This window comes from Amycolatopsis sp. lyj-90 (genome assembly GCF_046549035.1).
In the GTDB taxonomy this organism is placed as follows: Bacteria; Actinomycetota; Actinomycetes; order Mycobacteriales; family Pseudonocardiaceae; genus Amycolatopsis.
The window spans coordinates 1-56106 of sequence record NZ_JAJPWP010000005.1; the positions used below are offsets into that span (position 1 = coordinate 1).

A 56106-nucleotide genomic window follows, 5' to 3' on the forward strand; every position below is an offset into this window, starting at 1 on the left:
AAGGCGATCTGATCATGGGCAAGGACAATCGTTCGGCGATCGGGACCCTGGTCGAGCGCACGACCAGGTTCTGCCTGCTGCTGCACCTGCCCGGCGGGAAAGACGCCGCCACCGTCGCCGACGAGATGATCAAGACGATTCAGCGGTTGCCCGCCGAGCTGCGCCGGTCACTGGCCTGGGACCAGGGCACCGAAATGGCCCAGCACGCCCGGATCACCCTGGCCACCGACCTCGACATCTACTTCTGCGACCCGCACGCCCCCTGGCAACGAGGCTCGAACGAGAACACCAACGGCCTGCTCCGCCAGTACTTCCCCAAAGGCATCGACCTCGCCACGCACAGCCGGGAAGACCTTGCGAGGGTGGCCGCCGAACTCAACGGCCGCCCCCGCAAAACCCTCGACTGGGACACCCCAGCCGAACGACTCAACAAGCTACTGTCCTAACAGGAGCATGTTGCGACGATCGCATGAATCCACCCCGTCCTTAACACTCACGAGGTCTTTAGTAGCCCTGGTACCCGCCGCCACCGGCCATCGACTTCAGACCCGGGTGTCCTTCGAAACCGCCGTACCGCGAGAACGTGTACCGCACGCCCGCGATGATGTTGTCGATCGGGTTGTAGATGTCGTCGTGCCCCGGAAGCTTGTGCGCGTTGAAGGTCGGGTCGATGCACTGCATCAGGCCCTTGGACGGAGTGCCCTTCGCCGCGTTGGAGTCCCAGTTGTTGATGGCGTTGGGGTTACCGCCGGACTCCTTCTCGATGATCGTCCAGATCTTGTTGATGTCGGCTTCGGTCACCGGGATACCGGCCGCCTGCAGGATCTTGATGGCTTCCTGAATCCACTGCTGGACGTTGCCCGGCGGGGTCGTCGACGGCGGACCGCCACTCGACCCGAGGCCACCGCCCCCACCGCCACCGCCGCCGCCCCCTCCACCGCCACCTCCGGTATGGAGACCGCCGGTGCGCTTGGGGACGGAGCCGTCCTTGCCGGGCATCGGGACCTTGGAGTAGCCGCCGCCCTCCACGTCCTTCTTCATCAGCTCTTGGGACTTTTTGATCAGTCCGTCCGCCTGGGTCAGCAGTCCGCCGATGGATTCGACGGCTCCGCTCGCCGTATTCAGGTTGGCGGCGTTGGCCGCCGTGATGATCTGGTCGGCGCTCGGGTTCGGCGGCTGCACCTTCTTGTCCGGATTCGCGGCGTCAGCGGCTTGCTGACGAGCCGCCGCGACCTTCGGGTTCTCCGTGTTGATGCACTTCTGGATCGCGTCGTGCGCCGTCTTGTTGGCGTCCTCGATCTTGCCCTTGATGTCGCTCAGTTGGACCTGGAGTTCGCCCAGGTCCTTGCTGATTTCGTCCAGGTGCCCTTTGACGCGATCCCCGGCAGAGGTGATCTGCTTCACGTAGTCGAAAAAGGCGTCGGCCGCGGGCCCTTTCCAGACGCCACCGTTCAACGCGTCGGTGGACGATTTCAGTGAGGCGCTGTGGTCACCGGCCTGCGACGCGGCGGCATGGAATTGGTCCGCGGCCTTCTGAATGGCCTCCGGCTTGATGCCCTCGACCTGCTTCGCCTTCTCGACGACCTGCGGCCAGTTCGGCGGGAAATCAATATCGCCCATAACGCCCCCTAGGAATCAGGCCCCCCAGGGCCGTCTTTCGCGTGCTCACTGCTTGCCGTGCTCGTGCAGCTTGAGATTGTCGACGTGCACGGCTTCGGTCTCCTGGATCAGCCCGGCGGCCTTGCGCAGCACGAAGGCGGTCGCCTCCATCAGCTTCCCCGCGGAATCGAACTCGTTGTGCACGCCGTCCTTGAAGGAGCCCACAGCGCCGTGGACGTCACCCGAACCGCCCATCGTGCCGAACGGGCTTTCCTTCTCGTCGTCGACGCCGGTGACCTGCTTCTTGGACTTCTCGAACTCGTCCTTGAGCTTCTCCACCTGACCGGCGGCGATCCCCATCGACTCCGGGTCGTACACAGGCACGGTTCGTCATCCCCTTCAGCGCAACACGGAAACTTGTGTCCGCCCGATCTGACGCTCCGGAGATCAGGACGGTTCCCGCGCATACTGTAAGACCTCGACAGCGGGCCGTGTGCGTTTCCACGCCGACTTCCACCCCGCCGGTATCGACTTCTCGAAACGACTGAATCGGGGTGAACGTCATCAAGCCGGACGTAACTCAGAAATCGGCGACTTCCCGGATCCGCGTCGCCAGCAGGTGGTTGTCCGCCGGGGTGATGGTGGCCCAATCCCGTCCGTCCCGGTTCCGCGCGACCTGGAACAGGTACCGTCCCGCGTCCGTGTCGTAGAAGGCGACCACGCTGTCCGCGCGGCGAGGGCGGCCGTCCCGGCCCGCGCGTTCGATGCCGAACTGCCCGCGTGCCTCCTGGCCGAGCAGCATGCCCGCCACCTCTTGGGCCTGCCAGAGGGGGACGTCGAGGTCTTCCAGGGCGGTGACCATCGCTTTCGCGTCGCCGCGAGCGGCGGCATCGGCGTCGCGGAGGACGTCGTGCGGGATGCTGATCGACTGGCCGACGCCGGGGCCCAGATCGCCCGCGACCGAGACCGCGGCCTCGGCGAGTGAGCTTTCGCGGGCGGGGATCAGCCACACCTGGCCGGAGTCGATCACGCCGAGCAAGGCCTGGTTGCCGACGCTGACCGCCTGGCCCTTGATCTCGCGATCGGTCCACACCCAGACGTCGATCGCGAACCGGGGGTGCGCGAACAGGTTCAGCATGTCGACCAGTTCGCCCGACGCCTGGTGCCCCCGCGCGAGGCCTCGCTCGCGCAGGGATTCCCAGGCCTCTTCGATCAGTGCCGCCCGCTCCGTATGGGTCGTTCCGGGGCTCGGCACGTCGAGTGCGACATGGCGGCGGGGCAGCCGTTCGGCTTCCCAGAGCATTTCGAACTCGAGTGCGGACAGCACCAGGCTGCCGTTGTCGTTCGGCACAGGTTCAGCGCGCTTCCCGGTTGCCGTGGTCACCGATCACGTCGGGCGACACCATGCGCTCGTCGGTGAACAGGTCCTTGTCGTCGACGCCGTAACGCCTGATGTGCTCGGCGTCCTCTTCGACGTCCTGAGTGGCCGCGCGTTCCATGAACTTCGACTCGGTCTTCGGCTGCTTCGCGCCGATCTTCTCCGAACGCCGCATGGCCTCCTCTTCGGGAAGCTCGCCGATCGGCAGCTGACGGGTCGGCTTCACGACGCCGCCGCCTTCCTGACGAGAGCGGCGGTCACGTTCCTTGTCGCCGCTCAGCGCACCACCCGCGACACCGGCGCCGAGCGCGGCCGCACCGGCGCCCAGGTCGCCCGCGGCCGGGCCGGTGATCTTCGGGACGGCGGGGAAGCCGCGGCCGGACTCGTTGCCGGCGGCCAGTGGCGCCTGCGGTCCGGCGCCGACCGAACGGCCCTTGCCGAGGGCCTGGTCTCCACCACCCTGGCCACCGCCGACACCGAAGACGCCGGGACCGGAGCTGGAGCCGGGGCCCTTGCCGAGGGCGCCGTCGATACCGGGGCCGGTGCCGAACGATTTGCCCGGCGGCAGCGAGGACGTCGAGCTGTTGCCCGGCGGCAGGCTTCCGGTGGACTGGCCCGGCGGGACGTTCGTGGAGCCGGGAGGCAGGTTCGGCGCACCCGGCGGGATGAACGGCGGCGAGGCTGGCGAGCCGGTGATCGGGTACGACGGCCTGCCCGGTTCGGGCTGCGGGGAGGGCCGGTTCGGCGTCACCCAGCCGCTGCCCGGGGCGGGCGCGGGCCTCGAAGTGCCGGACGGCGTGGTCGGGGCGGCGGCCGCGGGGGCAGTGGCACCGCCATGAGGCACCGAGGAGCCGGTCTTCCGGGCCGGAGGGTTGCCGACGGCGACACCGTAGGCCGGGGTCGGCGCGTCGTACGACGGCGACTTCGGGTTGCTGACGGGCTGCACGACCGGCGGCACGTACTTCGACTCGACGGCGGCCGACGCGGGCCGCACGCTGCCGTCCGGGGTCAGATCCGTGGCCGTGCCCGCGAGGTCGAGCGTGCCCGAACCGCCGCCCGTTCCGGCGACGGTCGTGTTCTGGGTCAGGTTCATCGTCTGCGGATCGGCCAGCGTGTCGGTCGTCAGCAGGTTCTCACCGCTCGTCTTGGCGTAGTCGTTCAACGCCTCCTGCGCCTGCGCCCGCGCGTTGTTCGCGGCGCTGACGCTCTTGGCGTGGTCGGTCTCGAACCCGATGAGGCTCAGCACGACGTCGCCGAGGGTCAAGCCGCCCGCGCCCTTCCGGACCACTTCCGGGTCGGGAAGCTTGTGCAGCGTCCGGTTGAAGGCCTCACCCTGGGCGAAGATCATCTCCGCGGAGTGCGAGACCTTCGAGTTCGCGTCCTGGGAGAAGCCCGCCTGCTCGGTGAACACCTGGCCTGCGGCGCCACCCGCCTCGCTCTGCCATTCCACGCCGAGCTTGCCCAGCTCGTCGCGCAGCGTCTTGTCGGTGTCGGCGAGCGCGGACGCGACGGACTTCAGCGCGTCGACGGCGATGCCGATGCTGCCGGTGCCGTCGCCGCTGCGGAAGCGCTCGATCTCGGTCGCGATCCCGGTGTCGGTGTAGCCGTCGAACCGGAGATCGCGGAGCTTGCCCGCGAGGTCGGAAACGTTCACGGCGCCCTCCCTAGTTGCGTGCTTTCAAGGTCTGCAAAGCCAGATCGGCCGCCTGCGCGGACATCTCGCACAGTTGCGGCATGGTGAACGCGCCGGCGGTGACGGTGACGGCCCGCACCGCCAGCGTCTGTCCCCGGGCGACACCGACGAGCGTTTCGCAATCGCCCGGTTTCCCGGCGTCGCGGTAGCTCGTGACGGCGGGAAACCCGCCGACCGCCTTCGGTTCCGTCGTCATGCTGTTCTTGCGGCGCTTGCCCGTGAACCACTCTTCGACGTCCGCGGTGACCGTGCGGACGTAGTAGGTGTGGAAGGGCTCCGCGGCGTCCGCGTCGAAGACACAGGTCGGGCCGTCGATCGGTTCCGCGGCCGCGCGCGGCTTGCTGTTGATCTTGAGCTGGTCGAGCTGCGGTGCGGTGACCAGGGCACACGGATCGACACCCTGCAAGCTCAGTTCGGCGGGCCTGGCGGGTAGCGCGGACGCCTTGGCGCCCTGCGTGGCCGAAGCCAGCGCCGGTTCGTCGGGGAAAGCCTGCCCACCCGTGTCCGTGGCGCATCCGGCCAGCACGAGGGTGAGCACCCCACCGGAGACCAGCACGCGAGGCCTACGCCCGGTGTACACCACGGTCCCCGAACGCGGCGGCCTTGTCCGCATCACTGGTCTTGTACTCCTTGGCCGCCGTGCGGAGCTGGTTGACCAGGCCTCGCAGACCGGCCACGTAGGCCTTGACCTGCGCGGCGTACGACTGGTCGCCGTCGGCCACCAGCTCGTTCCAGACACTGGTCGAGTGCACGCTCACGGTGTCGTTGGCCGGGGTGTCGATGCGCAGCTGGTCCAGCCGGGTCAGAAGCTTGTCCTGCAGCGCGTCGACCTGCTCTTCGACGATCTTCGCCACTTCGAGCAGCTTCGACGGATCCACTCTGATGTCGGCCACCGACGGCGGCGTCGGGACCGCCGACGTGAGGTCCTGGATCTTGCCCGATGCTGCCATTCCCCACCCCTTGATACGCACGGTGACCGTCCGTCCCGTCGAGGCTACCAACGCCGATGTATCGCGCGCCTAAGCTTCACAGGAAATACCGGGTTAGACGCACTCGCGACCGGGACGGTTCCGCCCGAATTCAGGAGACCGGGGTGGCGATCTCTCCCTTGGCGGCGAGCAGGGCGATGTCGGTGCGGTGGTGCGAGCCGGCCAGGTGGACCTTCTCGACCGTCGCGTAGGCGTCCTTGCGGGCGGCCTTCAGGTTCTTGCCGGTGCCGACGACCGACAGCACGCGGCCGCCGGAGGAGACCACGGCGCCGTCGTCGCGGCGGCGGGTCCCGGCGTGGAGCACGCCTTCGATCTCGCCACCGGTGATGACGTCACCGGTCCTCGGCTTGCCGGGGTAGCCGTCGGCGGCGAGCACGACGGTGACCGCCGCGCCCGAGTCCCAGTCCAGCGGCGGCAGGTCGGCGAGCTTGCCGGTCGCCGTCGCGTGGAGGACCTGGCCGAGCGGGCTGCGCAGCAGCGCCAGGACGACCTGGGTCTCCGGGTCACCGAAGCGGCAGTTGAACTCGATGACCTGCGGGCCTTCGGAAGTCAGCGCGAGACCGGCGTAGAGCAGGCCGGAGAAGGTGGCGCCGCGGTTGTCGAGTTCGTCGACCACGGGCTGGACGATCCGCTCGACGACGTCGTCGACCAGATCCTTCGGCGCCCACGGCAGCGGCGCGTACGCACCCATGCCGCCGGTGTTCGGACCGGCGTCGCCGTCGCCGACGCGCTTGAAGTCCTGCGCGGGCAGCATCGGGACGACCGTGCGGCCGTCGACGAAGCAGAAGAGAGAGGCCTCCGGGCCATCCAAAAAGGACTCCAGGAGCACGGGGTGACCGCCGTCGAGCAGCATGAGGGCGTGCTTGCGCGCGACGTCGACGTCCGTGGTGACCACGACGCCCTTGCCCGCGGCGAGGCCGTCATCCTTGACGACCCAGGTGGGGCCGAAGCGGCTGAGCGCGGCGTCCAGGCGGGCCGGGTTGTCGACGACCTCACAGTGCGCTGTCGGCACCTTCGCGACGGCCATGACGTCCTTCGCGAACGCCTTCGAGCCCTCGATCCTGGCCGCGGACGCGGACGGGCCGAAGCAGGCGATGCCCGCCTTCCGGACCGCGTCGGCGACACCCGCCACCAGCGGGACCTCGGGACCGACCACCACCAGGTCCGCCTGCCACTGCTTGGCCAGGGCGGAGACCGATTCGGGATCGGCCGCGTCGACACCGAGCTGCTCGGCCACCGAGGAGGTGCCGGCGTTGCCCGGGGCACAGGCCAGTGCGGTGACGGAAGGGTCTTCCGCGACCGCGAGGACAAGTGCATGCTCACGGGCGCCGGACCCGATTACCAGTACGCGCACGACGCACAGGGTAACCGTGCCGGTGAGCCCCGAACACGTCGCCGTCCTCGAGCGGGTGGTTCCATCCGGCGTTCACCCGGCGGTCAGCGCTCCGCCGGTCCGTCTTCGCCGTCCGGACGCCTCCTGCGTCAAGGGTGGCGCGGTACCCCGAGTTCAAGCGAAAGAGGTTACCCACCATGCGAAAGCGCCTGGGCGTGCTCGCCCTGTCCGGTCTCGCCGTACTCAGCGTCACAGGGCTGGCCGGCGCCGCCGAGCCGGGTGCCCAAGATGTGTCGGCACAGGCCAGGGGTCACGATGGGCCGGTGATCGTCGGACACCGCGGCGCGCCGGGCTACCGCCCGGAGCACACGCTCGCCTCGTATGAGCTCGCCTACCGCCAGGGCGTCGACTGGGTCGACGTCGACCTCGTGCCCACCAAGGACGGCCAGCTGGTCGCCCGGCACGAGAACGAGATCGGCGGGACCACCGATGTCGCGAAGCACCCCGAGTTCGCGAACCGGAAGACGACCAAGGTCATCGACGGCGCGTCGTTCACCGGCTGGTTCACCGAGGACTTCACCCTCGCCGAGCTGAAGACGCTGCGCGCGACCGAGCGGATCCCGCAGCTGCGGCCGAACAACAAGATCTACGACGGCCGGTACCGGATCGCCACCTACCAGGAGGTGCTCGACCTGACGCGCCGGCTGGGCCGCGAACTGCGCCGCGAGCTGGGGACCTACCCGGAGATCAAGCACTCGACGTACTTCTCCTCGATCAAGAACCCGACCGAGCCGAAGCTGGTCGAGCTGCTCAAGCGCAACGGGCTCAACCACCCGAAGGCGCCGGTGATCATCCAGTCGTTCGAGGTGTCGAACCTGATCGCGCTCTCGCGTCAGGTCCGGGTGCCGCTGCTGCAGCTGACCTCGGCGACCGGCGCTCCGGCCGACTTCGTCGCGAAGGGCGACCCGCGGACGTACGCCGACCTCGTCACCCCGGCGGGCCTGAAGGAGATCTCGAAGTACGCGGACTACCTGGGCCCGGAGAAGGCGCAGGTCATCCCGGTGGTGAACGGGGCGCTGGGCGCGCCGACCAAACTCGTCGCCGACGCGCACCAGGCCGGGCTGAAGGTCGGGCCGTACACGTTCCGCAACGAGAACAACTTCCTCCCGCAGAACCTGCGCTCGTCGGCGAACCTCGCCGAGTACGGCGACGCGTTCGCCGAGCAGGAGGCGTTCCTCAAGGCGGGTGTCGACGGGTACTTCGCCGACCACCCGGACACGGCGCTGGAGGCCGTGAAGGCGTTCCGGGGGCGCTGAGCCTCACCTGAAGCGCTAGGAAAGGCCCGTTCCTTGCAAAATTTGCAAGGAACGGGCCTTTCCTAGCGTCCGGGGGGATGGGTTTCTTGACGGGACCTTGACATGCGCAGGTCGGCGGGCCTAATTTCGGCGGATCTCAATGGTCTGTCCGCATACCTTTTAAGTGGGTGCCCGATGGATGTCTCAGATAAGCAGGCCGCCGAACCCGCCGACGAAGACAGTGCCCGGCTCCACCAACTCGGCTACGCGCAGGAACTCCGGCGCACGATGTCGACCTTCTCCAACTTCGCGGTCTCGTTCACGATCATCTCGATCCTCTCCGGCTGCCTGACCCTCTACGGGTTCGGCATGAAGACCGGCGGTCCCGCCGCGATGATCTGGGGCTGGCCGCTGGTCGGGCTGTTCGTCATCCTGGTCGGGCTGGGCATGGCCGAGGTCTGCTCCAGCTATCCGACCGCGGGCGGGCTCTACTACTGGGCCGCGAAGCTCGCCCCGCGCAACGGCGCGGCGTGGGCGTGGTTCACCGGCTGGTTCAACCTCATCGGGCAGATCGCGGTCACCGCGGGCATCGACTTCGGCGCGGCGCTGTTCCTCAATGCCTTCCTCGACCTGCAGTTCGGCTTCGAGGCGACGCCGGGCAACACGATCCTGCTGCTGGCGATCATCCTGGTGGTCCACGGCCTGCTGAACACCTTCGGCGTCAAGATCGTGGCGCTGCTGAACACCGTCAGCGTGTGGTGGCATCTCGCGGGCGTGCTGGTCATCGTCGGGGTGCTGGTCATCGTGCCCGAGAAGCATCAGGACGCGTCGTTCGTCTTCGGTGAGTTCGTGAACAACACGGGCTGGGCGTCACCGGTCTACGTCTTCTTACTGGGCCTGCTGCTCGCGCAGTACACACTCACCGGCTACGACGCCTCGGCCCATATGACCGAAGAGACCAAGAACGCGGCGAAGGCCGGGCCTCGCGGGATCGTCAACTCGATCCTCGTCTCCCTGGTCGCGGGCTGGATCCTGCTCATCGGTCTCACCTTCGCCATCCAGGACTACGAGGGCGCCGCCGGTTCCGAGACCGGGGTGCCGCCCGCGCAGATCTTCATCGACGCGACCGGCGCGACGACCGGCAAGTTCCTCTTGCTGATCTGCATCGGCGCGCAGCTGTTCTGCGGGATGGCGTCGGTGACCGCGAACTCGCGGATGATCTACGCCTTCGCCCGCGACGGCGCGATCCCGGGTTCGAGCTTCTGGCACCGCATCAACAAGCGCACCCAGACACCGACCAACGCGGTGTGGCTGGCCGCGGGCGGCGCGCTCCTGCTCGCCCTGCCGTATCTGTGGAGCGCGACCGCCTACGCGGCGGTGACCTCGATCGCGGTCGTCGGCCTTTACGTGGCCTACGTGATCCCGGTGTTCCTGCGGGTGCGCAAGGGCGACGACTTCGAACCCGGACCGTGGAACCTCGGCCGCTGGGGCAAGCTCGTCGGGACCATCGCGACCGTCTGGGTGTGCTTCATCTTCGTGCTGTTCATGCTCCCGCAGGGCTCGCCGATCACCATCGACAGTTTCAACTACACGCCGATCGCCTTCCTCGTCGTCCTCGGTGGTGCGGCCGTGTGGTGGTTCGCCTCGGCACGCAAGTGGTTCACCGGCCCCAAGGTGCAGGGTTCTGAGGCGGAGCTCGCCGCCGTGGAGAAGGAACTCAAGGAACTGGGCTGACGGCCTCCTGGGTGCGACCGGCGCGAACTCCGGTCACCGCGGCCGCACCCAGGACGCCCACGGCGGCGAAGGCGTAGAAGCCCCACGGGTACGCGATCCCGGCGCTCAGCAGCGCGCCGCCGAGGATCGGCCCGCAGATCGCGCCGATACGGCCGACGCCCGCCGCCCAGCCGATCCCGGTGGCGCGCATCGCGTCCGGATACGTCTTGCCGATGTACGCGTACACGAGCACCTGCGCGCTGAACACGAATCCGCCGGTGAGGAACACGGCCACGTACAGACCGGCCGCGGGCAGCTTCACGCTCAGCAGCGCCAGGAACACCCCCGCGCCGAGGAACCAGGCGATCACCGACGGCCGCACGCCGACCTTGTCCGCCACCCGCCCCGCGATGAGCAGGCCGACCACGCCGCCGAGGTTCAGCGTGAGCAGCAGTCCGAGCGCCGCGCCGAGCGGGTACCCGGCCTGGCGCATGATCTCCGGCAGCCAGGTGTTGAGCCCGTAGACCAGCAGCAGGCCCATGAACGACGTCACCCAGAACGCGATGGTGGCCCGCAGCAGGCCGCCGCGGAACAGCCCGCCGACCACCTGCGTCGCCGACTTCTCCTGGGTCTCCCGCACTCGCTCGAACGACTCGGACTCCGGCAGGTACTTGATCATCAGCGGCACCAGCACGAACGCGGGCAGCGCGCCGGCGACGAACATCGCGCGCCAGCCGAGCGGCTGGATCAGCCAGATCCCCAAGAGCGCCGTGAGCACCGCTCCGACGTGGTAGCCGGTCATCACCGTGGTGGTCGCGCTGCCGCCCTTTTCCTTGCGGGCGTACTCGGTGACCAGCGCGATCGCCGTCGGGAGACAACCGCCCAGGCCGAGCCCGGCGAGGAAGCGGAACAGCCCGAAGAAGAACGCCGAGGGCGCGATCGCGCAGAGCGCGGTGCACACGGAGAAGGCCGCGACCGCGATGATCAGCGCCTTCCGGCGGCCGATGACGTCGGTGATCGTGCCGATCGCCATCGCGCCGATCATCATGCCGATCAGGCCGAACGTCGAGATGACCGAGGCCGTGCCCGGCGTCAGCCCCCAGACGTGGTCACGGAGCAGTGCGGGCAGCACCGTACCCAGGACGACCAGGTCGAATCCGTCGAGCAGGACCGCCGTCCAGGCGAGCGGTACCACCCACGAACGGGCCGCGACAGGGGACATGGGAACCTCCAGCTTGTTCGCTATGCGCACGAGTATGCACAATACGAACGCTGTGAGCAAGGCCACTGGACCCCTGGATGTCAGCTCTTCACGAGATCCCCCAGGGCACGCCAGGTGCGGAGCCGCTCCTCGGAGTTGCGGATGCCGCTCTGGGTCGCGACGACCTCGGTCGCCCCGGCGTCGAAGTACCGGCGGATCTCGGCGGCGACGGTCTCTTCGTCCCCGGCGATCACCAGCTCCCCGGCGGAATCCACCCCCTGGGCGTCGAAGACCGCGCGGTAGGACGGGATGTCGCGGAAGAACGCGTACTGCTTGTCGACGATGGCGCGGATGGCGTCGGGCTCATCGGTCACGACGACCGGGACCATCGCGATGACCCGCGGCGCCGGACGTCCCGCGGCCGCCTTGGTGATCTCCGGGACGATCAGCTCCGAGAGCGCCTTCGGCCCGGCGAGGAACGGGATCGTGCCGTCGGCGAGTTCGCCGGTGACGCGCAGCGCCTGCCGTCCCATCGCGGCGATGATCAGCGGGATGTCCGAAGATCCCGCGACCGAGAGCGAAGCCGCGAAGCCCTTGGCGTGCGCGCTGACCGTCTCACCCTCGAAGTCGACTTCGGCGCCTTCGAGCACTTGCCGGAGGATCGTGAGGTACTCGCGCAGGTGCTTGATCGGCGACGGGTACTCGATGCCGTACGCCGGTTCGAGCCAGTTCTTCGCGCCGGTTCCGAGGCCGAGCGCGAACCGGCCGCCGGTGGCGGCCTGCGCCGTCTGCGCGAGGCCGGTGATCAGCAGCGGATGTCGCGGATAGATCGGGACGACGCCGGTCCCGACGGCGATCCCCGGCACGGCGCGGCCCGCGAGGGCGGCGACGGTGATCGCGTCGTGCTCCATCTGCTGGGAGAACCAGGCGGACGTCAGCCCGGCGTCGGCGGCCTGCTGGGTCTGCGTGACGAGTTCGTCGACGATGTTGACGGCGTTCGCGGTGTCCCCGGACGGGAGTGCCACTCCGATGGTCATGTTCAACGCTAACCGCGGTGTCGAAAGGATATTTCGCCGTTCACCAGCTGAGATCACGCGCGCGGTTTCGCGCGTTGCCGCACCCTGGGCGACGTCCGACACCTCGATCCTGGAGAGACCCGATGTCGCTGACCGATGTCATCGAAGGAACCAAGACCGCCGTCGACGCCGACCCGCGCAACGCCGCCGTCTCGTTCAGCGTCGCCAACGCGCTGAACCCCGGAACCGCGACGCAGGTGGACGTGCGGGTGCGCGACCACGCGTTCACCGTCGACGAGCCGGCAGCGCTCGGCGGGGGCGACACCGCGGCCAACCCGGTCGAATACGCGCTCGCCGCGCTGGGCTCGTGCCAGGTGATCACTTACCAGTTCTGGGCGGCGAAGCTCGGTGTGCCGCTCGAAGGCGTGAAGGTGACCGTGGACGGCGACATCGACCTGCACGGCTTCTTCGGGTTCTCGTCGACCCGGCCGGGCTTCGGGGACGTGCGCGTTTCGGTCGAGCTGAGCGGGCCGGCGGGGGCGGAAGCCTACGAGGACCTGAAGCGGCAGGTGGACGAGCACTGCCCGGTGCTGGACCTGTTCCGGAACGAGACTCCGGTGAAGACCTCGCTCGCCTGAGGTTTGGGGAGCCGGGAGTGCTATGAAAGGCCCGTTACTTGCAAATTTTGCAAGTAACGGGCCTTTCATAGCGCGCTTGAGAGCACTCAGAGGACCGGTCAGACGAACTCGTGGCGCACGATCGTCTGCTCCCGGCCCGGGCCGACGCCGATCGCCGAGATCCGCGCGCCCGAAAGCTCCTCGAGCCGCTCGACGTACGCCCGCGCGTTCGCCGGGAGCTCTTCGAAGGTGCGGCAGCCCGAGATGTCCTCGAACCAGCCCGGCAGCTCTTCGTAGATCGGCAGCGCGTGGTGCACGTCGGTCTGCGTCATCGGCATGTCGTAGGTGCGGAACCCGTCGACCTCGTAGCCGACGCACACCGGCACCTTCTCCAGCCCGGACAGCACGTCCAGCTTGGTGAGGAAGTAGTCGGTGATGCCGTTGACCCGCACCGCGTAGCGCGCGATGACGGCGTCGAACCAGCCGGTGCGCCGCGAGCGGCCGGTGGTGACGCCGAACTCGCCGCCCTGCTTGCGCAGGTACTCGCCGGACTCGTCGTCCAGCTCGGTCGGGAACGGGCCGGAGCCGACGCGGGTCGTGTAGGCCTTGAGGATGCCCAGCACGGTGGTGATCTTGCCCGGGCCGATGCCCGAACCCGCGCTCGCGCCGCCGGACGTCGGGTTCGACGACGTCACGAACGGGTAGGTGCCGTGGTCGACGTCGAGCAGGGTGCCCTGCGAGCCTTCGAGCAGCACGATCTCGCCGCGTTCGAGGGCCTGGTTGAGCTGCAGGCGCGTGTCGGCGATGCGGTGCGCGAACTTCTCGCCCGCGGCCAGCACCTCGTCGGCGACCTGGTCGGCGTCGAGCGCCTTGCGGTTGTAGACCTTCACCAGCACCTGGTTCTTGAACTCCAGGGCCGACTCGACCTTCTGCCGGAAGATCTTCTCGTCCAGCAGGTCCTGCACGCGGACGCCGACGCGGGCGATCTTGTCCTGGTAGCAGGGGCCGATGCCGCGGCCGGTGGTGCCGATCTTGCGGCTGCCGAGGTAACGCTCGGTGACCTTATCGATCTCCACGTGGTACGGCATGATCAAATGCGCGTCGGCGGAGATCAGCAGCTTGCTGGTGTCGACGTCGCGTTCCTCGAGCCCGGCGAGCTCGTCGAGGAGCACGCCCGGGTCGATCACGACGCCGTTGCCGATGACGTTGGTGACGCCCGGCGTGAGGATCCCCGACGGGATCAGGTGCAGTGCGAAGTTCTGCCCGTCGGGAAGGACTACGGTGTGGCCCGCGTTGTTACCGCCTTGGTAACGCACGATCCACTGGACGCGGTCGCCGAGCAGGTCGGTGGCCTTGCCCTTGCCCTCGTCCCCCCATTGGGCCCCGATCAGCACGATGGCCGGCATGTGACACTCCAGGTGTTCGGCGACTTGTGGTTTGGCGCTGGTAAATGCCGGTGCATGAGCGTAACGGAGGGCCTTCGGGTGCGCGGAATAGTGGTGGTCTGTCCAGAGGGCGAGCCCACACTCCCGGAGATCGACGACGTCGAAATGGTGCGTGTCCCGAGCCGCCCCGGCAAGGCGGATATCGACCCCTTGCTGGGGGAACACGATCACCTGGTGGTCGTGGGCACCGACGCCGACCTCGCGGCCGTCGCGCTTCGGCTGTTACGAAAAGAACAGCTCTCCGGCGTGTCGCTCGGCTTCGTGCCCGCCTCCCCCGCCTCGGACGTCGCCCGCATCTGGGACCTGCCGACCCAGCCGTTGCGCGCCCTCGCGCTCGCGTTGCGCGGCGAGGTCGACCCGGTGCCGCTGATCCGCGACGACACCGGCGGCGTGCTCGTCGGCCGCGGCGTGGTCGGCATGGTGCGCGGGGTGGCCTACTGCGACGAGCACACCGTCCTGCGCGGGCCAGCCCGCTCGATCGAGGTCGAGCCGGACACGAGCGGCCCCGGGCTGATGGTCCGGGTGACCAAGGGGACGCTGTTCAAACGGCCGTCGACGCAGCACGCGCGGGCGTTCCAGCTCGGCTGCATCCCGACCCGGCCGAGCAGCGACGGCGTCGTCCACCCGCGTGCGATGAGCAAGTGGACCTGGTACCGGCACACCGAGGACCTCCGGCTGGTCCGCGGGCTGCTGTAGGCCGTTCGGCCCAGAACGATCCGCTGGACTTTCCGAAACTTTTTCGGCGGGTGTACACCGAGTCCTGCCTGCTCGCGACACCCTCTGTTCACGAATGGCCAGCAGAGTGTCACCCGATGGTGTTGCGCAGGCCATATCCGTGTCGCAAGGTGACTTGGTCCCCACACCTGACACGGAGGCAGCAATATGCCAACTGCGCTTGCTGTTCGTCGCTCCTTCACCGTTCTCGCCGTCTCGGCGATCGTCTCGGCCGGAGTCGTCGGCATCGCCGAAGCGACACCCCCTGGCATCCCGTCGACAGCGACCGCCAAGACCCAGCTCGCCTCGCTGACCGTCCAGCCGGACGGTTCGTCGAGCGGGTACAGCCGCGAGAAGTTCCCGCATTGGTCCGACCAGGGCAACAGCTGCAACACCCGTGAGGTCGTACTGAAGCGGGACGGCACGAACGTGCAGCAGGACGGCAGTTGCGCCGCGGTCTCCGGCAGCTGGTTCAGCCCGTACGACGACGCCACCTGGACCGCGGCGTCCGATGTGGACATCGACCACGTCGTGCCGCTTTCGGCCGCGTGGCGCACCGGGGCGTCGTCGTGGACCACCGCGCAGCGGCAGGCGTTCGCGAACGACCTCAGCGCGCCGCAGCTGATCGCCGTGACCGACAACGTCAACCAGGAGAAGGGCGACAAGTCGCCGGACGCCTGGAAGCCGCCGTCCACCGGTTACTGGTGCACCTACGCGAAGATGTGGACCACGGTGAAGGCCAAGTACAAGCTCACCATCAAGTCGGCCGAGAAGACCGCGCTGACGGACATGCTCAACCGCTGCTGACCACCCCAGTACATGAAGGCCCCCATCCTGTACTCAGGCGCAAGGATGGGGGCCTTCATGTACTTCCCTAGCTGTCAAGCGGGGTCTTGGGAGGTTTCGCAGGCTGGGAGTGGCGCTCAGCATGTGGGCCGCCCTCAAGGTGCGTGATTAGCGTGAATCGGGTCGGCGCAAGCACAAGAGCGCCCCGTTCCCGCTGGAGGCCACCCGGTGTCCCGTACCGCCGCCACATCCCTGCTGGCCTTGTCCGCCCTCGTCCTCACCGCCTGCTCGTCCGCAGGCGGTTCGACCGGCGCCGATGCCGGGCCGCCCAAACCCGGGGGCACGCTGCGCCTCGGGATCTCGTCGAGTCCCGACTGCATCGACCCGCAGCAGGTCGGCACGAACGCGTCGCTCAACGTCGGCCGTCAGCTGGTCGATTCGCTGACCGACCAGGATCCGTCCACCGGTGAGATCAAGCCGTGGCTGGCCGAAAAATGGGAGAGCAACGCGGATTCGACCGCGTTCACCTTCCATCTGCGCGACGGCGCGACGTTCTCCGACGGCAGCCCAGTCGACGCCGCCGCGGTCAAGACGAGCTTCGACGCGGTCAAGGCGCTCGGCCCGAAATCGCAGCTCGGCTCCGGCTACCTCGCCGTGTACAAGGGCACGACGGTCGTCGACCCGAAGACGGTCAAGATCGAGTTCTCCGTTCCCAGCGCCCAATTCCTGCAGGCCAGCTCGACGATGTCGCTCGGCATCCTCGCGCCCGCCGCGTACCGGAAGACCGCGGACCAGCGCTGCCAAGGGGACGGCCTGATCGGTTCGGGCCCGTTCGTCTTCGAAAGCCTGAAGCAGAACCAGGAAATCGTCCTCGCCAAACGCAAGGGCTACGGCTGGGGCTCGTCGCTGTTCAAGCACCAGGGCGAGGCGTACCTCGACAAGATCGCCTACAAGATCGTGCCGGAACCCGGCGTCCGCACCGGAAGTCTCGCGTCCGCGCAGCTCGACGCCATCACCGACGTCCAGCCGGTCGACGAACCGCAGTTCACCGGGAACGGCTTCACCGAGCCCACCCGCCCGAACCCCGGTGTCGTGTTCAACCTGCACGCCAACGTCACCAAGGGTGTGCTCACCGACGAGAAGGTCCGCCAGGCGGTGGTCAAGGGCATCAACCGGCCCGAGGTCACGAACACCGTCCTGACGCCGAACTACAAGCCGGCCACCAGCATCCTCGGCTCGGCGACGCCGTTCTACGCCGACCTTTCGCCGCTGCTGGCCTACGATCCGGCCGGGGCGACGTCGCTGCTGGAGAGCGCGGGCTGGGTGCCCGGCCCGGATGGGATCCGCACGAAGAACGGCCAGCGATTGACCGCGAAGGTGCTCTTCTCCCTGGTGTTCAACCAGAACAAGAGCGTGCTCGAACTCGTGCAGCAGCAGTTGCGCAAGATCGGCTTCGACCTCCAGATCGAACAGCGCACCACCGCCGAGACCGTGCAGGTCACGCAGAGCGGCAACTACGAGTACCTCTGGTACAACACCACCCGTGCGGATCCGGACATCCTGCGCAACCTGTTCTCCACCAAGGCGAACAACCGCAGCAAGCTCCCCGCGGGCAATCCGGTCGACGCGCCGCTCGACGCACAGTCGTCCACTGTGGACCCCGCCAAGCGGAAGCCCGCCGCCGAAGAGGCGCAGCGCGCGATCATCGAGCACGGCTACTCGGCTCCGGTGTTCGAGCTGACCCAGGTGCTGGCGCACGGGCCGAACGCGCACGGCGTCGGGTTCGAAGCGTCGTCACGGCTGCAGCTGTTCGACGCCTGGGTGTCCGGCTCGTGACGCGGTATCTGCTCCGGCGGATCCTGCAGGCGGTCTTCGTCCTGTGGGCGGCGTTCACCTTGTCCTTCGTGATCCTCTACCTCCTGCCGGGCGACGCGGTCAGCGCGAAGCTCGGCGGGGGCGAGGCCGGCCTTTCCGTGACACCGGAGCAACTGGCCGTGGCGAAGGCGGAGTACGGACTCGACGACCCGCTGCCGCTGCAGTACGGGAAACGGCTGGTCGCCGCGCTGCAGGGCGACTTCGGCCGCTCGATCGCCACCGGCGACGACGCCACGAACATGGTCGTCTCGGCGCTGCCGCCGACGCTCGCGGTCACCGGATTCGCCCTGGTGCTCGCGATCCTGTTCGGCGGCGGGATCGCGGTCGCCGGCACCTACACCCGGCATCGCTGGCTGGGCAACGCCCTGCTCGCGTTGCCGCCGCTGGGGATCTCGCTGCCGCCGTTCTGGGTCGGGCTGGTGCTCATCCAGTTCTTCTCCTTCCAGCTCAGGCTGGTGCCCGCGCTGGGGTCGAACGGCTTCGAGTCGCTCATCCTGCCCGCGATCACCCTCGCCATCCCGACCGGCGCGATCATCGGGCAGGTGATGGCGAAGAGCCTCCGCACGCAGCTTTCCGAGCCGTACACCGAAATCGCACTGGCGAAAGGGGCGAGCCGCTTGAGAGTCCATTTCGGACACATTCTGCGCAACGCGGCGGTGCCCACGCTGACCATCGCCGGGGTGGTCGCCGGCAACCTGATCGCGGGGTCGGTGATCACCGAGACGGTGTTCTCCCGTGACGGCATCGGGCGGGTGACCACGTCGGCGGTCACCGCGCAGGACATCCCGGTGGTCCAGGCGGTGATCGTGCTGGCGGCGCTGGTGTTCGTCGTCATCAACCTCGCCGTCGACCTCGTCTATCCGCTGCTGGACCCGCGGATCCGACACCGGGAGACGGCCGATGCCTGACGTTCTCACCCGAACCCGGCGGCAGCCGGGGCTGGTGGTCGCGGTCGCGATCCTCGCCTTCGCCCTGCTCTCCGCGCTCGTCCCGGACCTGTTCACCGGGCAGGACCCGCTCGCCGGTGTCCCCGCCGAGAAGATGCAGGGCCCTTCGCTCGCACATCTCTTCGGTACCGACGAAACCGGGCGGGACATCTTCGCGCGAGTGGTGCACGGCGCCGCGCTTTCCCTGCAGGCGACCGTGCTCGCCGTCGTGGTCGCGCTCGTGGCCGGTTCCGCGCTCGGCCTGCTCGCCGGGTTCCGGGGCGGTGCCCTCGATTCGGCGATCATGCGCTGCGTCGACGTGCTGCTGGCGATCCCGTCCATCCTGCTTTCGCTCGCGCTGGTCACCGCGCTCGGCTTCGGGACGACCAACATCGCGATCGCGGTCGGCGTCGCGAACCTCGCGCAGTTCGCCCGGCTGATGCGCGCCGAAGTCCTGCGCGTCCGCAGCGGTGTGTTCGTCGAGGCCGCCCGTGCCGGAGGCGTGCGGTGGACCGGGGTGCTCGGACGGCATGTGCTGCCCAACGCGCTCGGTCCGGTGCTCGCGCTGGCGACGCTCACCTTCGGCACGGCGGTACTGGAGGTTTCCGCACTGAGCTTCCTCGGCTACGGCGCCACCCCGCCGACCCCGGAGTGGGGCTCGCTCGTGGCGGGCGGCCGCGGCTTCCTCGCCACCGCCTGGTGGATGACGACCTTCCCCGGGCTCACCGTCGCGGCCGTGGTGCTGTCCGCGAACCGGCTGTCCAGAGCGATCGAAGGAGACGAGCGGTGAGCGAACTGCTGACCATCCGTGACCTCGCGGTTTCCTACAAGGGCATACCCGCGGTGGACGGTGTGGATCTTGAAGTCCACAAAGGACAGATTGTCGCGGTCGTCGGCGAGTCCGGCTCCGGCAAGAGCACGACGGCGCACGCGGCGATCGGGCTGCTGCCTCACGGCGGGAGGATCGAGCGCGGCGAGATCACTTTCGACGGTCGTGAACTCACGAAACTCTCCGACCGCGCTTGGCGTTCCGTGCGCGGCCGTGAGATCGCCCTGGTCCCCCAGGATCCGACGGTCTCGCTCAATCCCGTGCACCGGATCGGCGACCAGGTCGCCGAGGTACTGCTGATCCACGGCCTCGCGGACAGGCGCACCGCGGGCGCGGAGGCGGTGAAGCTGTTGCGCAAGGCCGGGATCAGCGACCCCGAGGCACGCGCGCGGCAGTATCCGCACGAGTTGTCCGGCGGGCTCCGTCAGCGCGCGCTGATCGCCTCCGCGCTGGCCGGGCGGCCGAAGCTCATCATCGCCGACGAACCGACCAGCGCGCTCGACGTCACCGTGCAGCGGCAGATCCTCGACCACCTCGAAGAACTCGCCTCCGAAGCGGGCACCGCCGTCCTGCTGATCACCCACGATCTCGGTGTCGCGTCCGACCGGGCGTCGCGGATCGTCGTGCTGTCCCAGGGAAGCGTCGTCGAGGAGGGCACGACCGGCGAGATCCTTTCCGCCCCGTCACAGCAGTACACCCGGGATCTGCTCGCCGCCGCGCCCAGCCTTTCCGACACGCCGCTGCGGGAACCGAAACCACCGTCGTCCGACGTCCTGGTTTCGGTCCGCGACCTCGGCAAGAGCTTCGGGGCGATCCGAGCCGTCGACGGCGTTTCGTTCGACATCGCCCGCGGGCGGACGCTCGCGCTGGTCGGCGAATCCGGCTCGGGCAAATCGACGACGGCGCGGATGATCCTCCGTCTGGAGAACCCGTCCGAGGGGGTGGTCGAGTTCGACGGGCAGGACATCACCGCGCTGCGCGGCGAGGACCTGCGGCGGCTTCGGCGCCGGTTCCAGCTGGTGTACCAGAACCCGTACGCCTCACTGAACCCGAAGTTCAGCATCGAAGACGTCGTCTCCGAACCCCTGCGGGCTTTCGGTGTCGGCACGAAGGCGGAACGCCGGGCGCGCGCGGCGGAACTGATCGACCAGGTCGCGCTGCCGTCCTCGGTGCTCGAGCGCAAACCCGCCGAACTGTCCGGCGGGCAACGGCAACGGGCGGCCATCGCGCGGGCGCTCGCCCTGCGCCCGGAGCTGATCGTGGCCGACGAACCGGTTTCGGCGCTGGACGTTTCGGTGCAGGCACAGATCTTGCGGCTGCTCGCCGACCTTCAGGACGAACTCGGGCTGACCTACCTGTTCATCTCGCACGACCTCGCGGTGGTCCGCCAGATCGCGGACACCGTCGGCGTGCTGCGCGGCGGCGAGCTCGTCGAACTCGGCCCGGCGCAGGACGTCCTCGACCGGCCGAGCGCGGAGTACACCAGGGAGCTGCTGGCCGCGATCCCGGGCCGGAAACCGTTGGAGGCACGATGAAGTTCGGGCTCTTTTCCCTCGTCGCGAACCACCCCGACCCGGTGAGCGGGGTGACGCCGACCCAGCACGAACGTCTGCGTCGAGTTGTCGACGAAGCGATTTTCGCCGAAGAACTCGGCTTCGACGCGTACGGCGTCGGCGAACGGCACGGCGAACCGTTCCTCTCCTCGGCGCCGCCGGTGATCCTGGCCGCGGTGGCCGAACGCACCGAGCGGGTCCGGCTGCTGACCACGCTGACCGTGATCAGCGTCCTGGACCCGGTCCGCGTCGCCGAGGACTACGCGACGCTGGACCAGCTTTCCGGCGGACGACTGGAACTCATGATCGGGAAGGGCAACGATCCCCGGCATTTCCCGCTGTTCGGGCTCGAAGAGGACCGGCAGTGGGAGTACCAGGCGGAGAAGTTCGCCCTGCTGCGCCGTCTCTTCCTGGAGGAGGGCGTGACCTGGGAGGGCGAGTTCCGCGCGCCGCTGACGGACGTCACGACGCAGCCTCGTCCCTTCCACCCGCGGCCGCGGATCTGGCACGGGAGCGCGTCGAGCACCGAGTCGACCGAGCTGGCGGCGAAGTTCGGCGACCCGCTGTTCACCGCGAACGGTTTCCACCCCAAGAAGAAGTACGCCGATCTGATCGACCACTACCGGCGGCGGTGGGTGGAGTACGGCCACGACCCGGCGGACGCGCTCGTCGGTTCGGGCGCGGGCGGGCTGTACGTCGCCAAGACGTCGCAGGCAGCGCTGGACGGCTACCGGCCGTACTTCGAGGCGCTGATGCAGACGCCGGCGTACCAGCACAACAAGTCGGAGTTCACCTCTCTGGAGGACAAGATCACGAACGGTTCGGCGCTGGTCGGGAGCCCGGAACAGGTGATCGACAAGATCGGCGACTACCACGCGTCGTTCGGGCACGAGGTCCAAGCGGTCTCCGTCGACGGCCTGACGTCCGAGGAGGCGCGAGACGTTCTGGAGCTCTTCGCTGCCGACGTCATCCCGACCGTGCGGAAAGAACTGCCCTCCCGGGTGTGGGAAGGCTAGGTCAGCTTCAGGATCTCGCGGGCGACAGTGTCGTTCTGCCGAAAGGGAAGCGCGTTGGTCCGCGGCCGGGTGAACGCCCCCGCGGACCGCGCGGACGTATGCGGGCCGAGCGCGAACCGGCGCGGATGGGGACGGCCCTCACCGTCGAGCATCCGGCCGTCGGAGACGCGGGTGTGGATCCGGCCGGCGAGCAGCCGGTCACCGGTGACCGTGTCGAGCACCGCTTCCTCTCCTAGCGCGCCGCTGTCGCGCAACTGTCGCAAAAGGACATCCGAGGCGCGCTCGATGCTCGGCTCGGGCAACCGCGCCTCGACGAGCGTCCGCGCCTCGGTCTCTCCCGGGAAGCTCGCACCGGACGCGACGAACGCCCGTCGCTCCTCATCGGCCGACACCCGCATTTCGGCGCCCAAAAAGGAAACGAGTCCGGCTTCCTGGAGTGCGAGCAGTTCTTCCAGCCGACGCGGAGGCGGTCCGCTGGCGAAGTAGGAGAAGAAGCCGAGGAACCATCCGTCCAAATCGGATAGTTGTGACGCGGCGTCGAGCCGCCCGGTCTGCACGAGCGCGGGAAGCTGGCCCATCACGGACAGCAGCGCCATGAACGCGCCCAGATCCGCGCTGTACTGGGCATCCGCCCGGCGGCTCAAGTCCGCCTCGACGTACTCGCGCAGTTCCTTGCCGTACTCCTCGGCGGTGCCGAACTCCGAGCCCGCCATCGGCCGGTCGAGCCGGTCCAGGTCGAGCCGATCGTCCGGCGCCGGGACCGCCCGCGCCACCAGTGCGGCGAGGTCACCGGGCGCCGCGTCCGCGAAAGCGTCGGCGAAGACGGCGAACTCCATGCGCACCCGCTCGGGATGGGCGGTGAACAGCTCGCTGTAGTAGGCCCAGGCGATCTCCTTCGAGATCAGCGGCCAGACGTCGCGGCGGAAGTCGATCCGGCCGGGCACGGCGCAGAGCTTCTCGATGGCGTACGCGTCGAAGAACCGGGGAAGCTGCAACGGCTTTCCGCTCAGCCGGTAGCCGATCTTCGCGTGATACGGCACCCCGCGGCGCGACCCGATGTGCAGCACGGGCTCGGCGCCGCTGGGGTGGTACTTCAACCCGCCGCACGCCTGGTCTTCGAAGCGACCGCCGCGGCCTTCGGTCAGCAGCAGCATCAGGTCGACGAACGCGAGACCGAATCCGCGCACCAGCACGGTTTCCCCGGGTCCGATCGCCGAATAGTCGACGTCGGCGGTATATCCGGCCGGGTAGTACGCGAGATCGTGACGGGCGGCGAACTCCGCGAGTTCGGTCTCGCGGGCGTTCGGCTCGGCGTCCAGATGCCCGACGGTGAACAGGACCGCGTCCACCTTCAGGGGATCCGCCCGGTCTTCCAGCCAGAGCGACTGCGGCTCGCCGTCTTCGAGCCGCACCGCGCGGGTCCGGTGCTCGACGACCTCGATCCCGCCGGGGAGTTCGGAGCGCACCTTGCGGTGGAACCAGGCGAGATACGCGCTTTGCAGCCGTCGCGTCGGGAAGTGATCGCTTTGCAGGGCGTCCAGTTCGGCGCGCAGGCTTTCGTCGACCTCGGCGTCGAGCGTGCCAGCGCGGACCTGCCGGGCCCACTCGATCAGCGACGGTCCCGGCCGGATCGGACCGTCGATCTTGACGGTGTCGTCGGTGAAGACCGTGACGTCCTCGGGCATGGAGTTCATCCGCAGCAGCGGCGACTGCTCGTACCGCCAGACCCGCCCGGCCCCGGCGGGAAAGGGATCGACGAGGTGCACCACCAGCCGGCGCCCGCCGAGCAGTTCGGCGGCGTTCGCGCCGAGTCGTTCCAGCACGCCGACCCCACGCGGACCGGCGCCGACCACCGCGAGCACGTAGGGAACGTCTGGAGTACTCACGAGGCCGAAGCTACGCCGGGATTCCGGGGCGCGTGCGGGTTCTCACGGAGCGGAACTCGTTGCCACACCGGGGAACCCGGGCGTACTCGTCGTGCAGGGGGACACGGACGAGAGGGACGGACGATGCCGGTCGAATTCCTGGGTATCGGAGGCACCAACGACGGTTCGGAGACGCAGACACGGTCGGGCGGCGTCTTCGACAAGGACTACACGCTGCGCCTCGCGCGGGCGCACGAGGACTTCGGCTGGGACCGGGTGCTGTTCGCGTACGGCTCGAGCGGGCCCGATCCGGCACAGGCCGCGGCCTACGTCGCGGCGAAACTCGACAAGCTCCAAATCCTGCTGGCGCACCGGCCGAACGTCTCGTATCCGACGTTCGCGGCGAAGACGTTCGCCACGCTGGACCAGCTTTCCGACGGGAAGCTCACGGTCCACTTCATCACCGGCGGCAGCGACCACGAGCAGCAGCGTGAAGGCGATTACCTCACCAAGGACGAGCGCTACTCACGCACGCGCGAGTACATCCAGATCGTGAAGCAGGCGTGGACGTCCGAGGAGCCCTTCGACCACGAAGGCGAGCACTACCGCTTCGCCGACTTCGTGCTCGATGTCCGTCCTGCACAGCAGCCACGGCCCGGCGTCTCGTTCGGCGGGTCGTCTCCGGCGGCGTACGCGGCGGGCGGGGCCGAAGCGGACATCTTCTGCCTGTGGGGTGAGCCCCTCGCGCAGACGGCCGAGCAGATCGCTTCGGTCAAGGCCGCGGCGAAGGCCGCCGGACGGACCGACGTCCCGCGGATCCAGGTCGCGTTCCGCCCGATCATCGCGCCGACCGAGGAACTCGCCTGGGAGAAGGCGTACCGCACGGTCGACGCGATCAAGGCTCGTACGAGCGGTGGCAAGCAGCTCACCCGGCGGCATTCGCTCACGAATCCGGAGAACACCGGCTCGCGGCGGCTCCTCGCGGTCGCCGCCGAGGGTGAGCGGTTCGACCGGGCACTGTGGACGCCCACCGCGACCGCGACCGGCGGTGCCGGGAACTCCACCGCGCTGGTCGGCACGCCCGAAACCGTCGCGCAGGCCCTGCTCGACTACTACGACCTCGGCGTCGACATCCTCTCGGCGCGCGGGTACGACATGCTCGGCGACACGATCGACTTCGGCCGTCACGTCATCCCGATCGTGCGCGAAGAGGTCGCCAAACGGGACGCGGCGAAGGTGGCCCCGGTCCGGGAGGTGCTCGCGGTCGACGGCTGAGCCGTTCACTCCACCGAGTGCGGTTCGATCATCCGTTTGGCGGTTGGCGCCGGAGTCGCTTTCGGTCGCTCAGCGGAGTCGGAGAGCGGTCGGGCGCCCTCGGCGGCCCGGCGGTGCGGAACTCTCTTCAGCCAGTCGGCGTGGAACGGGAATCCCGAGCCGGACGACGCGACCGAGTCCGGATTTCACTGACGACGGACCCGAAACAACCGAAAGCCGCTGGTCTGGACCTTAGTCCCGACCAGAGGGACATCGGCGTCGTCAGGCCGCCCTTCACCGAAAAAGATCTCTAACTCCAGAAACCCGGCGAAAGAACCTAGCCAATCACCAACAGTCAGGAGACACTTACGTGAACGAATGACGCTTCGTGACGAGCTCGTGACCGCGTTACTCTCGGTCACGAGTTTGTCGCGTAATAAGGACCCTATTGGGGGCAACATGGCTTCGGCCGGACGGGTCACCTACCGTGAGGTGTTCGGTGTAGCCGAGTTCCGTTCGCTCTGGTTCGCCGAGCTTTTTTCGATCTTCGGCGATCAACTCGCCAGAGTCGCGCTCTCGGTCCTCGTCTTCACCGAAACCCGCTCCGCGACCCTGACCGGTCTCACGTACGCGCTGACCTACGCCCCTTCACTGCTCGGCGGCATCTTCCTCACCGGCTTCGCGGACCGCTTCCCCCGGCGGACCGTGATGGTGGTCGTGGACCTGCTGCGGGCCGCGCTGATCGCGCTGGTCGCCGTCCCGGTCCTGCCGTTCTGGGTCCTGTGCGTCCTCGTCGGCGCCGTCTCGTTGCTGAATCCGCCGTTCAAGGCCGCCCAGCTGGCCCTGCTGCCGCAGATCCTCGAAGGCGACCGGTTCGTCGTCGGCATGGCGATCCGCAGCATGACCGTCCAATCGGCGCAGCTGGCCGGATTCGCCGGCGGCGGTCTCCTGCTGACCGCGCTCGAACCCCACATCGCCCTCGCGCTGGACGCGATCACGTTCCTGATCTCGGCGCTGTTCGTCCGGTTCGGCCTCGCCTCGCGCCCGGCCGCGGCGGCCGGTGAGAAGCGCAAGTCGTTCTTCGCGTCCATCGGCTCGGGCGGGAAGATCGTCTTCGCCAGCTCAGGGCTGCGCTCGCTGCTGCTGTTCACCTGGCTGATGGGCCTGCTGCCGGTGTACGAGGGCATCGCGGCGCCTTACGTCGCCTCGTCGGGCGGCGGCCCCGAAGTCATCGGCCTGCTGCTCGCCGCCGACCCGATCGGCAGCGTGATCGGCGCGTTCATCTACTCGCGCTGGGTGCCGGCGCACGCCAGACCGAAGCTGATCGGACCGCTTTCGGCGCTGACGGCGATCCCGCTGCTGCTGTGCTTCCTGCAGCCGGGTCCGCTGTCGTCGATCCTGCTGTTCGTGGTCTGCGGCGGTTTCGGCACGGTGGCGCTGATGCAGGCGACGGCGTCACTGACGCTGGCCGTGCCGGACGAGAGCCGGGCACAGGTGATGGGGCTGTCGAACACCGGGCTGACCACGACGATGGGCGTGAGCCCACTGATCGGCGGAATCCTGGCGGATCAGGTGGGCCCGCAGTCGACGGTCGGCGTCTTCGGACTTGCGGGATTGCTGCTGACGATCCCGCTGGCGCTGAGCTGGCGGCGGAGCCTCAACGGTGATCCGGAACGGTGGCAGGAAAAAGACGCCGCACGCGCGGAACATTGAGGTGTTCCACGCGCCGGCCCGATCGCGCGGCCGTCTGGCGCGCGCCCCAGTTCACTGATCCCTACCGGCCATCGCTGGCACCTTTCCCTCGACCTCTCAGAGAAAAGTACACACCTAGGGAGCTTGTCGACAGCCCGCAAGTCGGTAGAAGCTGTCCGTAAGTAGGGGGTTTCGGAGAATGACGCAAGAGTCAGGGGGAAAGATGATCACATCGGAGGAACGCGCTGGACATCGTTCGGCTCTCACGGTAGCGACGTGGGAGCTGTGGAAGAGGCCTAAGCACTGGATCGCCTACACAGGGCTTTCCGTGGCGACGATGCTGGCACTGACGGGGGTCTTCGCAGCATCCATCGCCATCACGTCTTCGCAGGTCTTGCTTTGTTTTCTGCTCGCGGGACTCGCCATCGCGCACACCGAGGCGACTCGCCGGATCGAGCGGCAGCGGCGCAGCATGAGCGTCACTCCGCACATCAACATGACCTCGGTCTGGGTGCTGCCGGGCGCGATTCTGCTGCCGCCGCACTTGACCGCGCTTCTCGTAACCGTGATCTATCTTCACCTCGGATACCGCAGTTGGGCAGGTCTTCGCACGGTCAACCCCCATCGAACTGTGGCGAACGCCACATCGATGACGCTGACCGCGTTCGCATCCTGGGCGGCCGTGCAGGCCGTCGGCGCCGACCCGGCGTCGGTGACCGCGATCTGCGTCGCGAGCATCGCCTTCTTCCTGATGAACGCCGTCTTCACCGGCACCGGCCTGTACTACGCGGCGCCCAAGAAGGCGACCGTCCAGACGCTCCTCGGCTCGTGGGACGACAACATCCTCGAAGCCTCGACGGTCTGCATCGGCGCGCTGGTGCTCGCCGTGCTGCCGCAGCAGCCCGTGCTGGTCCTGCTCGTCTTCCTGCCGCTGTACCTGCTGCAGCGTTCGGTGCTGATCAAGCAGCTGGAACAACTCGCGACCACCGACCAGAAGACCCAGCTGCTCAACGCCACGACCTGGCAGCAGGGCGCCGTCCGCGAGGTCGCCCGCGCCGAGCGCGAGAACGGCCAGTTCGGCGCGCTGATGATCGACCTCGACCACTTCAAGAGCATCAACGACACTTTCGGCCACCTGGCGGGCGACGACGTGCTCAAGAGTGTCGCGGCGCTGGTCAAGGCCGAAACCCGGACGCAGGACCTCGCCGGCCGCTTCGGCGGTGAGGAGTTCGTGGTGCTCCTGACCTCGTCGTCGAAGCAGGAGTCCGTCGCGGTCGCCGAGCGCATCCGCCAGCGGATCAGCGAGATGGTCATCAAGACCCAGGACAACGAGGGCAACTCCGTGGTCATCGAGCAGCGGACGGCGTCGGTCGGCGTCGCGACGTTCCCACTCGACGGCAGGACGATCGAAGAGGTCATGGCGTCGGCCGACGCCTCCGTCTACGCGGCCAAACGCAACGGCCGCAACCGCGTCGTGTCCTCACCGGACCTGGCGGCGGTCGCCGAAGAGGCTGGAAGGCCCCTGGAGGCTGTCGCGGCTTAACGCAACCGTTCCATCACGTCGGCGGCCGCGGTCCTGAGGCGGACCACGCCGCCGACGGTGAATTCGGTGAGCAGGTCGATGAGCGCGTCCGCGTCGGGCGGCTCGCCGTCCCAGCTCGCCTGGACGAGTGCCTCGGTCATCGCGAAGAACAGGGTGACCAGTGCCTTGTCCGCGCGGCCGGAGTCGACGCCGTGGCGCGCCCAGCGCTGCCGGCTCGCCTCGGTGTAGACGCCCGCGAGCCGTTCCCGAAGCCGGGTGAGGGCCGGATCGCCCATGCGTTCCGCCTCGCGCAGGACCGGGAACGCCTCGGGGTTCTCCGCGACGAAGGCGAACATGTTGGCGTAGTTGGCACGCGCCCACGACCGGAGTTCCGGCTGCGAAAGGTCGAGGGCGGGCGCGCCGATCGCCTCGAAGGCCCGCTCCTCGATATCGGCCACGACCTGGGCGAACAACGTCGCGCGGTCACCGAACTGCTCGTAAACGGCCTGGCGGGACACCCCCGCGCGCCGGGCGATCTGCTCGATCGTCGCGGCCTGCGCGCCGTGCGCCGCGAAGACACCCGCCGCCGAACCCAGCACCCGCGCGCGTTGCTCGCCGACCGGGAGCTTGCGGGGCCTCCCTCTCGGCGCCGGACTTGACATCGTGCGCCACCTCACTGACTCTCTTTTTCGACACCCCTGTCGAAAATGTTTCTGCTCAACGAGGAGCAAGCATGCGTCCAGGTTCCCGGCGCGGTGTGGCCGCCGCCGTCTCAGCGGCCACCGTCGCGGCCTTGCTGACCTTCGGGGCACAGCAGGCCATCGCCGCCCCGTCCTTCTACGATCCCCCGTCGCCGCTGCCCGCGGGTGCTCCCGGCGACATCATCCGGCACGAACCGTCCGTGTTCTACGTCGATCCCGTGAAACTCATCAAGGCCGACGCGGACGTCCAGCGGATCATGTACCGCAGCACCGACACCCACGGCAAGCCGAACGCCGTGACCGGCACCGTCCTCACTCCGAAAAAGGCGTGGACCGGACCGGGCGAGCGCCCGCTCATCGGCTACGCGGCTGGGACGCAGGGCGTCGGCGACCAGTGCGCGCCGTCGAAGGCCCTCTCGGCGGGCATGGAGTACGAAGGTCCCTTCATCGCCGGGCTGCTGCTTCGCGGCTACGGCATCGTCGTCACCGACTACGAAGGCCTCGGCACTCCCGGCGTCCACACCTACGTCAACCGCGCCTCCGAGGGCAACGCCGTCCTCGACTCGATCCGCGCGGCACAGCGCCTGCCCGAAGCGAACCTGCCGGACAACGGCCCTGTCGCGACCGCGGGCTACTCGCAGGGCGGCGGAGCGTCTGCGTCGGCCGCCGAACTGCAGCCGTCGTACGCGCCCGAACTCAAACTGAAGGGCTCTTACGCGGGCGCCGTTCCGGCGGACCTGGCCGAGGTCGGCAAGAACATCGACGGGCACTACGCGTTCGGTTTCCTCGGATTCACGCTGGTCAGCATGGACGCGGCGTATCCGGAACTGAAGATCCCGACCCTGCTCAACGCGAAGGGCGTCGAAGCGTTCGAGAAGGTCAAGCAGGAGTGCACGGTGGGCGCGATCTTCGGGTACGCGTTCACCCAGTCGAAGAACCTGACCAAGGACGGCAGGCCGCTGACCGCGTACCTCGGCGAGGAGCCGTTCAAGACGCGGGTCGACGAGCAGCTCATCGGAGCGCGTAAGCCGGGCGTGCCGACGCTGGTCGTCCACAGTGCACTCGACGACATCGTGCCCTACGCGCAGGGACGGACCATGGCGCGCTCGTGGTGCGCGAAGGGTGCGAAGGTGCAGTTCTCGACTTCGCTGGTTCCGACTCACGTCGGCGGGGCCATCCGGGCGTTCCCGGAGGCTTTCGCTTGGCTTGAGGGGCGCTTCGCGGGGCTCCCGGCCGTGGGGAACTGCGGGCTGTTCTAGGGGTCACCGATGCTATGAAAGGCCCGTTACTTGCAAATTTTGCAAGTAACGGGCCTTTCATAGCGGCTCACTTGAGGCCGGTCGCCTCCGCGGCGGCGGGGTCCGAGTCGCTGAGGAAGGTCCGGCAGCGGTCGTACTCCTCGGTCTCGCCGATCTTTCCGGCGGCCTTGCCGAGGACGGCGAGCGCGCGCAGGAAGCCCTGGTTCGGACGGTGCGCCCACGGCACCGGGCCGTGTCCCTTCCAGCCCGCGCGGCGGAGCTGGTCGAGGCCGCGGTGGTAGCCGGTGCGGGCGTACGCGTAGGCAGCGACGGTCTCGCCTGCTTCGAACGCCTTCTCGGCGAGCGAGGCCCACGCCTCGCTGTAGTCAGGGTGCTCGGCGGCGACGGCGGCCGGGTCGCTCCCGGCGTCCAGCGCCGCCTGGGCCGCGGTGTGCTCGGGGAGATGCGTCGGCTGGGGGCCGAGGAGGTTCGTCATACGGACCATTGTGCTCGTGCCCTGTGATCAGAAGAACAGGCTCCCGAGAATGCCCCCACCGGCCAGTACCAGAGCGGCGACGAGGACCGCCGCGACAAGTCGTTTCGGCATCATGGCGGCACACCTTGCCCTGCTTCGCACGCCGACCGCAAATCCGCCACCCCTACGGGTGAACCCCGATTTTCGACCCCAAATGCCCATCTCGTGACCTGGAGCAGGGAAGATACCGGCATGACAAAGGCGACAGAAGTGACCGGGGACCTCTCGCCGGGTGTCATCCCCCGCAGTCCGATCGCGAAGACGAAGCTGTTCTTCAAGCTGCACTGGCATCGCGGCGCGCCAGGACAGGCGACGCCGGACTGGGTGCTGAACTTCTGTTACGGCATGTGGCTCGCCGCGTTCGCCTTCAAGCTGGTGGGCTCGTCCTGGGACATGTCGTGGCATTTCATGTGGCTCCGGGACGACCTCGCCCCGCCGCATCTGATCAACACCGTCGGCACGGTGATCATCATGGTGCTCGTGGCGATCCACAGCTACACCGGGATGGGCGCCGATCGGCGCTCGCTGCGGCTGATGCAGATCGGGCTCGTGGTGTTCCTCATCGCGGCGCCGCTGGACGTCATCAACCACCGCGTCAACGGTCTCGACCTGACCGCGTGGAGCCCGTCGCACATGATGCTCTACATCGGAACGGGCATCATGCAGGCGGGCGTGATCATGGGCTGGCTGAAGTACGCCAAGCCCGGCCGGATGCGCACCGGCGTCCTGATCGGACTGTGGGCGTTCTTCCTGGAGAACACGTTCTTCCCGAACGGCCAGCAGGAGTACGGCATCCTCGGGCTGCGCGCCTGGGAACGCGGCACGCCCGAGGCCGAGCCGGAACTGCTGAACTTCGCCGCCAACCAGATCGGGCATCCGGTCGACAGGGTGGCCGTCGAGTACTTCACGATGCCGATCGACGACTGGGTGTACCCGCTGTGGGGCATCGGTGTGATGGCGCTGATCTTCGCGCTGGCGCGGCACACGACCGGCTTCCGCTGGGCCGGGACGACGGTCGCCGCCGCCTATCTCGGCTACCGGCTGGTGATGTGGCCGCTGCTGCTCGGGATGGGCTTCCCGATCTCGGTCGTGCCGTTCTACCTGCTCGCCGTCGGCCTCGCGGTCGACCTGGCGTTCCGCATCGGGCGGGGGCATCCGCTGCTGACGGCGGGCGTCGGCGCGCTGCTGGTGACGGCTTTCGGGTACGGGATGTTGTGGGTGCAGTCGCAGTTCCGGCCGTGGATCCTCGGCGACGCGCATACGGAGTCGGCACCGCCGGTCGCGTACTGGACGGCCGCGGTCTGCCTGGTCGGGGTGGGCGTGCTGTGGGCCGCCGCCGGGCCTGGGACGCGGGCGGTGAACTCGCTGTTGGAGAAGCGCCGGAGCCGCACGGAACTCCCGGCCGCCTGACTCTCAAGCCGAGTCGTGTCCGGCCTGCCACAACGAAGCGAGCGGGAGCGCCATCAGCCGATCACCGAAGCTGATGGCGCTCTGGCTTCCGGTGTGCAGGACGATTCCTAGCGTGAACTGATCGCCGAGAAGGTCCCGTAACTGCGCGAGCCCACGGAAGTCCGCCGCGGTCACCGTGTCACGCGCTTTCGATTCGACACCGACGACCTGCCCGTCGTCCCGTTCCAAGACCACGTCGACCTCCGCACCACCGCTCACTCGCCAGTGGTGCAGCCGCACCTCGGCGTCGCTCCACGTGGCCTGCTTGGCGAGTTCGTTGACGATGAAGGTCTCGACAAGAGGGCCGCGAGTCGGCGCCACGGGCTTCGCCAGGGACTCGGGGGACACGCCCAGCAGAGAAGCGGCGAGCCCGGTGTCGGTGAGGTGGAGCTTGGCGTGTTTCACCGCCCGGGATGTCAGGTTTCGTGACCACGCCGGGAGACGGTGGACCAGGAACACCGCTTCGAGCAATTCGACGTACTTGTTCACCGTGGTGCGATGGAGGCCGGTCCTGGTCGACGTGTTCACGCTGTTGTGTTCTTGAGCCGTGATGGAGGCCAGGTAGGCCAACAAGGCCGTCATGGCGCTGGGTTCGTTGACCCTGGACATTTCCCGGATGTCGCGCTCCGCGATGGCCTGCACATAGGCGCGGAACCAGGCTTTGCGCGCACGCGCGCTGCCGAGAAGCGCCGGTTCGGGAAAACCGCCTCGGCAGATACGCGCGAAGTAGTCCGTGCGATCGACGTTCACAGTTCCGAGGTCGAGCAAGCGGCCGGGTTCGTCGAAAGCGACATCGATGAACCGCTCGAACCGTCCCTCGAACTCACCCTGCGAAAACGGCCATACGTCGACGACGACGCCCCGGCCCGCCAGGGATTCCGAAAGGCTGGGCGTCGCCAGGAAGCGAGTGGACCCTGCGAGGACGTAGCGTCCCGGGCCGCCTTCCGCGTCGACTTCCGCCTTGATCGCCCTGATCAGCGGATCCCCCGCTCGCTGCACCTCGTCGATGAGCCTGGGCTCCGGACCGGTACCGGCGAATCCGACGGGATCTTCGATGGCCGCTTGCAGAAGCTGCTCGTCGTCCAGATTGAAGGAGGTCCCACCGTGACGCCGGTGCAGATGCCTGAGCATGGTCGTCTTGCCGGCCTGACGAGGACCGTTGATGATCACGACGCGGAAGCTCGCCAGATACTCTTCCGCGACGGCGCAGCCGGCCCGCACCAGGTCCGATTCGGCCATAGCTCCTCGAAATGCCGGGGTCGTGTACATCTCACAGTACCGTCAGCCGACATTTCACGACTGGGTGAACCGACATTCCACAGTGCAAGTGACCGACATTTTGCTGATCTTGAAACCGGTGCTCCCTCCGTCACCTCAGTGCTATGAAAGGCCCGTTACTTGCAAAATTTGCAAGTAACGGGCCTTTCATAGCACGCGAGTGAAGCGGATCAGGAGAGCTTGTTGCCCGCCGAACCCAGCGACTGAGCGGCCTCGACGATGCGCGCGGCCATGCCGGCCTCGGCGGCCTTGAGGTAGCTACGCGGGTCGTAGACCTTCTTGTTGCCGACCTCGCCGTCGATCTTCAGGACGCCGTCGTAGTTCTTGAAGAAGTGCTCCGCGATCGGACGTGTGAAGGCGTACTGCGTGTCGGTGTCGACGTTCATCTTCACGACGCCGTAGGACACCGCCTCGCGGATCTCCTCCGGCAGCGAGCCCGAACCGCCGTGGAAGACGAGCTCGAACGGCTTCGAACCGGCCGGGAGGCCGAGCTTCTTCGAGGCCGCCTCCTGGCCGCCCTTGAGGACGTCCGGGCGCAGCTTCACGTTGCCGGGCTTGTAGACGCCGTGCACGTTGCCGAAGGTCGCGGCCAGCAGGTAGCGGCCGTTCTCACCGGAACCGAGCGCGTCGATCGTCTTCAGGAAGTCGCCCTCGGCGGTGTACAGCTTCTCGTTGATCTCCGCCTCGACGCCGTCTTCCTCGCCGCCGACGACACCGATCTCGACCTCGAGGATGATGTTCGCGGCCGCGGCCTTGGCGAGGAGCTCCTGGGCGATCTCGAGGTTCTCGTCGAGGTCGATCGCGGAGCCGTCCCACATGTGGCTCTGGAACAGCGGGTGCTGACCGTTCTTGACCCGCTCCGCCGAGATCTCGATCAGCGGGCGGACGAAGCCGTCGAGCTTGTCCTTCGGGCAGTGGTCGGTGTGCAGCGCGACGTTGACGTCGTACTTGGCGGCGACGACCTGGGCGAACTCGGCCAGCGCGACCGAACCGGTCACCATGTCCTTGACCTTCTGGCCGGACGCGAACTCCGCGCCGCCGGTGGAGAACTGGATGATCCCGTCGCTCTCCGCCTCGGCGAACCCGCGGATCGCGGCGTTCAGGGTCTCCGACGAGGTCACGTTGATGGCCGGGTAGGCGAATTCGTTCGCCTTCGCCCGGTCGAGCATCTCCGCGTAGACCTCGGGGGTGGCGATGGGCATCGTTTACTCCTCCTCGAAGCAGGCTGGTGCACCTCTCGGCCGCATCGTACGAGGTCGGCCGGGAGGTGCCTACAGCCGTCGCGTCAGAGAAGGACCGCGGCGAGCGCGCGGTAGACCGGCAGGGGGTCCTGGTTCAGTACCTGGATGTTCACGTGGTCCGCCCCGGCCTCGATGTGCGCGGTGACGCCGCGGGCGACCGTCTCCGCGTCGCCGTGGACGGCCAGCGCGTCGACCAGTTTGTCACTGCCCTCGCCCGCCAGGTCCTCGTCGGTGAAACCGAGTTTCCGCAGGGAGTTCGTGTAGTTGACCAGGCCGAGGTAGAACGCCACGGACGTCCGCCCGATCGCACGGGCCTTCGCCGGGTCGGCCTCGAGGACGACCTTCTGCTCGGGCGCGAGCAGCGGTCCCTCGCCGAGGATTTCGCGCGCCTGACGCGTGTGCTCGGGCGTCATCAGGTACGGGTGGGCTCCCGCTGTGCGGTCTCCTGCGAGTTTGATCACCTTCGGGCCGAGAGCCGCCAGCGCGCGGGCTTCGACGGGCACTCCGGCCTCGTCGAGAGCGTCGAGATACTCCACCAGGGCGGTGTACGGCTTCTTGAACTCCGCAGTGTGCTCACGGTGCCCGGCGCCGACGCCGAGCAGGAAGCGACCCGGGTGCTTCGCTTCGATGCGCTTGTAGGACTCGGCGACCGTGGCCGCGTCGTCCTTCCAGATGTTGACGATGCCGGTGGCCACCTTGATCGTCTTCGTCGCGTCGAGGAGCTCCTCCGCCTTCGCGAGGTCACCCGACGGCGAGCCACCGAGCCAGATGGCGCCGTAGCCGAGTTCCTCCAGTTCGCGCGCGAGCTCCGGGGTGAACACACTTTCGTGCTGCCAGATGCCGATCCTGCCGAGTTCGATTCCCATGTTCCGAGCTAACACCGGCCTCGGCCGAAGTCTTCCCTTATGTTCGAGGCATGGCGAAACTCGGGAATACCGACCTCGACGTCCGGGGGATCAACCTCGGCGGAAACGTCTTCGGCTGGACCGCGGACGAGCAGCAGTCCTTCGCCGTCCTCGACGCCTACACGGCGGCGGGCGGCAACTTCATCGACACCGCCGACCTGTACTCCAAGGGCGGCTCCGAGACGATCATCGGCAACTGGCTGACCGAGCGCGGCAACCGCGACGACGTCGTCATCGCGACCAAGACCGGGATGTGGGACGAGCGCAAGGGGCTCTCGGCGGCGAACATCGCGGCGGCGGCCGAGGACTCGTTGCGGCGGCTCCGGACTGACCACATCGACCTCTACTACGCGCACATCGACGATCCGGAGACCCCGGTCGAGGAGACGCTTCGGGCCTTCGACGTGCTCGTGCGCGCGGGCAAGGTCCGCTACGTCGCGGCGTCGAACTTCTCCGCGGAACGACTGAGCGAAGCACTGTCCACTTCGGACCGTGAAGGGCTCGCGAAGTACGTCGCGCTGCAGCCGCACTACAACCTCGTCGAGCGGGACTACGAACGCGATCTGGCGCCGACGGTCGAGCGCGAAGGCCTGACCATCCTGCCGTATTTCTCGCTGGCCAAGGGTTTCCTCGCCGGGAAGTACCGGTCGAAGGACGACCTCGGTGACAGCCCGCGCGCCGCCCGCGCATCGTCCTATTTGGACGAACGCGGAGAACGCGTGCTCGCCGCGCTGGACGCGATCGCGGCCGACCGCGGTGTCACGGTCGCGGCGGTGTCGCTGGCTTGGCTGTTCGCCCAGCCGACCGTCACCGCGCCCATCGCGAGCGCCCGCTCGGTCGAGCAGCTGACCGACCTCCTGCCCGCGGCCGACCTCGCTCTCACCGCCGACGAACTCGACGCCCTCACCACCGCTTCGCGCTGAAAATCCCCGCATTCAGTCCTCTGGTTGCGGTAGTTCGCACCGCCAACTACCGCAACTAGAGGACGAAACGCGGACTTACTTGCGGGTAGCTTACTCCGGGTAGGTTGGGGTACCGTCCGAAAGTCTTAGGGCTCGGACGAGGAGGCAACGTGGCCAAGAACAGCGTGAACGGCAAGGTCGTCCTGATCACCGGCGCCGCGAGGGGCATCGGCGCGGGACTCGCCGAACGCCTGGCCGCGCAGGGCGCGAAGGTCGCCTTGGTCGGCATCGAGGCCAAGGAACAGCAGGCCGTCGCCGACAAGATCGGTGCGAGCGCCCACGCCTGGGAAGCCGACGTCACCAGCTGGGACGACCTCGAACGCGCCACCGCCGGCGTCGTCGAGCACTTCGGCGGGATCGACGTCGTCATCGCGAACGCCGGCATCGCGACCTCCGGTTTCGTCCGGTCGGTGGACCCCGTCGCCTTCGAGAAGGTCATCGAGGTCGACCTCCTCGGCGTCTGGCGCACCTTCCGCGTCACCCTTCCGCATGTCATCGACCGCAAGGGCTACCTGCTCGCGATCTCGTCGCTGGCCGCGATCACCCACGCGCCCGGCATGGCGAACTACGCCGCCGCGAAGGCGGGCGTCGAGGCGTTCTCCAACAGCCTCCGCGCCGAAGTCGCCCACCTCGGCGTGAAGGTCGGTGTCGCGCACCCGACCTGGATCCGCACCGACCTCGTCGAAAGCGCCGACCAGCACCCGGTGTTCGGCAAGCTCCGCGCGGGCATGCCCGGCCTGCTCGGCAAGACGTACCCGCTGAAGGTCGCCCTCGACCTCCTCCAGGCCGGGGTCAACAAGCGTGCCCGCACCATCCACGTCCCGCGCTGGGTCGGCGGGCTCAAGCTCATCCGGGCGTTCCTGCCCCCGATCATCGAGATCGGCTCCCGCGGCCGGATCAAGAAGGCCGACGCGGCCGCACTCGTGGACATCGAGCAGCGTGGCGCGTACGAATCTTCAGTGACCGGTCAAGCAGGCCGGGCCGCCACGAAGAAGGGCTGACCGAATGTCCCGTCGCGACCAGATCCGCATGGCGCCCGACGAGCTCGCCGCGTACCTCGACGAGCAGAAGGTCATCAACGTCGCGACGGTCGGGCCGAACGGCCGCCCTCATCTCGCCCCGCTCTGGTACTACCCGCACGAGTCGGGCGTCGCGACCTGGACCTACGGCTCGTCCCAGAAGGCGAAGAACCTGGAACGCGACCCGCGCGCCACGGTGCTCATCGAGGACGGCGAAAGCTACGACAAGCTCCGCGGGGTCTCCCTGGAAGCCGACGTCGAGGTCATCACCGATACCGCCGTGGTCACCCAGATGGGTATCAAACTCATGCAGCGGTACGCGGGCGCGAAACCGGGCGACCCGGTGCCCGACGAGCTCGCCGGCTTCATCGGAAAGCAGGCCCCGAAGCGAATCGGGCTGATCTTCACGCCGACCAAGATCGTGAGCTGGAACCACGGGAAGCTCGGCGGAACATACTGACGGGTAAGTCGTACTAGAAAGTAACTGTTACTTCCGGTAACGTCATCCGCGCAAGAAGCCTCGACGCGGAGGGCGCAGCAGATGACCGAGCGATTCAAGGTCGTGATCGTGGGCACCGGGTTCTCCGGGCTCGGCCAGGCCATCCAGCTCGAAAAGGCCGGGATCACCGACTACGTGATCCTGGAGAAGGCGGACGAAGTCGGCGGTACGTGGCGGGACAACTCGTACCCCGGCTGCGCCTGCGACGTGCAGTCCCACATGTACTCGTTCTCGTACGAGCAGAACCCGGACTGGTCGCGGTCGTTCTCGCCCGCCCCGGAGATCTTCCAGTACCTCAAGGACGTCACCGACAAGTACCGGCTGCGGCGCAAGATCCGGTTCGGCGTCGAACTCACCGGCGCCGATTGGGACGACACCGCGCGGCTCTGGCGCGTGCACACGAAGGCCGGTGAGTTCGAAGCCCAGTTCGTCGTCTCCGGTGTCGGCGGCCTGCACATCCCGCAGGTCCCCAAGCTGCCCGGGATCGAGAAGTTCCAGGGCCAGACCTGGCATTCCGCGCAGTGGAACCACGAATACGACCTGCGCGGCAAGAAGGTCGCCGTGGTCGGCACCGGCGCCAGCGCGGTCCAGTTCGTCCCGCGGATCGCCCCGGACGTCGACGAGCTGACGCTGTTCCAGCGCACGCCGCCGTGGATCATGCCGAAGCCCGACCACGCCATGCCGGGCTGGGCCAAGACCGCGTTCCGCCGGATTCCCGGGGTGCAAAGGCTCTACCGCAACGCGCTGTACTGGTTCCTCGAAGTGCGCGCCGTCGGCTTCAACGGCCACCCCGCGATCATGAAGGCCGGCGAGGTGATCGCGAAGCGCCATATCGGCAAGGGGATCAAGAATCCCCGGCTGCGCAAGAAGGTCACCCCGGACTACACCATGGGCTGCAAGCGGGTGCTGATCTCCAACGACTACTACCCGGCGCTCAACCGGTCCAATGTGGACGTCAACACCGAAGGCGTGCGCGAGGTCAAGGCGCACAGCGTCGTCGACGGGAACGGTGTCGAGCACGAAGTCGACGCGATCATCTACGGCACCGGCTTCAAGGTCACGGATGCCTTGGAATACCTGGACATCACCGGGATCGGCGGTCGCGACCTCGCCAAGGAATGGGCCACCGAGGGGATGCACACGCACAAGGGCATCAGCGTCTCCGGCTTCCCGAACCTGTTCTTCCTCCTCGGCCCGAACACCGCGCTGGGCCACAACTCCGTGGTGTTCATGATCGAATCGCAGGCGCGCTACGTCGTCGACGCGATCAAGCTCGCCGGCTCGCGGGGCGCCGCCGCGCTCGACGTCCGCGCCGGTGTCCAGGAGAAGTTCCAGCGCGGGATCCAGGACAAGCTCGTCAAGGGCGTGTGGACCCAGGGCGGCTGCAAGAGCTGGTACCTCGACGCGAAGGGCGTCAACCGCACGATCTGGCCGGGGTTCACCTGGCGCTACTGGCTCGAGACCCGCAAGGTCGACCCGGCCGACTACGAACTCAGCGGGAGGGCGTCATGACGGCTCAGCACGAAGACCACGAGCAGATCGTCCTGCACGCGCGCGACGTCAAGTTCGACTGGGCCTCGCTGCCGATGCACTGGATCCCCGGCGAACCGCAGGCGACGCACACGATCAACGTGCTGCACCTGGCGCTGCCGGAGGGCGAACGCTGGTTCGTCGAGGTGTTCAAGCAGGCCGTCCCGCTGATCCGCGACGAGCGGCTCAAGGAGGACGTCCTCGGCTTCATCGGCCAGGAGGCCATGCACGCCGAGGCGCACGACGGCGCCGCGGAGCACCTCGAAGCGGCGGGCGTCCACGTGCGGCCGTACATCGCGCAGATGGAGTGGATGTTCCGCCGTCTGCTCGGCGACCGCGAGCTTTCCGCCAAACGGCGCGAAGAATGGCTGATCGAGCGGCTCGCGGTGATCGCCGCGATCGAGCACTACACCGCGTTCCTCGGCCAGTGGATCCTCGACGCCAAGGCCCTCGACGACGCGAACGCGAACCCGACGATGCTGGATCTCCTGCGCTGGCACGGCGCCGAAGAGGTCGAGCACCGCTCGGTCGCCTTCGACCTGTTCATGCACCTCGACGGCCGCTACGGCCGTCGCGTGCGCAGCATGCTCGTCGTGACGCCGGTGCTCGCGTGGGTCTTCCTGCGCGGCACCAGATTCCTCATGAAGAACGACCCGACGCGGCCGGGCAAGACAAGTTTCCGGACATATCTGCGAGTGGCGAAGCTCGGGTTGCTGCCTTCGGGCAAGCAACTGCGGCGCGAGATCAAGCCGTACTTCAAGAAGTCCTATCACCCCACCGAAACCGGCAATACCGACCAAGCCGTCGCGTACCTCGCGAGTTCCCCGGCCGCGCTGGCGGCCGACGAACCACAGTGACGCCGCCGACGCGCCCGCTGCGGCTCGACGGCAGCGGGCGGACCGACCGCGCGATGGCGTCGCTGACCGGTGTCGTCGCGGCGTACCGCAGGCTCAGCGGCGTGAGCGGACGCCGCCGTCCGCCGGTGGCCGCCGTCGACCGCGATCTCCCGCTGGTCGTCGACGATCTCCGTGCCGAAGCCGACGGCGTGGTCAGCCTGCGGCTGGTGCACGAACGCGGCGAACCGCTGCCCCGGTGGCGGCCCGGCGCGCACGTCGACCTCTCGCCGCGGCCTGGACTGGTCCGGCAGTACTCCCTGTGCGGCGATCCGGACGACCGCTCGGCCTACCGCGTCGGCGTCCGGTTGCTGGGCGAGGGATCGACGGCGGTGCACGCCCTGAAGAAGGGCGCGCGGATCACCGCGCGCGGCCCGCGCAACGCGTTCCCGTTCGTCGCGAGCCCGGCGTACCTGTTCATCGCGGGCGGTATCGGGATCACGCCGATCCTGCCGATGGTGCGGCAGGCGGCCGCGTCCGGCGCGGACTGGCGGCTGGTCTACACCGGCCGCGACGAGGCTTCGATGCCGTTCCTGGATGAATTGTCCGAATTCGGGGACAGAGTCTGGGTTCGGCCGGACACGGACTACGGGATTCCCGCCTCGGGCGCGGAACTGCTCGAAGGGGCAGAAAAGAGTGCCCCGATTTACTGCTGCGGCCCGGTTCCGATGATCGTCGGCGTCCGGACGGACGCGGCGCTGCGCACTTCGAGACCGGTGTTCTTCGAGCGGTTTTCGACGCCGCCGATCGTCGGCGGCAAGCCGTTCCGCGTCGAACTGGCCCGCAGCGGCCGGACGCTGGACGTGCCCGCCGACCGGACCACGCTCGACGTCCTGCGCGAAACCGTGCCCGGTATCGCGTATTCGTGCAGGCAGGGGTTCTGCGGGACCTGCGAGCTGCCGACGGTGACCGGCGACCGCGTCCGGATCTGCGTCGAACGCGAGCCGGTCACCCTCGACCTCTGAGCTGTCAGGCTTCTTGCGGCAGCCAGGCGCCGATCACCGGCTTGAACTCGCGCACGGTTCGCTGGGCGACGACACCTTCGAGGTGGTACGGATCCTGATCGATGATCTCGGTCAGCGCCGCCTCGTCGGCCGCCTGGTAGAGCGAGATGCCGCCCGAGCCGTCGCCCAGCGGGCCGCCGAGCGCGACGACGCCCTGTTCGGCGAGGTCGGAGAGGAATTTCCGGTGCCGGGGCCGCACGTCCTCCAGCTTTTCCTGCACGTACCGGATCTCCACCAGGAACCAGGCCATCGACGTCTCCAAGATCGCTTCAACGGGTCGGTGGTAGACGCTATCCGACCCCCGCCCACGTTCTCAGGATCCGATCAGGCGGGAGTCTCGCCCCACCCGATACGCTGATCGGGCGCCACGCACAGGTTGTGCTTCAAAGGGGTAAATGAACAGGTAGGGGTACATGCTCGAGGGCAACGCGGAACGCAGTGTCGAGGTGACCCTCGGCCATCTGCGCACCATGGACGGACCGGTCACGCCACCGCCGCCGGCGGCGCCGCTGACCCTTGAGGATCTCTATCGCCAGCACCGGATGCGGCTCGTCCGGCTGGCCATCCTGCTCGTGGACGAACCGGCCACGGCCGAGGACGTCGTCCAGGAGGCGTTCACCGGGCTCCACCGCAACTGGGGAAAGCTGCGGGACGCCGCCGCGGCCGTCGGCTACCTGCGCACCGCGGTGGTCAACGGATCACGCAGTGTGCTGCGCCGCCGCAAGACCGCTCGCGAGTACGTCGCGCCGCACGCCGTCAACGCGCGTTCGGCCGAAAGCCTCGCCATGCTGTCGAGTGAACATCAGGCCGTTGTGAGCGCTTTGTCCAAACTGCCGCCCCGCCAGCGTGAAGTTCTGGTGCTCCGTTACTACGGTGGGCTGAGTGAGGCCGAGATTTCCGAGGCCGCCGGTATTTCGAAAGGTACCGTGAAGTCAACCGCCAGCCGGGCGCTGGAGGCACTGCAGAAAGCGATGCAGTCGCCGAACTGACACCCGGCTTTAATCTCGACCGCTGGGTTGTGCCGCCATGCTTGGTCCAGACCAATATATGCTGGGGGGCGTGAGAGGCGCCGGAGATTTCGTGATCGTGGGCGGCCGGGTAGTGACCCCGGACCGTGTACTCGACGACGGCTGGCTGGCTATCGCCGGCGGCAAGATCGTCCAAGTCGGTTCCGGGACACCCCCGGACATCGACCGCGTCCATGTCGACGGGGGCCTGGTCATCCCCGGCTTCATCGACACCCACTGCCATGGCGGCGGGGGCGGGTCGTTCTCCAGCGGAAACCCCGAGGAGCTGTTCCGCGCCGTCCGCGCGCACCGGCGTCACGGGACCACGACCATGCTCGGCAGTCTGGTCTCGGATCCCATCCCGGTGCTCAGGGACCAGATCGCGGCCCTCCGAGAGCTGGTCCAAGAGGGTGAACTTGCCGGGATTCACCTTGAAGGACCCTTCATCTCCAAAGCGCGGTGCGGGGCACACGACCCGGCGACGCTGATCGAGCCGGACACGGCGACGGTGAACGCGCTCCTCGGCGCGGGCCGCGGCGACATCCGGATGGTCACGCTCGCCCCGGAACTGCACGGTGGCGTCAAAGCGGTACGGCAACTGGCCGAATCGGGCGTCATCGCCGCCATCGGGCACACCGACGGCGTGGAAGACCAGATCATCCCCGCGATCGACGCGGGCGCCTCCGTCGCGACCCACCTCTTCAACGCCATGCGGCCCCTCCACCATCGCGAGCCGGGCCCGATCGGCGCCCTGCTCGACGACGAGCGGATCACCGTCGAGCTGATCTGCGACCTCGTCCACGTGCACCCGACGGTGCTGCGGCTCGCCGCGCACCACGCGGGCAAGGGCCGGACGGTGCTCATCACCGACGCCATGTCGGCCACCGACGCCGCCGACGGCAGCTACATCCTCGGCCGCCTCGAGGTCGACGTCCGCGACGGTGTCGCCACGCTGGCCGGGAACGGTTCACTGGCGGGCAGCACGCTGACCATGGACGCGGCCTTCCGCAACCTGGTCCGCGGTGCGGGCATCGACCTGCTCGACGCCGTCCGCGCGACCTCCGGCCGGCCGGCCGAACTGCTCGGCATCGCCGACCGGACCGGGTCGCTGCGCCCCGGGCTCGCGGCCGACGTCGTCGTGCTGGACCGCGACCTGCGACCGGTCAAGGTGCTGCGCCAGGGCGAGTGGGTCGAGGACGACGCTGCGGCTACATTGAGCGCCACGGCCCCGCTGAGCGGCGCGGTCGAAGGTGGTGTGTCGGTCAGCGACGGGTAGCAGCGAAGGGAGCCTGGATGAGCGAGCCCAAGGACCCGGAGAAGCTCCTAGCCGACGCCTTGCGCGCTCAAGCCGTCTTCGCCCCTTCGGCGGAGCGGATCACCGAGGCTTCCACCGAGAAACCGGTCGAACCAGACACCGAGAGCAATTCGGACACACAGAGTGATTCGGGTGACTCGGACACCGTCGAGTCCGCTCCGGGGGAGCACGAGCTGCCTCTCCAGTACGGCCTGCTTTCCGGTGCGAGCGCGGACTCGCTCGAACGGGAGCGCGTCGCGCTGGAGAACGCGGAAACGGCCAGGCTGGCGGAACGTCCGACACCGCCTCCGGCACCTTCGCCCGGCAGTGCCCCGCTGCCCGCGTATTGGGTGTTGCTGCTGGCCGTGCTCCTGGGACTGGCCGCCGGTTCGGTGATCGGGCTGCTCACCCTGATCTGAGCCGCCCTCTCCCGTCGGGTTAAGGCACTCTGCGTCACCCTGTACCGTTTTGGTGTGATCCTGGCGCAGAACACCGTGACGACGATGGGGCTCCTGCCCGAGTGGCTGGACCCGAAGATCCTGTTGAGCGGGCTGACCGTCCCGGTCATCACCGTGCTCTGCCTGATCATCTTCATCGAGAGCAGCGTCTTCCCGGTGCTGCCCGGCGACTCCCTGCTGTTCACCGCGGGCCTGCTCATCGCCAACGGCTCGATCAAGGCTCCGCTCTGGCTGGTGTGCGTGCTGGTCACGCTCGCCGCCCTGATCGGCAACATGCTCGGCTACGGCCTCGGCTGGAAGATCGGCCCCTGGCTGTTCCGCAAGCCGGATTCGAAGTTCTTCAACAAGAAGTACGTCGACCAGACACACGCCTTCCTGGAGAAGCACGGGCCGAAGGCGGTCGTGCTGGCGCGGTTCGTGCCGTTCGTGCGGACGTTCATCACCTGGATCGCCGGCATCGGCAAGATGGACCCGAAGAAGTACTTCACCTACACCGTCATCGGCGGCATCCTGTGGGCCGCCGGGATCACCGCGCTCGGCCACCTGCTCGGCGGGGTCGCCTTCATCGAGAAGAACATCGACGCGATCTTCATCCTGATCGTGCTGGTGTCGGTGGTGCCGATCGTGATCGAGTACCTGAAGGCGCGCCGCGAGAAGAAGCACGCGGGCACCGACGCCGCTCCGGCCGTGGACATGGACGCGACGCAGCAGATCCCGCGCGTGCGCGACTGACCCTTCCGACGTGCCATGAAAGGCCCGTTACTTGCAAATTTTGCAAGTAACGGGCCTTTCATAGCGTTCAGAGGGAGAACATCGAGTCCGGGTTGAAGAGGTTCCCCGGGTCGAGAGCCTGCTTGATCTGGCGATGCACGCGAAGGCCGACTTCGCCGATCTCCTTCGCCAGCCACTCGCGCTTGATCCTGCCGATGCCGTGCTCGCCGGTGACCGTCCCGCCCAGCGACAGGGCGACCTCGAGAATCGCGTCGAACGCCGTCCGCGCGCGGGCGAACTCCTCCTCGGAGTCCGGCGAGTAGACGATCGTCGGGTGCATGTTGCCGTCGCCGGCGTGGCCCACGACGGCGATCCGCAGCCCGACCTCTTCGCTGATCCGCTCGCAGCCCGCGATCAGCTCGGCGATCCGGGTGCGCGGCACGCAAACGTCGTCGGTCAGCCAGACGCCGTACAGCTCCAGTGCGGTGAGCACGACCCGCCGCGCCTGCAGCAGCATCTTGCCCTCTTCGAGATCTTCGGTGGCGTAGGCCAGATCCGCGCCGCAGTCGACGCAGATCTGTTCCAGGGCGGCGAGTTCCCGCCGCGCGACCTCGCCGCCGGAGTCGGATTGCGCGAGCAGCAAGGCTTTGCAGTCCGAGCTGGTGCCGAGGTCGGTCTTGAGATAGGCCTCGGCGGCCTTGATGGACGTCGCGTCCATGATCTCCAGCAGTGACGGCACCAGCCCCTCGCGCACGACTCGCGCGACGGCTTCGCCCGCGGCCTCCGTGCTGTTGAAGGCCGCGACGAGCGTGGAAGGCAGCTGCGGCAACGGTTTCAGCGCGACCGTCGCCTGCGTGATCACCCCGAGCGTGCCCTCACTGCCGACGAAGAGCCGCGCGAGGTCGTAGCCCGCGACACCCTTCACCGTGCGGCGCCCGGTCTTCAGCAGCGACCCGTCGGCGAGCACGACTTCCAGGCCCAGTACCGAATCCGTGGTGACGCCGTACTTCACACAGCACAGACCACCGGCGTTGGTCGACAGGTTGCCGCCGATGGTGCACCAGTCGTAGCTGGAGGGGTCCGGCGGATAGAACAGGCCGTGTTTCTCCACCGCGGTACGGAAATCGAGGTTCACCACACCGGGCTGCACGACGGCGAGCCGGTTGCCCTCGTCGATCTCGACGACCTGGTCGAGTTTGGTCAGCACCAGCACGACACAGCCGTCGATCGCGTTCGCGGCGCCGGACAGACCACTGCCGGCGCCGCGGGGCACGATCGGGACCTCGAATTCCGCGCAGGCCTTGACCACGGCCTGTACTCCCGCCGTGTCGGCGGGCAGCACCACCGCGAGGGGCCTGCCCGACGCGGCGAGCGGCATCATGTCGCGCGAGTACGCGGCCGTGACGTCGTAGTCGGTGAGTACCGCGGCCTCGCCGAGATGCTCGCGGAGCCGGATGACCAAGGCGTCGTTGCTCATACCCTTATCGTAGGCTCATTAGATCCGCACTGCGGAATCTTTCTTCCGATTGAGCAGAATGTACGCTTGAACACCCGTATAGACGAGCACGGCGACGCCTGCCCATGCGGTGACGTGCACACCCTGGGTGAAGGCCTCACGCGCCGACGCCAGTAGCGCCTGACCCTGCGCGGGGTCGAGCTGCTGCGCGGTGGCGACGGCGCCACCGAGCGTGTCCCGAGCGGCCTCGGGCGTGCCCTCCGGCAGGCCGGAGCGGTAGACCGCGGTCGCGACACTACCCAGGATCGCGGTGCCCAGCGCGCCGCCCAGCTCGAATCCGGTCTCGGAAATCGCCGACGCGGCCCCGGCCCGTTCGGCCGGTGCGGCCGAGATGACCAGGTCGTTCGTCAGCGTCTCCGACAGGGCGACACCGCCCCCGAGCAGCGTGAACGACACCACGACGTACGCGAGCCCGCCGCCGGACGAGACCTGCGTCAACGCCAGGAAGCCGACAGCGGCGACCAGGAGACCGACACTGACCAGCACGGAGACCCGGATCCGCTTCGCGAGCCAAGCCGCGAGAAGCGCGCCGGCGATCCCGGCGACCGTCGCCGGGAGCATCCACAGCGCGGCGACGACCGGGGTCAGCCCGAGCACCAGCTGCAGGTACTGCGGCACCAGGAACAACAGGCCGACCATGGCGAACACGCCGAGCATGTTCGTCACGACGGATCCGCTGAAGGCCCGGTTCGAGAACAGCTTCAGGTCGAGCATCGGCTCGTCGAGGCGGTTCTGCCTGCGGACGAACAGCACACCGAGCGCGAGACCGATCAGGATGCTGATCGCGGCCTTGAGGGTGAAGCCGTGTTCGGCGACCAGCTTGATGCCGTAGACCACCGGCAGCATCGCGGCCAGGGACAGCAGCGCCGACAACGGGTCGAAGCGGCCCGGCTTCGGGTCACGCGCCTCCGGCAGCACGAACGGTCCGACGACCAGCAGCACCAGCATCACCGGGACGTTGATGAGGAACACCGAACCCCACCAGAAGTGCTCCAGCAGCCAGCCGCCGAGCACCGGTCCGAGCGCCATGCCGCCGGAGAACCCGGCACTCCACACCGCGATCGCGGTCCGGCGCTGTTTAGGGTCGAGGAAGATGCTGCGGATCAGCGACAGCGTCGACGGCATCAGCGTCGCGCCGCCGACCCCGAGCAGCGCCCGGGCGATGATCAGCATGAACGCGCTGGTCGAGAAGGCCGCGAGCACCGACGCGGCGCCGAACGCCGCGGCACCCATGAGCAGCAGCTTGCGGCGCCCGATGCGGTCGCCGAGCGTGCCCATCAGGACCAGCAGGCCCGCCAGCATGAACGAGTAGATGTCGACGATCCACAACTGCTCAGCACCGGTCGGCGCCAGATCCTCGGACAGGAACGGCAGCGCGAACCCGAGCACCGTCATGTCCACGCTGATCAGCAGCACCGGAAGCACCAGTACCGCCAACGCCCACCACTGCTTGCGCCCCGCCATGGCGCACTCTCCTCAATTAGGTAAACCGTCTGGACGGTACAGTTACCGCCTGGGTTCGAAGGTAAACCGTCCGGACGGTATAGTCAACTGATATGGCGAAGCCCACGGCGAAGGAACGCATCCTCGACTCGTACGAAGAGATCCTCATCGAGCAGGGCCCCGGCGGCATCACCTTGGAAGCCGTCGCCGCGCACGCCGGAGTGTCGAAGGGCGGCTTGCTCTACCACTTCGGCTCGAAGGAAGCCCTGGTCGACGGCCTGATGGAGCGCCTCGCCCTCTTGTCGGAGGAAGACCTCGAGCGGGCACGAAACGCACCCGAAGGTGTCGTTTCGTGGTACCTGCGCACCGCGATCACCGACGTCACCCAGCGCAAGCCGCTGCATCGCACGACCATGGCGACGATCCGGATCATGCTCAACGAGCCGCGGGTCTCCGAGGTCGTGCAGGTCTACAACCAGCGGGTCCACGACCTGATCAGCGAGCACGTCGACGACCCGCTGACCGCCGAACTGGTCATCCTGGTCGGCGACGGCCTCTATCTGCGGGCGGCACTCGGCCGGGACGACCCGAGCCCCCTCCTCGACCGGATCGACGAGATCAAGGCCCGCATCCAGCGCTGATCCCCTCGCGTTTAGTCCTCTAGTTGCGGTCGAGGCCGTAGACGCGCTCGATCGGGATGGTGAGCAGGACCCGCTGGTCGGCGACCATGGCGTCCCGGAACTCGTCCCAGTCCGGATGCTCGCCCCGAGCCCGCCGGTAGTGATCCACCAGCGCGTCGACGGTCGCGTCGTCGCGCGAAGCGGCGGTCGGCGTGAGCACGGCCGGACCCTCGACGACGACGTAGCTGCCGCCGCTCTCGGTCGCGACATGGAACGTCGCCCGCGGGTCGCGCTGGAGGTTCCTGGTCTTGGCGCGCGGCGCGGTGATCGAGATCAGGATCGCGCCGGCGTCCGCGTCGTAGAGGTAATTGACGGTCGAGAGCTGCGGCCTGCCGTCCCGTTTGATGGTGGCGAGGGTGCCGAGGTTGTGGCCGGCGAGGATCGCGAGAAGCGCGGAGTCGGTCATGACTTCATCAAAGCGCGACCGGTCCGGCTTGTTCCCCTGGCGACAAAACACCTGCTCAGCACCCCAAGACGGGCGAACCGGACAAACATGCACGAATAAATGTGCTTGCATGCGGCAACTAAAGTGTTGTCCGACACACCCGGTCACTTTCTCCTTGCGAAGCACCCTTGAGAGGAACATCCTTGCTCTAGGCAACTAGTTGCAGTGACCAAGCAACCGGCGAGAGAGACCACCATGACACCCACGACACCCGGCACCAGGTCGAAGTCCGACCTCGATCTGGCCGACACCCTCGGGCACGAGCTCGTGCGGCTCGTCCGCCTGGTCAACCGGGCCAAGTCCCAGGTGTCCAAGCAGGGGCCGGACGGCATCGAGCGGGCCGCGTACGCGATCCTCTTCTGCCTCATCCACGTCGGGCCCCAGCGGACCAGCAAACTCGCCGAGTTCCTGCACTCCGAGATCTCGACCATCAGCAGGCAGTCGAGCTCTCTCGTCCAGCACGGGCTGGTCGAGCGCCTGGCCGACCCCGAAGACGGCCGCGCCTGCCTGCTCGCACCGACCGCCGAAGGGCTCCGGGTGTTCGAGGAGAACCGCAAGCAACGGAATCAGTGGCTCGCCGAGGTCCTCGGCGACTGGTCCGACGACGACCGGGAAACCCTCAACTCGCTGTTCCACCGGCTGAACGACGACATCGAAAAAACATCTCCACAGTTCGCCGACCCCGCGTCGGCGTCGAAGGCCAAGGGGGCCTGAACAATGAGTTCCACCGTAGAAAGTCCACCAGCCGTCGAGGAGGACGGGCCCCGGCTCAGCCACCGTCAGATCGTCACGATCCTGATCGGCCTGATGTCGGGCATGTTCCTGGCGGCGCTCGACCAGACGATCGTGGGCACCTCGATCGTCCGCATCGCGAACGACCTCAACGGGTTCGACCTGCAGGCCTGGATCACCACGGCCTACCTGATCACCTCGACCATCGTCACGCCGATCTACGGCAAGCTGTCCGACATCTACGGGCGCAAGCCGTTCTACATCGCGGCGATCTCGATCTTCCTGATCGGTTCGATCGCCTCGGCGTTCGCGACGTCGATGTACGAGCTGGCCGCGTTCCGCGCGATCCAGGGCCTCGGCGCCGGTGGTCTGATGTCGCTGGCGATGACGATCATGGGCGACATCGTGCCGCCGCGGGAACGCGCCCGCTACCAGGGTTACTTCCTCGCCGTGTTCGGTATCTCCACCGTGCTCGGCCCGGTGCTCGGCGGGTTCTTCGCCGACTTCGACAAGCTCGGCAGCGTCTTCGGCTACGACATCGCCGGCTGGCGCTGGGTCTTCCTGATCAACGTGCCGATCGCGATCGTCGCGCTGTTCGTCGTCGCCAAGGTGCTCAACGTGCCGCACCAGCGCCACGACCACAAGATCGACTGGTGGGGCGGGCTCGCGCTCGTCGTCGCCGTGGTGCCGTTCCTGATCGTCGCCGAGCAGGGCAACAAGTGGGGCTGGGGCTCGCAGAACGCGATCATCTGCTACGTCATCGGCGCCATCGGCGTGGTCGCCTTCATCTTCATCGAGAAGCTGATGAAGGACGCGGCGCTGATCCCGCTGCGGCTGTTCAAGAACTCGACCTTCACGGTCGCGATCATCGGCGGCGTCATCGTCGGTGTGGCGATGTTCGGCGCGATCATGATGATCCCGCAGTACATGCAGGTGGTTCAGGAGTTCTCGCCGACCGAGTCGGGTCTGCTGATGATCCCGCTGATGGCGGGCATCATGAGCGGTTCGATCGTCTCGGGCCAGATCACCAGCAAGACCGGCCGCTACAAGGTGTTCCCGGTGGTCGGCACGCTGCTGATCGCGGCGGGCGCGTTCTTCTTCGCGCAGGTCGAGTACAACAGCGCGCTGTGGCACCCGCTGGTCGCGGCCGCGATCATCGGTCTCGGCCTCGGTGCCTGCATGCAGACGCTGATCATCGCGGTGCAGAACGCGGGCCCGCGCAGCGACATGGGCGTCTCGACCGCTTCGGCGACGTTCTTCCGGCAGATCGGTGGTACCGCGGGTGTCGCGGTGTTCCTGACGATCCTGTTCAACGTCCTGCCGGGCAACATCACCAAGGCGTTCGGCGGCAACGCGCCGACCGGGGAAGGCGCTGCGGCGCTGGGCGACATCCAGTCGAACACGAGCGGTATCGCGAGCCTGCCCGAGGCCATCAAGACCCCGGTGCTGATCGGCTTCACCGAGTCGATCACCACGGTGTTCTACGTGGCGGGCGCGGTCGCGCTGCTGGCGACGCTGGTGCTGATGTTCATGAAGGAGATCCCGCTGCTCGGCGGCTCGGCTCCTTCGGCGGCGTCGGCCCTCGAAGGCGGCGAAGCCCTCCTCGAAGAAGAGGAGCCCGCACCGGTCGAAACGGCTTCCGAGAAGACGGTCGTCACCGCTCCGGTGACTCCCGAACCCGGCAAGCACGCGATGACCAACGGGAACGGCAACGGTGTCTACCGGGCAGGATCCGCGCAGATCAGCGGGCACGTCCGCCGGGACGACGCGACGAACGTCGCGGGGGCGGCGCTGACCCTGATCGACCACAACGGCAATCAGGTGGCCAGGACCCACACGAACGAGAACGGCGTCTACTCCTTCGCCGGGATCGTGGGCGGGCGCTACACGATCGTCGCCAGCGGCCGCTGGTTCCGGCCGGTCGCGGCGACGCTGACCGCCACCGGCGCCGGCGTGCTGCGCCACGACGTCGAACTGGTCAGCACGATCCTGCTGAGCGGGGTCGCCCGCACCGACGGGGAGCGGATCGTGCCGGACGCACGGATCACCGTGCTCGACTCCTCGGGCGGCGTCGCCGCCGTGGCGAGGACCGACGCGGAGGGCAACTACACGATCAGCGACCTGCCCGCCGGGACGTACACGGTGATCGCCAGCGGCTACCCGCCCGCCACCAGCCGGGTGGAGCTGCTGGGCGGTGACCAGGCCGAACACGACGTCCGGTTGAGCTACGACCAGGCGCTCGACGAGCTCGTCGAGCACTAGGGCCAACGCTATGAAAGGCCCGTTACTTGCAAATTTTGCAAGTAACGGGCCTTTCATAGCGTCCGTGGGGCGCGTGACCGGAACTTTCGGACACCCCGATTCCACGGTTCGGCCGCGTGGGGTTCGCCGAGTACACGTAGGCTCGCGTCGTGAGTGAGGTGTACACCGAGGCCGCGGGCATCGGCGTGAGCTGGCTCGACACCGCCGGGCCGGTGCTCGTCTGGGTGATCGTGCTGAGCTTCATCTTCGTGGAGTGCGCGCTGATCATCGGGCTGTTCCTGCCCGGCGACTCCCTGCTGTTCGCGGCCGGGGTCGTCCTCGCGCAGCACGGCTCCGACCTGAACGCGTGGCTGCTCTCGGCGGCCGCGCTGCTCGTCGCGATCCTCGGCAACCAGGTGGGCTACTACATCGGCCGGACGACGGGCACGAAACTGATCGCCCGGCGCGGCGGCAAGGTGCTGAACCGGCACAACCTCGACCGCGCCAGGAACTTCCTCGATCGCAGGGGCTTCTTCGCCATCGTCGCCGCGCGCTGGATCCCGTGGATCCGCACGCTGGCGCCGCTCATCGCCGGGACCGCGCGGATGGATCCGCGCCGGTTCGCCCTCGCGACGGCGCTCGGCGGACTGCTCTGGGTGCCGACGCTGGTGCTGCTCGGCTACTACGGTGCCGGTCTGCTGGACCAGCTGCCGTGGGTGAAGACGGCCGCCCTGTGGATCAGCGTCGCGTTCTTCGTGGTGGGCACGGCCTACGGCGTGATCCGCTATCGCCAGGAGATGCGGCGTCCGGCGGACGAGGTCGAGGACCGCGCGACCACTTAGGCCGTGTCCGGTGGGTCTGTTCGATGGGCTTCGTGATCCAGGGACCGCCTGGGCGCGAAGACCGCGAACAAGACTCGCCGGACACGGCCTAAGCGTCCGCCCAGATCTCCAGCTGGATGCCATCGGGGTCACGGAACACGATGACCGACGAGCCTTCCAGGGTTCGCGATCCCTTCGACGGCGTGTAGACGACGCCGTACTCCGAGAGCCGCGCTTCCCACTCGGCCAGTTCCGACCGCGACGAGACCTTGAACGCCACGTGGTCCAGACCGGTCCGCCGTTCGTCGAACCGCGGCCGCTCGGTGTCCTGATGTTCGACGAGCACCACCGCGAAACCCTCGCTCGGCGAGCGCAACACGACCTTCCGCAGACCCGTTTCGGGGTCTTCGCGACGCGTGAACTCCTCGAGTTCGAGCACACGGGCGTACCAGGGCACGCTCCGGTCCACGTCGGTCACGGTGAGTGCCAGGTGGTGCACAGACATGAGCTTGGACATCGGGGATGACCGTCCTGATCAAGAGCTTGGGGGCGCAACCAGGGTGACACAGGCGCCTGGGGCCACGAGGTGATCCGCCGACTTCCCACATGAATCGTGATATCTGCCGGGAAAGCGTGTTAAAACGTGGCTGAACCGCACGCGGACCCGATATCCGCTCGTAACCGGTCCGTGGCCCCGGGGGTCAACGCCCTCCGCCGACGGTCAGCACCGTCCCGGTGGTGTACGACGCGGCCGGGGAAAGCAGCCACAGCACGGCTTCCGCGACTTCACCGGGTTCGCCCGCCCGTCCCATCGGAATGGTCGGGGCGATCCGGTCCATCCGATCGGGCAGCCCGGCCGCCGCGTGCAGGCCGGTGTGGATCATCCCGGGTGCGACGGCGTTGATCCGAACGGACTCCCGCGCGACTTCTTGCGCCACGCCGTAGGTCATCGTTTCGACCGCCGCCTTGGTCCCCGCGTAATGAACCCACTCTCCGGGCGAGCCGGTCCGCGCGGCGGTGGAGGACACCGTCACGATCGCGCCCCCCGCACCGCCGTACCGGGTGGACATCCGGCGGATGCCCTCGCGAACGCACAGGAAGACGCCCGTGATGTTGACATCCACGACGCGACGGACGACGTCGACGTCGTATTCGTCGAAGCGGCCGGGGGTGTTGCCGGTGATGGCCGCGTTCGCGACCACCCCGGCGAGGGGACCGAGTCCGGCGGCCGCGTCGAACAGGGCCAGCACGTCGTCTTCGGACGCGACGTCCCCGCGCCGGGCGATCGCCTGGACACCGTGCTTCCGGGCGCGCGAAGCGACGTCTTCGGCCGCTTCGGCATCACCCGCGTAGTTGACGACGACGTCGTACCCGCGCGCGGCGGCCAGTTCGCAGACCGCCGCGCCGATGCCCTTGCTGCCGCCGGTGACGAGGAGAACACCACTCATATGGCGAAGTTAACCAGCGGGAGATTCTCGAGGACCAGGTCGGCCCGGCCGCTGGTGGACGCGATCAAATCGGCGTTGCGCTGGTCGGAACCGAGGGCGCGGCGACGCGCGTCGACCAGCGAACGGCCGTAGCGGCGGTGGCGCGAAACGAGCCGCTCGATGCGCTCGGGTTCGTCCGGCGCGAGGAACCAAGACTCGGCGAGGATCGGCTTCACGCCGCTCCACGGGTCGTCCTGCATGAGCAGGTAGTTCCCCTCGGTGATGACCAGCGGGACATCCGGCGTGACCGCGACGGCACCGGCGATCGGCTCCTCGATCTCACGGCGGAACTCGGGCGCGTAGACCGTCTCGCGGCCTTCGGCGAGCCTTCGCAGCAGGTGCACATACCCGGCGGCGTCGAAGGTGTCCGGCGCGCCCTTGCGCTCCGCGCGGCCGAGCCGCTGCAGTTCCACCTGCGCCAGGTGGAAACCGTCCATCCCGACCACGGCCGCCCTCGTGCCCAGCGCCTTCGCCAGGCCCCAGGCCAGGGTCGTCTTGCCGGACGCGGGGGCACCGACGATCCCGAGCACGCTGCGCTGCCCCGGCTTCGCCAGCGTCTGGGCCCTGCTCAACAGGTCCTCGAACACCGGAGGCATGGCTGTCATGGCAGTCCTTTCTTCGCGACCGCGGCCGTCCACGACCTCGGTCCTTCATGCCGCACCCGTTCGGCGGCCACCTCGTTGGCGAACTCGATCCAGCCGGGGACGTCCCCTGTGTCCCTGGCGACCGCGTACGCGAAAGCGCCGTGCCAGACGTCGCCCGCCCCTAGCGTGTCACGCGCCTGGGTGACGGGAACGGGGATCTCACCGGAGCCGTCCGCCGTCGACCAGCGCACCGGATCGGGGCCCGCGGTCGTGATCACCACCGGCACGCCGTGCGCACGCGGATCGTCCCCGCGGTAGAGCGAGGAGCACGCGGCGATGTCGACCAGCGGCAGGAGGTCGGCGAAGACCGGCTTCCAGCTCCCGGCGTCGAGCACCACCGGCACCTTCCGCTCCCGCGCCCAGCGCGCCGTGTGCATGGCGACCTCCGGATGGTGCCCGTCGAGGAGCACACACCCGGGCAATTCGTCCTCTGGTTGCGGTAGTTGCGCGTGCAAGGAGCGCAATGAGAGGACGAATTGCGCCGGGGTGGGGTGTCCAGAGGCGTGGGCGTTGCGCGAGACGACGGTGCGTTCCCCGTCGGAGTCACGGACGACGATGGCGCTGATCGCGGGCGGATCGGGCCGTCCTGGATCGAGGTCGACGAGGTCGACGCCGTGCGCCTCGAGGTCGGCGCGGGCCAGCGCCGCCAGCGGGTGCGCACCGGCGACCGTGAAGAGCGTCGCCCCGGCGCCGAGCGCGGCCACGGTCACCGCCGCGTTCGTCGCCGGCCCCCCGGCGGCGACGTCCACGGACAGCGAACGCACCTTCTCGCCCGGCGCCGGGAACTCGGCGACGCGCTGAACCTGGTCGACGGTGCACAGGCCCGCCAGCAGCACCCGCCGCACTACAGACCCGTGTGCACGGCTGCGGCCACCTCTTCGACTTCGCCGTTCTCGCCGAGCTTCAGCGCACCCGTGAGCAGGCCGACGACCTGGTTCATCGTGTGCGTCTTCGGCGAGACGACCGCGACACGCTTGCCGAGGCGGTGCACGTGGATGCGGTCGGCGATGTCGAACACGTGCGGCATGTTGTGGCTGATCAGGACCACCGGCAGACCACGTT

Annotated in this window: 55 protein-coding genes (1 of these 55 only partly in view); 30 read left to right on the top strand and 25 right to left on the bottom strand. The window is 68.1% G+C overall.

From position 1 onward, the window contains the following. On the top strand, positions 1–446 hold a 446-nt coding region (locus tag ACLJPX_RS19245), incomplete at its 5' end, for an IS30 family transposase (RefSeq protein WP_410601339.1). Between the two features lie 58 nt (positions 447–504). Here the strand turns inward: ACLJPX_RS19245 and ACLJPX_RS19250 are convergent. The 7 genes from ACLJPX_RS19250 to purD form a co-directional block, all read right to left on the bottom strand. Further along, positions 505–1620: a transglycosylase SLT domain-containing protein gene (locus ACLJPX_RS19250; RefSeq protein WP_410601340.1), complete on the bottom strand. Its 1116-nt coding sequence runs from the start codon at positions 1618–1620 to the stop codon at positions 505–507. Between the two features lie 45 nt (positions 1621–1665). Then, a complete protein-coding gene (locus tag ACLJPX_RS19255) occupies positions 1666–1983 on the bottom strand; it encodes a hypothetical protein (RefSeq protein ID WP_076156274.1) in 318 nt (105 codons plus the stop codon). A 196-nt stretch (positions 1984–2179) separates the two neighbouring features. After that, positions 2180–2950 carry an ESX secretion-associated protein EspG gene (locus tag ACLJPX_RS19260; protein WP_101611312.1) on the bottom strand — a complete coding sequence of 257 codons (771 nt, stop codon included), beginning with the start codon at positions 2948–2950 and terminating at the stop codon, positions 2180–2182. A gap of 4 nt (positions 2951–2954) precedes the next feature. Further along, the gene (locus tag ACLJPX_RS19265) at positions 2955–4631 is read right to left on the bottom strand and encodes a hypothetical protein (RefSeq protein WP_410601341.1); all 1677 of its coding nucleotides are present in this window, start codon (positions 4629–4631) and stop codon (positions 2955–2957) included. Between the two features lie 10 nt (positions 4632–4641). Beyond that, positions 4642–5283: a DUF3558 domain-containing protein gene (locus tag ACLJPX_RS19270; protein ID WP_410601342.1), complete on the bottom strand. Its 642-nt coding sequence runs from the start codon at positions 5281–5283 to the stop codon at positions 4642–4644. Continuing rightward, on the bottom strand, positions 5234–5620 hold the full coding sequence (locus tag ACLJPX_RS19275; RefSeq protein ID WP_020632344.1) for a type VII secretion target: 387 nt from the start codon (positions 5618–5620) through the stop codon (positions 5234–5236). Before ACLJPX_RS19275 ends, ACLJPX_RS19270 begins: the two co-directional genes overlap by 50 nt. A 130-nt stretch (positions 5621–5750) precedes the next feature. Further along, complete coding sequence (purD, locus tag ACLJPX_RS19280; RefSeq protein WP_101611315.1) at positions 5751–7013, bottom strand: phosphoribosylamine--glycine ligase; 1263 nt, start codon at positions 7011–7013, stop codon at positions 5751–5753. Positions 7014–7189: 176 nt separating this feature from the next. Here purD and ACLJPX_RS19285 point away from each other — a divergent pair, with 176 nt between their 5' ends. Then, the gene (locus ACLJPX_RS19285) at positions 7190–8308 is read left to right on the top strand and encodes a glycerophosphodiester phosphodiesterase (protein ID WP_410601343.1); all 1119 of its coding nucleotides are present in this window, start codon (positions 7190–7192) and stop codon (positions 8306–8308) included. Between the two features lie 174 nt (positions 8309–8482). Next, positions 8483–10021, top strand: coding sequence for an amino acid permease (locus ACLJPX_RS19290; protein ID WP_410601344.1), 1539 nt, complete (start codon positions 8483–8485; stop codon positions 10019–10021). Here ACLJPX_RS19290 and ACLJPX_RS19295 read toward each other — a convergent pair. Together ACLJPX_RS19295 and ACLJPX_RS19300 are read right to left on the bottom strand one after the other, a co-directional pair. Then, on the bottom strand, positions 10005–11222 hold the full coding sequence (locus tag ACLJPX_RS19295) for an MFS transporter (protein ID WP_410601345.1): 1218 nt from the start codon (positions 11220–11222) through the stop codon (positions 10005–10007). The two genes, ACLJPX_RS19290 and ACLJPX_RS19295, sit on opposite strands and share 17 nt — an antisense overlap. Before the next feature lie 80 nt (positions 11223–11302). Then, entirely contained in the window at positions 11303–12238 is a 936-nt protein-coding gene (locus ACLJPX_RS19300; RefSeq protein WP_410601346.1) for an LLM class F420-dependent oxidoreductase, read from the bottom strand. Positions 12239–12360: 122 nt separating this feature from the next. On the opposite strand from ACLJPX_RS19300, the gene ACLJPX_RS19305 reads away from it, so the two are divergent. Next, a complete protein-coding gene (locus ACLJPX_RS19305) occupies positions 12361–12855 on the top strand; it encodes an OsmC family protein (protein WP_101611319.1) in 495 nt (164 codons plus the stop codon). A 98-nt stretch (positions 12856–12953) separates the two neighbouring features. Here the strand turns inward: ACLJPX_RS19305 and ACLJPX_RS19310 are convergent, their stop codons facing one another. Continuing rightward, on the bottom strand, positions 12954–14240 hold the full coding sequence (locus ACLJPX_RS19310) for an adenylosuccinate synthase (RefSeq protein ID WP_101611320.1): 1287 nt from the start codon (positions 14238–14240) through the stop codon (positions 12954–12956). Between the two features lie 54 nt (positions 14241–14294). Between ACLJPX_RS19310 and ACLJPX_RS19315 the strand changes: the two genes are divergently transcribed. From ACLJPX_RS19315 to ACLJPX_RS19345, 7 genes are all read left to right on the top strand, one after another. Then, on the top strand, positions 14295–14975 hold the full coding sequence (locus ACLJPX_RS19315) for a hypothetical protein (RefSeq protein WP_410601348.1): 681 nt from the start codon (positions 14295–14297) through the stop codon (positions 14973–14975). A 186-nt stretch (positions 14976–15161) separates the two neighbouring features. Next, positions 15162–15800: an HNH endonuclease family protein gene (locus tag ACLJPX_RS19320; RefSeq protein ID WP_410601349.1), complete on the top strand. Its 639-nt coding sequence runs from the start codon at positions 15162–15164 to the stop codon at positions 15798–15800. Between the two features lie 207 nt (positions 15801–16007). Next, positions 16008–17615, top strand: a complete 1608-nt coding sequence (locus ACLJPX_RS19325; protein ID WP_410601350.1) for an ABC transporter substrate-binding protein — start codon at positions 16008–16010, stop codon at positions 17613–17615. Then, on the top strand, positions 17612–18562 hold the full coding sequence (locus ACLJPX_RS19330) for an ABC transporter permease (protein ID WP_410601352.1): 951 nt from the start codon (positions 17612–17614) through the stop codon (positions 18560–18562). Before ACLJPX_RS19325 ends, ACLJPX_RS19330 begins: the two co-directional genes overlap by 4 nt. Then, a complete protein-coding gene (locus ACLJPX_RS19335; protein WP_410601353.1) occupies positions 18555–19370 on the top strand; it encodes an ABC transporter permease in 816 nt (271 codons plus the stop codon). The genes ACLJPX_RS19330 and ACLJPX_RS19335 overlap by 8 nt, the downstream gene beginning before the upstream one ends. Beyond that, complete coding sequence (locus tag ACLJPX_RS19340) at positions 19367–20944, top strand: dipeptide ABC transporter ATP-binding protein (protein ID WP_410601354.1); 1578 nt, start codon at positions 19367–19369, stop codon at positions 20942–20944. The genes ACLJPX_RS19335 and ACLJPX_RS19340 overlap by 4 nt, the downstream gene beginning before the upstream one ends. Then, entirely contained in the window at positions 20941–21978 is a 1038-nt protein-coding gene (locus ACLJPX_RS19345) for an LLM class flavin-dependent oxidoreductase (protein ID WP_410601355.1), read from the top strand. The genes ACLJPX_RS19340 and ACLJPX_RS19345 overlap by 4 nt, the downstream gene beginning before the upstream one ends. Here the strand turns inward: ACLJPX_RS19345 and ACLJPX_RS19350 are convergent. Further along, entirely contained in the window at positions 21975–23864 is a 1890-nt protein-coding gene (locus tag ACLJPX_RS19350; RefSeq protein ID WP_410601356.1) for an FAD/NAD(P)-binding protein, read from the bottom strand. The two genes, ACLJPX_RS19345 and ACLJPX_RS19350, sit on opposite strands and share 4 nt — an antisense overlap. A 123-nt stretch (positions 23865–23987) precedes the next feature. Here ACLJPX_RS19350 and ACLJPX_RS19355 point away from each other — a divergent pair, with 123 nt between their 5' ends. The 3 genes from ACLJPX_RS19355 to ACLJPX_RS19365 all read left to right on the top strand — a co-directional run bounded on the left by ACLJPX_RS19355 (position 23988) and on the right by ACLJPX_RS19365 (position 28332). Beyond that, on the top strand, positions 23988–25118 hold the full coding sequence (locus ACLJPX_RS19355) for an LLM class flavin-dependent oxidoreductase (protein ID WP_101611328.1): 1131 nt from the start codon (positions 23988–23990) through the stop codon (positions 25116–25118). 438 nt (positions 25119–25556) lie between these two features. Continuing rightward, positions 25557–26810 (top strand): MFS transporter, encoded by a 1254-nt coding sequence (locus ACLJPX_RS19360; RefSeq protein WP_101611329.1) that lies wholly within the window; start codon positions 25557–25559, stop codon positions 26808–26810. Between the two features lie 202 nt (positions 26811–27012). Beyond that, complete coding sequence (locus tag ACLJPX_RS19365; RefSeq protein ID WP_410601358.1) at positions 27013–28332, top strand: GGDEF domain-containing protein; 1320 nt, start codon at positions 27013–27015, stop codon at positions 28330–28332. Here the strand turns inward: ACLJPX_RS19365 and ACLJPX_RS19370 are convergent. Beyond that, positions 28329–28910 (bottom strand): TetR/AcrR family transcriptional regulator, encoded by a 582-nt coding sequence (locus tag ACLJPX_RS19370; protein WP_410601901.1) that lies wholly within the window; start codon positions 28908–28910, stop codon positions 28329–28331. The two genes, ACLJPX_RS19365 and ACLJPX_RS19370, sit on opposite strands and share 4 nt — an antisense overlap. Before the next feature lie 134 nt (positions 28911–29044). On the opposite strand from ACLJPX_RS19370, the gene ACLJPX_RS19375 reads away from it, so the two are divergent. After that, the gene (locus tag ACLJPX_RS19375) at positions 29045–30271 is read left to right on the top strand and encodes a lipase family protein (protein WP_410601359.1); all 1227 of its coding nucleotides are present in this window, start codon (positions 29045–29047) and stop codon (positions 30269–30271) included. A gap of 67 nt (positions 30272–30338) precedes the next feature. Here the strand turns inward: ACLJPX_RS19375 and ACLJPX_RS19380 are convergent, their stop codons facing one another. After that, complete coding sequence (locus tag ACLJPX_RS19380; protein WP_101611333.1) at positions 30339–30746, bottom strand: DUF3151 domain-containing protein; 408 nt, start codon at positions 30744–30746, stop codon at positions 30339–30341. A gap of 231 nt (positions 30747–30977) precedes the next feature. On the opposite strand from ACLJPX_RS19380, the gene ACLJPX_RS19385 reads away from it, so the two are divergent. Continuing rightward, complete coding sequence (locus tag ACLJPX_RS19385) at positions 30978–32195, top strand: hypothetical protein (RefSeq protein ID WP_410601360.1); 1218 nt, start codon at positions 30978–30980, stop codon at positions 32193–32195. A 3-nt stretch (positions 32196–32198) separates the two neighbouring features. On the opposite strand, the gene ACLJPX_RS19390 is transcribed toward ACLJPX_RS19385, so the two are convergent. The 3 genes from ACLJPX_RS19390 to ACLJPX_RS19400 form a co-directional block, all read right to left on the bottom strand. After that, entirely contained in the window at positions 32199–33473 is a 1275-nt protein-coding gene (locus ACLJPX_RS19390) for an ATP-binding protein (RefSeq protein ID WP_410601361.1), read from the bottom strand. Positions 33474–33682: 209 nt separating this feature from the next. Then, entirely contained in the window at positions 33683–34714 is a 1032-nt protein-coding gene (gene fbaA / locus ACLJPX_RS19395; RefSeq protein ID WP_101611336.1) for a class II fructose-bisphosphate aldolase, read from the bottom strand. An 83-nt stretch (positions 34715–34797) separates the two neighbouring features. After that, entirely contained in the window at positions 34798–35619 is an 822-nt protein-coding gene (locus ACLJPX_RS19400) for an LLM class F420-dependent oxidoreductase (RefSeq protein ID WP_410601362.1), read from the bottom strand. A gap of 50 nt (positions 35620–35669) precedes the next feature. Here ACLJPX_RS19400 and ACLJPX_RS19405 point away from each other — a divergent pair, with 50 nt between their 5' ends. From ACLJPX_RS19405 to ACLJPX_RS19430, 6 genes are all read left to right on the top strand, one after another. Beyond that, on the top strand, positions 35670–36581 hold the full coding sequence (locus ACLJPX_RS19405; protein ID WP_410601363.1) for an aldo/keto reductase: 912 nt from the start codon (positions 35670–35672) through the stop codon (positions 36579–36581). A gap of 149 nt (positions 36582–36730) precedes the next feature. Next, positions 36731–37621, top strand: coding sequence for an SDR family oxidoreductase (locus ACLJPX_RS19410; protein ID WP_101611339.1), 891 nt, complete (start codon positions 36731–36733; stop codon positions 37619–37621). Positions 37622–37625: 4 nt separating this feature from the next. Next, entirely contained in the window at positions 37626–38099 is a 474-nt protein-coding gene (locus ACLJPX_RS19415) for a pyridoxamine 5'-phosphate oxidase family protein (RefSeq protein WP_410601364.1), read from the top strand. A gap of 81 nt (positions 38100–38180) precedes the next feature. Further along, positions 38181–39650, top strand: a complete 1470-nt coding sequence (locus tag ACLJPX_RS19420; RefSeq protein WP_410601365.1) for a flavin-containing monooxygenase — start codon at positions 38181–38183, stop codon at positions 39648–39650. Then, positions 39647–40525 carry a metal-dependent hydrolase gene (locus ACLJPX_RS19425; RefSeq protein ID WP_101611342.1) on the top strand — a complete coding sequence of 293 codons (879 nt, stop codon included), beginning with the start codon at positions 39647–39649 and terminating at the stop codon, positions 40523–40525. Before ACLJPX_RS19420 ends, ACLJPX_RS19425 begins: the two co-directional genes overlap by 4 nt. Continuing rightward, positions 40522–41526: a PDR/VanB family oxidoreductase gene (locus ACLJPX_RS19430; RefSeq protein ID WP_410601366.1), complete on the top strand. Its 1005-nt coding sequence runs from the start codon at positions 40522–40524 to the stop codon at positions 41524–41526. The genes ACLJPX_RS19425 and ACLJPX_RS19430 overlap by 4 nt, the downstream gene beginning before the upstream one ends. Positions 41527–41530: 4 nt before the next feature. Here ACLJPX_RS19430 and ACLJPX_RS19435 read toward each other — a convergent pair whose 3' ends face one another. Then, on the bottom strand, positions 41531–41815 hold the full coding sequence (locus ACLJPX_RS19435) for a YciI family protein (protein ID WP_410601367.1): 285 nt from the start codon (positions 41813–41815) through the stop codon (positions 41531–41533). A 163-nt stretch (positions 41816–41978) separates the two neighbouring features. Here ACLJPX_RS19435 and ACLJPX_RS19440 point away from each other — a divergent pair, with 163 nt between their 5' ends. The 4 genes from ACLJPX_RS19440 to ACLJPX_RS19455 all read left to right on the top strand — a co-directional run bounded on the left by ACLJPX_RS19440 (position 41979) and on the right by ACLJPX_RS19455 (position 45056). Continuing rightward, positions 41979–42554, top strand: coding sequence for a SigE family RNA polymerase sigma factor (locus ACLJPX_RS19440; protein WP_101611345.1), 576 nt, complete (start codon positions 41979–41981; stop codon positions 42552–42554). 91 nt (positions 42555–42645) lie between these two features. After that, positions 42646–43848 (top strand): N-acetylglucosamine-6-phosphate deacetylase, encoded by a 1203-nt coding sequence (gene nagA, locus ACLJPX_RS19445; RefSeq protein WP_410601902.1) that lies wholly within the window; start codon positions 42646–42648, stop codon positions 43846–43848. Positions 43849–43865: 17 nt separating this feature from the next. Continuing rightward, entirely contained in the window at positions 43866–44285 is a 420-nt protein-coding gene (locus tag ACLJPX_RS19450; protein ID WP_410601368.1) for a hypothetical protein, read from the top strand. Between the two features lie 54 nt (positions 44286–44339). Then, positions 44340–45056, top strand: coding sequence for a DedA family protein (locus ACLJPX_RS19455; protein WP_101611348.1), 717 nt, complete (start codon positions 44340–44342; stop codon positions 45054–45056). A gap of 67 nt (positions 45057–45123) precedes the next feature. Here the strand turns inward: ACLJPX_RS19455 and ACLJPX_RS19460 are convergent, their stop codons facing one another. Both ACLJPX_RS19460 and ACLJPX_RS19465 read right to left on the bottom strand, forming a co-directional pair. Then, a complete protein-coding gene (locus tag ACLJPX_RS19460) occupies positions 45124–46512 on the bottom strand; it encodes an FAD-binding oxidoreductase (RefSeq protein WP_410601369.1) in 1389 nt (462 codons plus the stop codon). An 18-nt stretch (positions 46513–46530) separates the two neighbouring features. Continuing rightward, the gene (locus ACLJPX_RS19465) at positions 46531–48015 is read right to left on the bottom strand and encodes an MFS transporter (RefSeq protein WP_410601370.1); all 1485 of its coding nucleotides are present in this window, start codon (positions 48013–48015) and stop codon (positions 46531–46533) included. 92 nt (positions 48016–48107) lie between these two features. Here ACLJPX_RS19465 and ACLJPX_RS19470 point away from each other — a divergent pair, with 92 nt between their 5' ends. Continuing rightward, entirely contained in the window at positions 48108–48635 is a 528-nt protein-coding gene (locus ACLJPX_RS19470; RefSeq protein WP_410601371.1) for a TetR/AcrR family transcriptional regulator, read from the top strand. 19 nt (positions 48636–48654) lie between these two features. Here the strand turns inward: ACLJPX_RS19470 and ACLJPX_RS19475 are convergent, their stop codons facing one another. Next, positions 48655–49080, bottom strand: a complete 426-nt coding sequence (locus ACLJPX_RS19475) for a PPOX class F420-dependent oxidoreductase (protein WP_101611352.1) — start codon at positions 49078–49080, stop codon at positions 48655–48657. Positions 49081–49314: 234 nt separating this feature from the next. On the opposite strand from ACLJPX_RS19475, the gene ACLJPX_RS19480 reads away from it, so the two are divergent. The 3 genes from ACLJPX_RS19480 to ACLJPX_RS19490 all read left to right on the top strand — a co-directional run bounded on the left by ACLJPX_RS19480 (position 49315) and on the right by ACLJPX_RS19490 (position 52934). Next, positions 49315–49833, top strand: a complete 519-nt coding sequence (locus ACLJPX_RS19480) for a MarR family winged helix-turn-helix transcriptional regulator (protein ID WP_101611353.1) — start codon at positions 49315–49317, stop codon at positions 49831–49833. 3 nt (positions 49834–49836) lie between these two features. Next, positions 49837–52113, top strand: coding sequence for an MFS transporter (locus tag ACLJPX_RS19485; protein WP_410601372.1), 2277 nt, complete (start codon positions 49837–49839; stop codon positions 52111–52113). Between the two features lie 149 nt (positions 52114–52262). Further along, the gene (locus tag ACLJPX_RS19490) at positions 52263–52934 is read left to right on the top strand and encodes a DedA family protein (RefSeq protein ID WP_101611355.1); all 672 of its coding nucleotides are present in this window, start codon (positions 52263–52265) and stop codon (positions 52932–52934) included. 88 nt (positions 52935–53022) lie between these two features. Here ACLJPX_RS19490 and ACLJPX_RS19495 read toward each other — a convergent pair whose 3' ends face one another. The 5 genes from ACLJPX_RS19495 to ACLJPX_RS19515 form a co-directional block, all read right to left on the bottom strand. Further along, positions 53023–53430 (bottom strand): VOC family protein, encoded by a 408-nt coding sequence (locus ACLJPX_RS19495; RefSeq protein ID WP_101611356.1) that lies wholly within the window; start codon positions 53428–53430, stop codon positions 53023–53025. A gap of 184 nt (positions 53431–53614) precedes the next feature. Then, positions 53615–54361 (bottom strand): SDR family oxidoreductase, encoded by a 747-nt coding sequence (locus tag ACLJPX_RS19500; protein WP_101611357.1) that lies wholly within the window; start codon positions 54359–54361, stop codon positions 53615–53617. Beyond that, a complete protein-coding gene (locus ACLJPX_RS19505; protein ID WP_076156365.1) occupies positions 54358–55005 on the bottom strand; it encodes a nucleoside/nucleotide kinase family protein in 648 nt (215 codons plus the stop codon). The genes ACLJPX_RS19500 and ACLJPX_RS19505 overlap by 4 nt, the downstream gene beginning before the upstream one ends. After that, positions 55002–55880, bottom strand: a complete 879-nt coding sequence (locus ACLJPX_RS19510) for a PfkB family carbohydrate kinase (protein WP_410601373.1) — start codon at positions 55878–55880, stop codon at positions 55002–55004. Before ACLJPX_RS19510 ends, ACLJPX_RS19505 begins: the two co-directional genes overlap by 4 nt. Positions 55881–55888: 8 nt before the next feature. Next, positions 55889–56106 carry the 3' end of an ATP-binding cassette domain-containing protein gene (locus ACLJPX_RS19515; protein WP_410601374.1) on the bottom strand. It continues 589 nt past the right edge of the window, so 218 of the gene's 807 nt are visible here — the last part of the coding sequence; the start codon falls outside the window, past its right edge; it ends in the stop codon at positions 55889–55891.

Excerpts from the sequence above, each read along its gene's own strand:
- ACLJPX_RS19250 (WP_410601340.1), bottom strand. The coding sequence starts at position 1,620 with ATGGGCGATATTGATTTCCCGCCGAACTGGCCGCAGGTCGTCGAGAAG.
- ACLJPX_RS19270 (WP_410601342.1), bottom strand. The coding sequence starts at position 5,283 with ATGCGGACAAGGCCGCCGCGTTCGGGGACCGTGGTGTACACCGGGCGT.
- ACLJPX_RS19275 (WP_020632344.1), bottom strand. The coding sequence starts at position 5,620 with ATGGCAGCATCGGGCAAGATCCAGGACCTCACGTCGGCGGTCCCGACG.
- ACLJPX_RS19285 (WP_410601343.1), top strand. The coding sequence starts at position 7,190 with ATGCGAAAGCGCCTGGGCGTGCTCGCCCTGTCCGGTCTCGCCGTACTC.
- ACLJPX_RS19290 (WP_410601344.1), top strand. The coding sequence starts at position 8,483 with ATGGATGTCTCAGATAAGCAGGCCGCCGAACCCGCCGACGAAGACAGT.
- ACLJPX_RS19295 (WP_410601345.1), bottom strand. The coding sequence starts at position 11,222 with ATGTCCCCTGTCGCGGCCCGTTCGTGGGTGGTACCGCTCGCCTGGACG.
- ACLJPX_RS19300 (WP_410601346.1), bottom strand. The coding sequence starts at position 12,238 with ATGACCATCGGAGTGGCACTCCCGTCCGGGGACACCGCGAACGCCGTC.
- ACLJPX_RS19305 (WP_101611319.1), top strand. The coding sequence starts at position 12,361 with ATGTCGCTGACCGATGTCATCGAAGGAACCAAGACCGCCGTCGACGCC.
- ACLJPX_RS19310 (WP_101611320.1), bottom strand. The coding sequence starts at position 14,240 with ATGCCGGCCATCGTGCTGATCGGGGCCCAATGGGGGGACGAGGGCAAG.
- ACLJPX_RS19315 (WP_410601348.1), top strand. The coding sequence starts at position 14,295 with ATGAGCGTAACGGAGGGCCTTCGGGTGCGCGGAATAGTGGTGGTCTGT.
- ACLJPX_RS19320 (WP_410601349.1), top strand. The coding sequence starts at position 15,162 with ATGCCAACTGCGCTTGCTGTTCGTCGCTCCTTCACCGTTCTCGCCGTC.
- ACLJPX_RS19335 (WP_410601353.1), top strand. The coding sequence starts at position 18,555 with ATGCCTGACGTTCTCACCCGAACCCGGCGGCAGCCGGGGCTGGTGGTC.
- ACLJPX_RS19345 (WP_410601355.1), top strand. The coding sequence starts at position 20,941 with ATGAAGTTCGGGCTCTTTTCCCTCGTCGCGAACCACCCCGACCCGGTG.
- ACLJPX_RS19355 (WP_101611328.1), top strand. The coding sequence starts at position 23,988 with ATGCCGGTCGAATTCCTGGGTATCGGAGGCACCAACGACGGTTCGGAG.
- ACLJPX_RS19360 (WP_101611329.1), top strand. The coding sequence starts at position 25,557 with ATGGCTTCGGCCGGACGGGTCACCTACCGTGAGGTGTTCGGTGTAGCC.
- ACLJPX_RS19365 (WP_410601358.1), top strand. The coding sequence starts at position 27,013 with ATGATCACATCGGAGGAACGCGCTGGACATCGTTCGGCTCTCACGGTA.
- ACLJPX_RS19375 (WP_410601359.1), top strand. The coding sequence starts at position 29,045 with ATGCGTCCAGGTTCCCGGCGCGGTGTGGCCGCCGCCGTCTCAGCGGCC.
- ACLJPX_RS19380 (WP_101611333.1), bottom strand. The coding sequence starts at position 30,746 with ATGACGAACCTCCTCGGCCCCCAGCCGACGCATCTCCCCGAGCACACC.
- ACLJPX_RS19385 (WP_410601360.1), top strand. The coding sequence starts at position 30,978 with ATGACAAAGGCGACAGAAGTGACCGGGGACCTCTCGCCGGGTGTCATC.
- ACLJPX_RS19390 (WP_410601361.1), bottom strand. The coding sequence starts at position 33,473 with ATGGCCGAATCGGACCTGGTGCGGGCCGGCTGCGCCGTCGCGGAAGAG.
- fbaA (WP_101611336.1), bottom strand. The coding sequence starts at position 34,714 with ATGCCCATCGCCACCCCCGAGGTCTACGCGGAGATGCTCGACCGGGCG.
- ACLJPX_RS19400 (WP_410601362.1), bottom strand. The coding sequence starts at position 35,619 with ATGGGAATCGAACTCGGCAGGATCGGCATCTGGCAGCACGAAAGTGTG.
- ACLJPX_RS19405 (WP_410601363.1), top strand. The coding sequence starts at position 35,670 with ATGGCGAAACTCGGGAATACCGACCTCGACGTCCGGGGGATCAACCTC.
- ACLJPX_RS19415 (WP_410601364.1), top strand. The coding sequence starts at position 37,626 with ATGTCCCGTCGCGACCAGATCCGCATGGCGCCCGACGAGCTCGCCGCG.
- ACLJPX_RS19420 (WP_410601365.1), top strand. The coding sequence starts at position 38,181 with ATGACCGAGCGATTCAAGGTCGTGATCGTGGGCACCGGGTTCTCCGGG.
- ACLJPX_RS19425 (WP_101611342.1), top strand. The coding sequence starts at position 39,647 with ATGACGGCTCAGCACGAAGACCACGAGCAGATCGTCCTGCACGCGCGC.
- ACLJPX_RS19435 (WP_410601367.1), bottom strand. The coding sequence starts at position 41,815 with ATGGCCTGGTTCCTGGTGGAGATCCGGTACGTGCAGGAAAAGCTGGAG.
- ACLJPX_RS19440 (WP_101611345.1), top strand. The coding sequence starts at position 41,979 with ATGCTCGAGGGCAACGCGGAACGCAGTGTCGAGGTGACCCTCGGCCAT.
- ACLJPX_RS19450 (WP_410601368.1), top strand. The coding sequence starts at position 43,866 with ATGAGCGAGCCCAAGGACCCGGAGAAGCTCCTAGCCGACGCCTTGCGC.
- ACLJPX_RS19460 (WP_410601369.1), bottom strand. The coding sequence starts at position 46,512 with ATGAGCAACGACGCCTTGGTCATCCGGCTCCGCGAGCATCTCGGCGAG.
- ACLJPX_RS19465 (WP_410601370.1), bottom strand. The coding sequence starts at position 48,015 with ATGGCGGGGCGCAAGCAGTGGTGGGCGTTGGCGGTACTGGTGCTTCCG.
- ACLJPX_RS19470 (WP_410601371.1), top strand. The coding sequence starts at position 48,108 with ATGGCGAAGCCCACGGCGAAGGAACGCATCCTCGACTCGTACGAAGAG.
- ACLJPX_RS19475 (WP_101611352.1), bottom strand. The coding sequence starts at position 49,080 with ATGACCGACTCCGCGCTTCTCGCGATCCTCGCCGGCCACAACCTCGGC.
- ACLJPX_RS19480 (WP_101611353.1), top strand. The coding sequence starts at position 49,315 with ATGACACCCACGACACCCGGCACCAGGTCGAAGTCCGACCTCGATCTG.
- ACLJPX_RS19485 (WP_410601372.1), top strand. The coding sequence starts at position 49,837 with ATGAGTTCCACCGTAGAAAGTCCACCAGCCGTCGAGGAGGACGGGCCC.
- ACLJPX_RS19495 (WP_101611356.1), bottom strand. The coding sequence starts at position 53,430 with ATGTCCAAGCTCATGTCTGTGCACCACCTGGCACTCACCGTGACCGAC.
- ACLJPX_RS19500 (WP_101611357.1), bottom strand. The coding sequence starts at position 54,361 with ATGAGTGGTGTTCTCCTCGTCACCGGCGGCAGCAAGGGCATCGGCGCG.
- ACLJPX_RS19505 (WP_076156365.1), bottom strand. The coding sequence starts at position 55,005 with ATGACAGCCATGCCTCCGGTGTTCGAGGACCTGTTGAGCAGGGCCCAG.